We start from the raw sequence: 55,603 nt of genomic DNA on the forward strand, positions 1-55,603 counted from the left end.
CCCGGCGGGCGGCGCCTTGATTCCCAGGACGCATTCCATGATCGATCTCTATTACTGGACCACCCCCAACGGCCACAAGATCACGCTGTTCCTTGAAGAAACCGGCCTGCCCTACAAGATCCACCCGGTGAACATCAGCCGCGGCGATCAGTTCAAACCCGAATTCCTGGCCATCGCGCCCAACAACCGCATCCCCGCCATCGTCGACCAGCAACCGGCCGACGGCGGCGCGCCCCTGTCGCTGTTCGAGTCGGGCGCCATCCTGTTGTATCTGGCCGAAAAGACCGGCCAGTTCCTGCCCGCCGACTTGCGCGGCCGCTCGGAAGTGTCGCAGTGGCTGTTCTGGCAAATGGGCGGCCTGGGCCCCATGGCCGGCCAGAATCATCATTTCTCGGGCTACGCCCAAGAGCGCATCCCCTACGCCATCGACCGTTACGTCAAGGAAACCAACCGCTTGTACGGCGTGCTGAACAAGCGTCTGGCCGACCGCGAATTCGTAGCGGGTGACTATTCCATTGCCGATATGGCGGCCTACCCGTGGATCGTGCCGCATGCCAAGCAAGGGCAGGATCTGAACGACTTTCCGCACCTGCAACGCTGGTTCAATGCCATCGCGCAACGCCCGGCCACGCAGCGCGCGTACGCGTTGGCCGACAGCGTCAACACCGCGCCTTCCATCAGCGATGAGGAATCGCGCCGCATCCTGTTCGGCCAGACCGCGCAGAACGTTGCCCGCTAGCCAGGAGCCCTGCGATGTCCGATCCGCAATTGGTCTTTCGCCGCGCGCGCCAGGAAGACTTGCCGCACATCGTGGCCCTGTTGGCCGACGATGAACTGGGCGCCCGGCGCGAAGACGCCTCGGTGCCGCTGAACCCGCGTTACACGGCTGCCTTTGCTGCGATTGCGCAAGATTCCAACCAGTTCCTTGCCGTGGTTGAGCAAGGCCCACACCTGGTCGGCTGTTTGCAGTTATCGTTCATACCCGGCTTGTCGCGGCTGGGCCTGTGGCGCGGCCAGATCGAAAGCGTGCGCATCGCCTCGTCGGCGCGCGGCCAGGGTCTGGGGCGCGCCATGTTCGAATGGGCCATCGACCAGTGCCGCGCCCAAGGCTGCGGCCTGGTCCAGCTGACGACGGACCGCGCGCGCCCCGATGCGCGCCGGTTCTACGAAAGCCTGGGCTTCACGGCCAGCCACGACGGCATGAAGCTGAACCTGTAGTTTTTGTTCATTGATTTCGCAAGGAGCGCCCATGCATGGCGAATACAAAGTCCCCGGCGGCAAATTGGTTGTCGCGGATCTGGAAGTGCGCGACGGCCGCCTGGCCAACGTACGCATCAGCGGCGACTTCTTTCTAGAGCCGCCCGAAGCGCTGGAAGCCATCAACAGCGGCTTGAACGGCATGCCCGCCGATGCCGGCGAACTGGAATTGGCGGTGGCGGTGCAATCCGCCCTGCCCGCCGACGCCGAGCTGTTCGGCTTTTCGGCCGAAGCCGTGGCCGTGGTGCTGCGGAGGGCGCTTGCATGACGCGCACCGACTGGAACGATTACGACTGGCAACTGATACACGAAGGCCCGCAGGCGCCGTCGCTGCACATGGCGCTGGATGCCGTCATTACCGACGAAGTGGGCGCCGGCCAGCGCCCGCCCACGCTGCGCATCTGGGAATGGGCCGCGCCCGCCGTCGTCATCGGCCGTTTTCAATCCCTGAAAAACGAAGTGGACCCGGAGGGCGCCCAGCGCCACGGCATTGAAGTCGTGCGCCGCGTCAGCGGTGGCGGCGCGATGTTCATCGAACCGGGCAACTCCATCACCTATTCGCTCAGCGCGCCGCAAGCCTTGGTGCACGGGATGAGCTTCCAGGAATCCTATGCGTTCCTGGACGCCTGGGTATTGACGGCGTTGCAAGGTCTGGGCATCAAGGCCTGGTATCAACCGCTGAACGACATTGCATCCGACATCGGCAAGATCGGCGGCGCGGCGCAAGCCCGCCGCGCGGGCGCGGTGCTGCACCACGTGACCATGTCGTATGACATCGACGCCGATAAAATGGTCGAAGTCTTGCGCATTGGCCGCGAGAAACTGTCCGACAAAGGCACCACCAGCGCGAAAAAGCGCGTTGACCCGCTGCGTACGCAGACGGGTCTGGCGCGCGAGGTCATCATCGACCGCATGCTGGAAACTTTTGCCGGCCTGCATCGTCTGACTCCGGGGCAAATCGGCAGCGACACGCTGGCGCGCGCCCAGCAGCAAGCCGATGAAAAGTTCTCGACGCCGGAATGGACGGGCGTGGTGCCTTGACGGCAAGGTCTTGAATTTGTGGAGGTAGTTCAATGCGTCGCACATTCACGCCGCAAGGCGGGATAAGCGGTCTGGTCCTGGGCGCCGCCCTGTTGGTGCTGGCGGGTTGCGGCAGTACGCCGCCGGCCAACATCACCTTGGCCGAGCCGGCTTCGACCACGTCCGAAAAGGTGGGCGACCTGTCCACCGAGCGCATCAAATGGGCGTCGAACAAACCGGGCTGCGAAGGCGACTGCCCACGCATTGAAATCGACAGCGTGGCGTTTCCCGGCATTCCCAAATTAAGCGCGCTGGTGGACCATGTGCTGGCCTACATGACGGGCACCGACGCCAATCGGCGTGGCCCGTACAACACGCTGTCGGAATACACGCAGTACTTCTGGTCGACGGCGCGCGCACGCGACGCCACGTATTTCAAGGCGTCGGTGAAAGACACGGTGGGCGACATCGTGGCGATCGAATTGCACACCGAGCAATTCCTGACGGGCGCCGCGCACGGCATTCCGGCCACGCAGTATCTGAACTGGGAACGGTCGCGCGGCCGTGTCATGAGTCTGGATGAAGCGTTGATCCCAGGCAGGCGCGCGGAATACGTTGCGGCCTTGCAGCGGGCGCATGCCAAATGGCTGACAGGCAACCCCGATGCCAAGCGCGATCCCGCCGCCTACAACAAGATGTGGCCTTTCCAGGAAAGCGACAACTTTGCGTTGACGCGTGACGGCATCGTCGTCAAATACGACGCCTATTCGATTGCGCCCTACTCGCACGGCGAACCGGAACTAAGCATCCCGTATGCCGACCTGCGCGGCATCCTTAAGCCGGAACTGTTGCCCCGGTCGTAGGCCAACGCCAAGACCGGCAACGGGCGCACCGCCCAATGCCGGTCAAGACTGCGTGCTCAGCGCGGCGCAAGGCCTGATGCAGGCCGAGGTTCGGGTGAGCGGACTGAGAGTGGAGCTAGGGAGGTGGCCGCTTTTTTCGCGTCTGTGGCCGGGTAAGACGCCCAGTCCGCTCAATACAACCGCGGCAAGAACGGGCCGGCGGCGCGCGCCACGCGCGAGTCGCCGGCCTCCCGCGATGGCTTAGAAGCGGTGGCGCACGCCCACGATGCCGACGGTGCTCTTGACGCCGTCAACAAACGCGAAGTCGGTGGCGTACGAACCCAGCGCGTACAGGTTGGTGCGCTTGGACAGGTTGTACGTGTAGCCGATGCTGTAGACGTTCATCGTCGAATCGTTGCCGGCGGTCAGCGGGTTGCCGTTCGGGTCGGCACGCTGCCACGACGCCAGGATGCTGCTGGCGCCCAACGGCACGGTCAGGCCGACCAGGTACGAATTGGCCTTGAAGCCCGACACGGCAACGTTGGTGCCGAAGCTGCTGGCCGTGGGGCTGCCGCTGCCGAACGAATTGATGCTCTGCCCGGTGAACCAGCCGTCGCGCGTCTGGCCAAAGCCCAACGCCAGCTTGACGACTTCGAAGTCGTAGGCGGCGGCGACGGACCACGACTTGGGCGTGGCGTCCGTGCCCAACTGGTTGGCCGGGTTCAGTTGGTCGTACGTGGCGGCCACGTTCAGCGGGCCGTTGACGTAGCGCAGGCCGGTCGTGATGGCGCGGGTGTTGTCAGCCGTCTTGAAGCCGGTTTGCGCGGCAGTCGTGTCGGACGCGTTGAACGAGTAGCCCACGCCAAACTGGAAGCCGCTGAACGACGGGGTCGAATACTGGACCATGTTGTCGTAGCGGACGGTGTTGGCGGCGCTGAAGGCCACGCCCACGTTGGCTTGGCCGTAGCTGCCGCCAAACGGGTCGATCGAGGCCAGGTACTTGGACGCGATGTTGGTCTGACGGCCGAATTCCAGCAGGCCCCACGAATCGGCCTTCAGGCCGACGGTGGCTTGGCGACCGAACAAACGTCCGCTTTGGCCGGATTGGCCGTTACCCGAATTGAAGCCGCTTTCCAGGGTGAACACGGCAGACAGGCCATCGCCCAGGTCTTCCGCGCCACGCAGGCCCCAACGCGAGCCGCTCGACACGCCGTTTGCCATGCCGACCTTGGATTCGTGATAGCCGTCGCCCTTGATGCGCTGGTAGCCGATACCGGTGTCGATCAGGCCATACAGCGTTACCGAGGTTTCCGCTTGGGCCACGCCGGTGACGGCGGCCAGGAGCGCGGTTGCGAGCAGAGTCTTTTTCATTACATATTCCCTTTGATTGAACATACCCGGGCCGCGTGCCGGCTTGCTGGGCAAGCGGCGCATGGCGCATGGCAGGAACGAATTCTAGGGACGCTATGTGTCAGAAAATGATGCGGTACGGCTAGTGGCCCCGATTCGCGAAAAAAAAGCCCCACTGTGGTCAGCGCTCCACAACCGGGCAGGATGCCGGTGCGGCCACGAGCACGTCACGAAAGCATGTTATGAAGGCGCGACTTGCAATGCAATCACGGCATCGGCAAGTGTGGCTCGGGGCTTGTTCAAGTGTTGTTTCGGCGCAGCCCTGGTCTGAGTCCATGCGTCGGCCCCAAGCGTCGCGTGGCCGCTTAACGGGGGCCCTTCAACGGCAACAGGCGCCGGTAGCCCGCCGGCAGCGGCTCGGCAGCGTGATCGCTTACGGCACGGGCCAGGCGCTGTTCCAACTCGGGCGGAAAAGGCGTGGCGCGACGCGTGTTCAGGTCCACATGCAGGGACAGCTGCTCCATGGTGGCGGCCAGGTAGCCGTCGCGGGTCTGGGTCAGCTCCATCAGGCAAAGCACCCGCTTGTTATCCGATTCCAGCAAGCGCACGCGCAGCATCAGCGGGTCGCCGGCCAGCACTTCGCGCAGATAAGCCACGTGCACGTTCATGGTGTAGATGCCGCAGCGCGTGGCCTCGGTGTAGTCCAGCCCCACGCCCACCTGCCCCAGCAGTTCAAAGCCCACCCGGTCGAAAATGCCGACATAGTGTGCGGCGTTCAGATGGCCATACGCGTCGATCCAGGCAGGGTCCACGGTCAGCGTCGTGGACGGCAGGGCTTGAGTCATGAATGTCTCCGAGGGGGGTAAAAGGTGGACTGGCGTGGGCAGGTACGGACGGCCGTGGCCTGGTCGGGCTCGGGCTCGGGCTCGGGCTCGGGCTCGGGCTCGGGCTCGGGCTCGGGCTCGGCACCGGGCACATTCTATTCACATTGCGCCGGCCATGCGCCAATGGAAATCGCCCCTTGCGGGGCGATTTCTGTTTTTGTCTACCTCGGCCTCCTCGGCGCCGCGTCAGAGACGCCACGCCGATTCAGTCATCACGGATACAGGCCGCGCACTTGGCGCGCTTGCAGGATGCGCGTGCAAGCCACGATGAACGCGGCGGTGCGCAGCGTGACCTTGTGTTCCTTGGCCACCTGCGACACCGCGCTGTAGGCTTCACGCATGATGCGTTCCAGGCGCTGGTTGATCTCTTCTTCGCTCCAGAAGAAGCTGGAGAAGTCCTGCACCCATTCGAAGTACGACACCGTTACGCCGCCGGCGTTGGCCAGCACGTCCGGCACCACATACACGCCGTGTTCGAACAGGATGTCGTCCGCTTCCGGGGTGGTGGGGCCGTTGGCGCCTTCCACCACGACCTTGGCGCGCACCTTGGCGGCGTTGTCGGCGGTGATCTGGCTTTCCAGCGCGGCCGGGATCAGGAATTCAGTTTCCAGCGTCCAGAATTCGTCCTTGTCCAGCGCCTGACCGCCCGAGAAACCGCCCACGCCGCCGTGTTGCGACACGTGCGACAGCAGCTTGTGGACGTCCAGGCCGGCGGGGTTGTGCACCGTGCCGGTATGATCCTGCGCGGCAATGACCTTGGCGCCGGCTTCATGGAACAGGCGGGCAGCGGTGCCGCCCACGTTGCCGAAGCCCTGCACCACCACACGCGCCTTGGACACGTCGATGTTCAGGTCGCGGGCCGCTTCGCACGCCACGACGAACACGCCACGGCCCGTGGCTTCAACCCGGCCCAGGCTGCCGCCCAACGCGATCGGCTTGCCGGTGACCACGCCCGTGGCGGTGGCGCCTTCGTTCATGGAATAGGTGTCCATCATCCAGGCCATGGCCTGGGCGTTGGTGCCGACGTCGGGGGCGGGAATGTCTTTGGACGGCCCGATGATGACGCCGATTTCGCTGGTGTAGCGGCGCGTCATGCGTTCGAGTTCGGAATGCGACAGCGTGCGCGGGTCAACGCGGATGCCGCCCTTGGCGCCGCCATAAGGCAGGTTCACGGCGGCGTTCTTGACCGACATCCACGCGGCCAATGCCATCACTTCGGAGAGCGTCACGTCTTGGTGGAAACGCACACCGCCCTTGCCCGGGCCGCGCGACACGTTGTGCTGCACGCGATAGCCTTCAAAGTGCGCGATGGTGCCGTTATCGAGCTCGATCGGCACATCGACGATCAGGGCGCGCTTGGGACGCTTCAGCGTCTCGACCCACCGACCCAAGGTGCCGAGGTACGGGGTGACCCGGTCGACTTGTTGCAGGTAATTACCCCAGGGGCCGAGATCATCGGCATTCAGATAAGACGGCAAGGCATGGGTGGGAGTGTGAGACATGAGCATGATCTCCTGACAAAGTTGCGCCATTTTATCCACTAAAACTATAGCGTCCCTATTTAAAACCTAAATATTTTTAATAGGGACGCATAGATGTGGCGGATACCGTACGGGTCATGAGCCCGGCTCGAAAACTGACCTATCCTAAGCCGCCAATGCGCACGCGTCCAGCCTCGGTCAACCGCAAGCCGCAAGGCCCCGCGCCACGTTCACGGCGCCATCAACTGCCAGGCCAACCGCGCCGCCGCGCGCGCGCCATGGCCGTCCACGTCAAAGCGCGGGCTGTATTCGGCCATGTCGGCCACCCGCAGCTTGCCGCTGGCCTTCACGCGCAGCACGATTTCCTCAACCACGGCCATCGGCACCCCATAGGGGGCGGGCGCCGACACGCCCGGCATCACCGCCGCCGGCAACACATCCAGGTCGATGGTCAGGTACACGTGGCGGGCGCGGGCCAGCAACGCGTCCACATTGGCAAGACGTGCTTCCAGGTGGCGTTCCTGCATGTCGCGGTCTTCCACCCACACGGCGCCCACCTCGGCCGCGCGCGCGTACAGCGCGGGGGTGTTCGCCAGCCGCGAGACTCCCAGGCAGGCATATTGCAACGCCCGCCCCTCTGCTTCGCAGTAGCGCGCGATCTGGTCAAACGGCGTGCCCGAACTTCCCGGGCGGCCGGTACGCAGGTCGAAGTGCGCGTCCAGGTTCAGGACCAGCACCGGCTCGGTGTCGCCCCGGGCTTGCAGCCAGCGCGCCAAGCCCTGGAACGTGCCCCAGGCAATTTCATGGCCGCCGCCCAACACCAAGGGGCGGGCGCCCTGCCCCAGCAGTTCTGCGACACGCAGACCCAGGCGTTCTTGCGCGTCTTCCAGTTGATCGTCCTGGCACACCACGTCGCCGCCATCCAGCAGCCGGCCCAGCCCATGCGCCGGCAAGCCGGCCAGGAACTTGCGGATGCCCGTCGGCCCTTCGGCCGCGCCGACACGCCCCTGGTTGCGCGCCACGCCCGCGTCGCAGGCAAAGCCCAGCAAGACGGGCTCGCCCTTGCTTGCCTGGCCGGCCTCGGCCTGAACGATATGCGCCAGGCGGCGCGTGTCGCCCTGTTCGGCGCTGTCGTCGCGCGCCTTCCATACGTGCTGATCCCGCTGTGCCGCGCTCATGCCGCCGCCCCCTGACTCAACACCGCTTGCAGGAATTCGCGGGTGCGAGCCTCGCGCGGTTCAGTAAAGATCACTTCGGGCGGGCCGGATTCCAGGATCACCCCGCCATCCATCACCGCCACCACGTCGGCCACATCCCGCGCAAAACCCATTTCGTGCGTGACGACCATCATGGTCATGCCTTCACGCGCCAGCAGCTTCATCACCTGCAACACCTCGCCCACCAGTTCGGGGTCCAGCGCCGAGGTCGGCTCGTCGAACAACATGACCTTGGGCCGCATGGCCAGTGCGCGCGCAATCGCCACGCGCTGCTTCTGCCCGCCCGACAGGCTGGCGGGCATGGCCGCCATTTTCTGCACCAGCCCCACCTTTTTCAGCAGGTCCTCGGCCAGCGCATTGGCCTGGTCGCGCCCCATGCCCCGCAGCGTGCGCGGGCCCACGGTGACGTTATCCAGCACGGACAGATGCGGAAACAGGTTGAAGCCCTGGAACACCATGCCCACCTGCATGCGCAGCTGGTTCAGCGCGGCCTCGGGCAGCAGCGTGCCGTGGTCCAGCAAGGTCTGGCCGCAGATGTCCACGGTGCCCGCCTCGGCCACTTCCAGGCCGTTGCAGCAGCGCAGCAACGTGCTCTTGCCCGAACCGCTGGGGCCGATCACCACGACTACCTGCGATGGCAGCACGTCAAAGTCGATACCCTTGAGCACGGCATGATCGCCGTAGGATTTTTCCAGGCCGCGGATGCGGATCATTTCCTGCGGATTGCCTAGCGGGTTCATTGCACCATCCCTCCGGCGCGCAGGTGCTTTTCAACCCTGCGCAAAATCAACATGGCGGCGGTGGTCAGCACCAGGTAGATCAAGGCCACCACCAGATACGTCTCCAGCGACCGATACGACACGCTGATGATCTTCTGCCCTTCGTGCATCAGGTCGTGAATGGTCAGCAGCGACACCAGCGCCGAATTCTTGATCAGCGCGATGAACTCATTGCCCAGCGGCGGAATCATGCGCACTACCGCCTGCGGCAGGATGATGATGCGCATGGCGTGGCCGGACGACATGCCCAGCGAACGCGCCGCTTCGGTCTGGCCACGGTCCACCGACTGAATGGCGCCGCGCACGATTTCGGACACGTAGGCGCCCGAATACATGCCCAGGCCCAGCACGCCGCAGGCGAACGCGGGCAAGGTCACGCCAAACTGCGGCAGGCCGAAGAACCAGATGAACAACTGCACCAGCAACGGCGTACCGCGAAAGAACAGCAGATAAACGCTGCACAGGTTGTAGATGACGTAGCGCTTGGGGTTGAGCCGGCCGACGCCGACCAACAGGCCCATGACACAGCCCAGCAGCAAGGCGCCGGCGGTTACCTCCACGGTAACCACCGCGCCCCGCATCAGGCTGTCGAAGTCGGCGAAGACGGGGGCGAATTCCAGGTTCATTTCTTGGGCGCCTCGAACCACTTGTTCACGATGGCCTGGTAGCTGCCGTCCGCCTTCAGCTTTTTCAGCGCGGCGTTCAAATCACGGGTCAGCTCGGGCTTGCTCTTGGGCACGGCAATACCGTAGTCCTCGGTCGTCACCTGCTCGTCCAGCACGGTCAGGCCCGTGGTGCTTTGCGCGAACAGCTTGGCGGCGGGCTTGCCCGTCACGGCGGCGTCGGCGCGGCCGATCTGCACCAGGTTGAACATTTCCTGGTTTTTCTCGACTTCCACGCGCTGCACGGCCGGCAGGTGTTCTTTCAGGTAGTTGACCGACTTCGTACCCACCTGCACCGACACCTTGCGGCCGTCCAGGTCCTTGAGCGTTTTGATGGGGCTGTCGGTCTTGGTCAGCACGACCAGGCCACCGGCGTAGTAGGGGTCGGTGAAGTCCACCACCTTGCTGCGTTCGGGCGTGATGTAGATGGCGGACACGGCGATGTCGGCGCGGCCGGCTTGCAAGGCGGGGATCAGGCCTTTGAAGTCGATGTCGATCCATTCGACCTTCTTGCCCATGGCGCCGGCCAGCGCTTCGACCAGCTCGATGTCAAAGCCGGTGCGCTTGCCGTCCTTGACGAACTCCATCGGCGGGAAGGTGGCGTCGGTAACGGCGCGGATGGTGTCCTGGGCATGCGCCGCGCCGGCGCTCCAGGCAAGGCCCAGCGTCAGGGCGGCGGTCAACAATGTGCGGCGAGTGGTCATGGTGAGTCCTATGCGAGTGGGTACGGCGATGGGTACGGCTAGGGGGATGCGTCTGAACAATGCGGCTGAACAAGGCGGCCTGGAGATGCGGCGGAACAGGCGGCCAGGGGATACCTTCAATGGACCTTCAGGCGGTCGGAAATGCGGCGCGCCGCTGCCACGGTCATGGCGATCAGCGCGTCGGGCCGTTGGGCCGCGCGCGTGGACGGCGCCATCAAGGTGATCGAGGCCACGGCCTGATTGGGCCGCTGGAATATCGGGACGCTGACGCCCCACACGCCGGCATCCACTTCGCTATCGGTGACGGCGTAGCCCTGCCCACGTATGCGTTCCAGCTCGTCTTCCAGGCGCGACGGGGCGACCCCTGCTTCGTCGGCCAGATAGGCCAGGGCGGCTTGCAGGCGGCCCAGCGGCATGAAGGCCAACAATGACTTGGCGGATGCGCCCCGCGCCAACGGCAGGCCGCGCCCCTTGGTGAACGAACACCGCAGCGGGTGCTGACTTTCGATCATGTCCAGGCACACGGCCTGGTCCTTGACGGCGACCAGCAAGCCGATGGTCTCGCCGGATGCGGCGGCCAGCGACGCCATGTCGGGCTGCGCTTCGTGTATCAAAAAGGAAGACTGGTCAAAGCCCCAGGCCAGCTGAACGCAGAGCGGGCCCGGGCCGTATTCGCCTTCGTGTTCGGCGACGAAACCCCAGCGTTTTAGCAAGGCAACCTGGCGATACAGCGTGCTTTGGGCCAGCCCGGTTTTTTCGGCCAGGGCGGCGATCGTCAACGGGCCATCGTGCCGGGCCAGCGTGGCCAACACGTACAGGACACGATCCGCGCCCGCTCCCACCGAGGGTTCCGACATCAACTCTGCTCCCAGCAATAAGGAGGCGAGATTATCAATTCATGGTGGTTTTTCGCCGGATTTTTCCCGAAGGATGAGAATAAGCAGGGAAAACCCCAGATAAGTACGAAAAAAAAGACCGCAATGCGGTCTTTTTAATGTGTCCCTTTCTCGGGGCCGGCGGCGCAGCATTGCAGCGGCTGGACGCCGCTGCGTCCTGCCCGTTTACGGTGCGGCAGGCGTGTCGTAGTTGTTCAGCTTGACGCCGGATACACCGCCCACGTTGGGCGCGGCGGCAGGAGCCGAGGCACCGCCGGCGGGCGCCGGCGCAGCGGCCGCCGGCGTGGCGCCCGGCGCAACACCCATCGACGCGCCAGAAGTTTCCCCTGCCGGCTGTGCGGCGCCTTGCGCGCTGCCCTGCGCGGTGGGGTCAGCACCCGTCGCGGCATCGGCCTCAACCGGCGCCGGGCTGGCCGCGCGGCGCGCCCGCTTGGCCTCGTCCGCCTGGGCCACCTTGGTGGTCAGGTACGTCGCCACCGCCGCCGATTTGCCGTTGCGCGCCCAGTCAGCAGCGCTTTGATTCTTCAGGTCGCGCGTGGTGACGTCCGCCCCCGCCTTGATCAGCAGATCGACCATTTCGCGGTTGCCGCCCAGCGCCGCCATCATCAGGGGCGTTTCGCCGCCCGGGGCGGGCGCGTTCACCATGGCTTTCTTACCCAGCAGCATGCGCGCCATTTCCATCTGCCCCTTGGACGCGGCGTAGTGCAGCGGCGTCCAGCCCAGACGGTTGATCTGGGCGCCCCTCGCAATCAGCTTTTTGGCGCGCTCGGTCTGGCCGGCAATGGCCAGGTACATCAGCGGGGTTTCGCCGGCCGGGTTCTCGGCGTTCACGTCCGTGCGCTTGTCGGCCGCGATCACGTCAAACACCTTCCAGGCGCCATCGACCACCGCGCGCATCAGGGCGGGCTGCCCGTTCTGGTAGCGCACGTTGGGGTCGGCCCCTTGCGCCAGCAGGTCCTTGACGTCGTCCGGGTAATCGTTGGCCACGTACACCCACCAGTCGCCCGGATTAGCGGCCTGGGCCAGCGGCGCGGCGCAAGCGCCGAAGGCAATGGCCAGGGCCAACAGCGCGCCTCGGCATTGCGACAAGACAGGGCGGAAAGTCGGTGTGCGGGCGGTCATGGCTATCCTGGATGGGAAGGAACGAGGGTTATGTGGGCGTCGGCCTGAAGGCCGGCTTCTGGCCGGGCCGATGGTGTTTATTCAAACCCTACGTCTTTGAAGGGTATGTCTTTACGCGCTGCTTGCTCTTACTTCTTGATCTTGCTGAACAGCTTGAAGAAGTTTTCCGTGGACGCGCGCGCCACCTCGGCTACCGGGATGCCTCGCAGGTCTGCGATCTTTTCGGCCACGTGGATGACCTTCGACGGGTCATTCAGCTTGCCGCGATACGGCACCGGCGCCAGGTACGGGGAATCGGTTTCGATCAGCAGGCGGTCCAGCGGCACTTTGCTGGCCACTTCGTGCACGATCTGCGCGTTCTTGAACGTGACGATGCCCGACAACGAGATATAGAAATTCTGATCCAGCGCCGCCTGGGCCACTTCCCAGGTTTCGGTGAAACAGTGCATCACGCCGCCCACCTCGGCCGCCTTCTCTTCCTTGAGCATGCGCACCGTGTCTTCGGCGGACGAACGCGTGTGCACGATCAGCGGCAGGCCGGTGTCGCGCGCGGCGCGGATATGCCGGCGAAAGCGTTCGCGCTGCCAATCCAGCGGTTCGGACAAACGGTAGTAATCCAGCCCGGTTTCGCCGATGGCCACCACCTTGGGGTGCTGCGACAAGCGCGCCAGCTCTTCGGGCGACGGATCGGGCGTGTCTTCGTAATCGGGGTGCACGCCCACCGAGGCCCACAGGTTGGGCTGGGGTTCCACCAGCGACATCAGGCCGGGCCATTCGGGCATGTTGACGCTGACGACCAGTGCGTGGCTGACCTGGTTGGCGGCCATGCGCTCAAGAATGGCCGGCAGATCGGCGGCCAGCTCAGGAAAATTCAAATGACAGTGCGAATCGACGTACATGATGTGACTACATAAAGTGATCGCGGCGCGGCCTGTGCGAAAGAAACATCGCGACAGGCAAAGCGCCGCTGAATCAGGGACTTACGCCTGGCAGGATAGCACCACGCGTTGCAGGGTGGCGTGCGCGAAAAGCTTGGCGTTCAGGGGGTGGGTGGCCAGCGCGCGCTGCCGCGTCAGCCAGCGCGCCGCCTCGGCCACGCGGGCCGTGTTCATGCGCGCGGCCACCTGGGCCACGCCCACGCCCAACGCCGGAAAGTACCGCACGGGCGCGCCGGCGCTGGCCAGCATCAGGTCCGTATACAGGCGTTGCAGGGCGTCGATCCATTCAGTGGCCGGCACCTTTTCCAGCGTTTCGGCCATCGTGCCGACATCGGGCGCCTGCCCCTGCGCCAAGGGGTTGATCAGTTGCGACAGCCAGGGCGGACAAGGCGTATCGCCCGCCTGCGCCAGTCGCAACGCCGCCAGGGGCGCGCCGCCCGCGGCGGCCAGCCATTCCCGCGCGGGCTCGACGTTTTGCGCGCGTAGCCATTGCAGCGCGGTATCGGGGGCGGGCGCCGGCAAGGGCAGGCGCCGGCAGCGCGATACCAAGGTCGGCAGCAGGCGGTCGGGGGCGTCGGCAACCAGCAGGAAAACGGTGTGCGGCGGGGGTTCTTCCAGCACCTTGAGCAAGGCGTTGGACGACACCACGTTCAGGGCGTGCGCGGGGTACAACAGCGCCACGCGCCATCCGCCCCGGTGCGTGGCGGTATTGAACCAGGACTCCAGCGACCGGATCTGGTCGATGCGAATTTCCTTGGACGGAGCACGCTTGGCCGCGCCCGAGGTCGGTTCGGCGTCTTCGGCGGGTTCGGCGGCGTCCGCGCCCTCTTCGACTGCCACGGCTTCGGGCCGGATGCGGCGCAGGTCGGGGTGGTTGCCGCTGGCAAACCAGGCACAGGCCGCGCAATGGCCGCAGGCCAGACCGTTTTCGGGCGTTTCACACAGCAGGCTGGCGGCGGCGGCAATCGCGAAATCCAGCTTGCCGATGCCGGCCAGGCCGTGCACCAGCCACGCGTGCGCAAAGCGGTCGCGGTTGCCCAGCCAGGCGCGCGCCGTTTCCATCTGCCACGGCAGGAACTGGGGCGCGCTCATGTTGTCACGGCCAGCAGCGCCCGCAGCCCGGCTTCCAGTTCCGTACGGATCTGGGCGATGGACCGGGTGGAATCAATGATGTGAATGCGGTGGGGGTTGGCCTGGGCGCGGGCGTGATACGCCTGCCGGGTGCGCTCGAAGAAGGCGGCGCCTTCGCGTTCGAAGCGGTCGGGCTCGCGCGCATCGGCAAGGCGGGCGCGCGCCACTTCCAGGGGGACGTCAAACAGCCAGGTGCGGTCGGGTTGGCCCGCGTGCATCCATTGTTCCAGCACGGCGACCCGTTCCGCGCCCAGCTCGCGGCCACCGCCCTGGTAGGCGTAGGTGGCGTCGGTATAGCGGTCGCACACCACCCAGGCGCCACGCGCCAGCGCCGGCTCGATGACTTGGCGGACATGTTCGCAGCGGGCCGCGAACATCAGCAGGGTTTCGGTATCCAGGCCCATCTGATCGGTCAGCACCAGCGCGCGCAGCTTTTCGCCCAGGGGCGTGCCGCCCGGCTCGCGCGTGGAAACCACGTCCAGCCCCTGACCGCGCAGAAAGTCCGCGATCCAGTCGGTGTGCGTGCTTTTACCGGCGCCGTCCACGCCCTCCAGCGTAATGAAGCGTCCGCGAGAGGTCATTGGTCTTGTCCTTCAGGTGTGTCGGTTTCGGAGTCCGCCGCCGTGCCAGGGCCATCAGGCACGGTGACGGGCGCGGTGGCCGGCGCAGTCGCGGGCGTCAACGCGGGGGTGGGCGTCGGGGTCGGGGTTGGGGTTGGGCGTGCGCCCTGGCCCAGGATGTAGCGCGACACGTTGCGATTGTGGCCGGACAGGTTCTCGGCGAATTCGCTGGTGCCATTGCCGCGCGACACAAAGAACAGGTACTTGTGCTGCTCGGGCTGCACCGCCGCCAGCAGCGCCGCCCTGCCCGCCGCCGCGATGGGGGTGGGCGGCAGCCCGGGTCGCGTGTAGGTGTTCCACGGCGTGTCGGTCTGCAAATCTCGCTTGCGGATCCGGCCCTGGTAAGCGTCGCCCATGCCGTAGATCACGGTGGGGTCGGTTTGCAAGAGCATGCCGATCTTCAGGCGGTTGGTGAACACGCCGGACACGCGGCGCCGGTCAGGCCCGTGCCCCGTTTCCTTTTCGATAATGGACGCCAGCACCAGGGCCTCGTAAGGCGTGGCCACGGGCAGGTCCGCCTGCCGCTTGGCCCAGGTGTCCTGCAAGATGCGCTGGCCTTCCTGATAGGAACGGCGCAGCAGGTCGTAGTCGGTGCTGCCGGGGGTAAAGATGTAGGTGTCGGGAAAGAACAGCCCTTCGGGATGCTTGATGTCGGACCCCAGGCGCGCCATCAGCTCTTCGTCGCTGACTTCGCCCAGCGTCTGCTTGACGTCGGGGTGCTCGCGCAGCGCCTGGCGGATCTGGCGGAACGTCCAGCCCTCAAGAAAGGTGATCTGGCGCTGGGTCATGTCGCCACGCGCCATGCGCTCCAGCAGTTGCCAGGGCGAGTCGCCGTTGATGGCCTGATAGCCGCCCGCCTTCAGCAGCTTGTCCTGTTCGGACAGGCGCGCCATCCAGACAAAGCCGGGCTCCCAGATGGGTACGCCCACGGCGTTCAGCGCGCGCGCGACCGTGCGCGGGCTACTGCCCGGGTCCACCACAAAGTCGATTCTGTCGGCGGGTAGATGCATGGGTCGATGCATCCAGCTCCAGGCGGCGCCAACCGCGGCGGCGGCGGCGATCACGATCAGCAGGAATGACCACAAGACGTAAAAACGGAGTCGCTTCTTCATAAGTCCCAGAAGTTTAATGGATCGCGCGGGCCTGTCGTGGCAAAACCGGGGCCGGACGTTACGGCACGGCCCTTTGCGCGGCGTGGGCAAGGGCCAATGACGCGGTGAAGGCGGCTATCATCTGCACTTTGATGACGTGATCTCAACCGCCGCCATGCACGCTTTCTATTCTTCGATCCCTGCCAGCGCGGAAGGTTGCGCGCCGGGTGCGCCGTGCGCGCCGCTGGATGATTTTCTGGTCTTCAGCGCGTCCGGCGCCGACGCGCTGCCTTTCCTGCACGGCCAACTGACGCAAGACGTTACCGGCCTGCCGCTGGACACCGCCCGCCTGGCGGGCTACTGCACGGCCAAGGGCCGCCTGCTGGCCACCCTGGTCATGTGGCGCGCCGCCCCTGGCGCCGACGACGCACCGCAACTGTATGGGCTGGTGCGCCGCGACCTTTCTGAAGCTCTGCTCAAGCGCCTGTCCATGTTCGTGCTGCGCGCCAAGGTCAAGCTGGCCGCCACCGCCTTGAACGTGGCCGGCGTGCAGGCCACCACCGAACAGGCGGCCGCCCTGGAAGCCGTGACGGGCGCCCTGCCCCGCGCACCGTGGCAACGCGTGGACCTGCCGTCGGGCACCTGGATTGCCGCGCCCTCGGCCAATACCCGCCTGCGCTGGTGGTGGATCGCGTCCGATGAACAGCTGGCCCAGTCTTCGGCTTTGGCGGGCGCGCTTAGCCTGGTTCCCGCTACGCATTGGCAGGTGGCCGATCTTGCCGCGGGCATTCCGTGGATTGCCTCGGCAACACAGGACGTATTCATCCCGCAGACTGTGAACCTGGAACTGGTTCAGGGCGTGAGCTTCACCAAGGGCTGTTACCCCGGCCAGGAAGTGGTGGCGCGCAGCCATTACCGAGGCACGGTGAAGCGGCGCATGGCGTACGGCACCATCGATCAGGCGGGCGGGCAAAGCGCGGCGCTGCCCGGCGTGGACGTGTTCGACGCCACCCAGCCGGGCGAACCCATCGGCCGGGTCGTGGATGCCGCCAGCGAAGCCGGCGTGGCTTCAGTGCTGTTCGAAACGACGCTTGCCGCGCTGCCCCAGGGGGACCTGCGCCTGGGCGCAGAAGACGGCCCGCGCATCACGGTTGGGCCGCTGCCGTATTCCATTACGCCGTGAGTTGAGGCGGACGCGGACGCCGGCCCGGGCGCGGCCGGCGGCGCGTTGTTGCATTACGCCGCAGCAACCGGACGCGGGCGTGCCGTGCGCCGCCGCGCGTCCCACATAACGTCAGACCGCCACCCCAAACAGCGCGCCGACGCCGGCCGTTGCCGCCATCGCAAAAGCGCCCAACAGCGTCACGCGCAGCGCGGCCGGCCCTTTCGGGGCCCCGCCCGCCTGCGCGGCCAGCGTGCCCAGCGCGGCCAGGCACAGCACCGATGCGCCGATCACCCAGCCGATCAATTGCGGCACCGGCGCCGTCACGGCCACGACCAAGGGCAGCGCCGCACCGGCCGCGAACGACGCGGCTGACGCCACGGCGGCCTGCACGGGCCGCGCGCGGTTATGCACGGAGATGCCCAGTTCGTCGCGCGCATGCGCGTCCAGCGCGTCATGGCGGGTCAGTTGCCGCGCCACCTGCGTCGCCAGTTGCCGGGTCAGGCCCCGCTCTACATAGATATCAATCAGTTCGGCAAGCTCTTCTTCCGAATTGCCCTTCAGTGAGCGCTGTTCCATCCGCAGGTCCGCCGCCTCGGTGTCGGCCTGCGAGCGGACGGACACGTATTCACCGACCGCCATGGACAAGGCGCCGGCCACCAGCCCCGCCAGCCCCGACGTCAGAATTGCGCCATGCGAGGCCTGCGCGGCAGCCACCCCGGTGATCAGGCTGGCGGTGGACACGATGCCGTCGTTGGCGCCCAGCACGGCGGCGCGCAGCCAGTTGCTGCGGAAAATTCGGTGGTGTTCTTTGGCAGGCATTACCCGGTACCCATGCAACGCGTGACAAGCGCGTCACGCATCTGCCCCGGGAACGGGCCAGACGCGTGGCGCGCCGGAGTCATCGCGGCGTCACGCGCACCGCGGTCAGCAAGCCTATCACGCAAAGCGTGGCTTGCTCACCTTCGTAGGCGTGCACTTCGACCTGGCAGATCGACAGACGCTTGCCCGGCTTGACCACGCGGCCGCTGGCCACGTAGCGGTCACCCTTGGCCGGCGCCAGGAAGTTCATCTTGAACTCCGATGTCAGTACATCTTCGCCCGGGCCAAACAGCGTGTAGGCGGCGTAACCGCCCGCGCTGTCGGCGATTGTGGTGGAGATGCCGGCGTGCAGAAAACCGTTTTGCTGGCAAAGGTCGGCCCGGTAAGGCAGGCCGATATCCACCCTGCCCGGCTCCACCACATCCAGCTGCGCGCCCAGCAGCCGCATGACGGTCTGCTGGTCGAAGCTGGCCTTGACCCGCGCGGCGGGATCAGCCGACGCTTGTGGCGCGGCCATGTCAGTCTTGCTCGCGCTTGACCAGGTTGACGATGCTGGAGAAATCCAGCCTGCCCGAGCCGCCCGCGCTATGCAGCGAATACAGGTTGCGCGCCAGCTCGCCCAGCGGGATGGAGGCGCGCGTGGACAGCGCGGCCTCGGCGGCCAGGCCCAGGTCCTTAAGCATCAGGTCCACGCCGAAACCGCCGGCGTAACCCTTGGACGCGGGCGCATGGTCCATCACGCCCGGCCAGGGGTTGTAGAGCTCGGTCGCCCAGTTGCGGCCCGAGCTCTTGGCGATGATGTCCGACAGGACCTTCGGATCCAGCCCGTTGGCCACGCCCAGCGCCAGGGCCTCGGACGTACCGGCCATCAGGATGCCCAGCAGCATGTTGTTGCAGATCTTGGCCACCTGACCGGCACCGCCGGGGCCGGCATGGAAGATGTTCTTGCCCATTTTCTCCAGCACGGGCCGGGCGCGTTCCAGCGCGGCCGCGGGGCCGCCCACAATGAACGTCAGCGTGCCCGCCGCCGCGCCCGCCGTGCCGCCGGACACCGGCGCATCGATCATGGCGATGCCGCGCACGTCGGCGGCCTGCGCCAGCTTGCGGGCCGTGTCCGGGGCGATGGTGCTGCAATCGATCACCAACGCGCTGGACGAAATCTTGCCCAGCAGGTCCTGATCCAGGTACAGCCCTTCGACGTGCTTGCTGGCGGGCAGCATGGTCACGACGACGTCCGCGCCCTTGACCGCTTCGGCTGCCGACTCCGCGGCGCTGGCGCCGGCATCGGTCAGCAGCTTCACCGCTGCCGGCACCAGGTCAAAGACCTTGAGGCTATGTCCGGCCTTGATCAGATTCAATGCCATGGGCGCGCCCATGTTGCCCAAACCGATAAACGCGATATTGCTCATGATGTTTTGTCTCCTGGTGCTATGGCTATGGCTATGGCTGTTGCTATTGCTTTAGGTATGGATTCAATGTGACCCGGATGACGGGCTTGGCTTGCCTATCGGAGCAAGCGGAGCACGCGGAGCAAGCGGAGCAAGCGGAGCACGCGGGGCACGCAGCGATACGCGCCGGGGATCGCCGACCCGCGCGTGCTGGCCGGCCCCGGCTATCAGCGCCCTTCCTGCCCCAGGTCGGCCAAGGGATGCGGCTCGCCCTCGCGCCAGGGTTCCTCGAAAAACTTCTGGACCCAGGCGTCGGTTGCCACGTCGATCACCGCCGGGCTCCAGCGCGGCTTCTTGTCCTTGTCGATCAGCAAGGCGCGAATGCCCTCGGCAAAATCTCCATGGGCCGTGCACGCCAGGGCCGCGATGTACTCGGCGCGGAACACGTCGTCCAGCGACCGCAGGCGCATGCGTTGCTGCAAGGCGAAGGCCAATCGCACCGACCCAGGCGAACCGGCTAGCATGGTCGTCGCCGCGCGCGCCAGCCAGGGGTCGTCATGGTCTTTCAGCTGCGCCAGTTCTTCGTAGATCTCGTCCAGGCGGTTGCCCGTGCACAGGTTGTTGATCAGGAACGAATGCTGGCGCAGGTGCCCGGGTTCCAGCGGAGTCTGGGGCTCCAGCGCGGTGAGCGCGCGGCGCAGCAAGCCATCGTTGATGGAGCGCGGCGCCATGGCCTCGTCCGAGGCGCCGGCCGGCTTGCCCGCCCACGGCTGTTCTTCCAGCGACGCCAGCAGGCGCGGCCAGTCGGCATGGTTCAGGCGGAAGTCCGCCAGGCCCGCGAAGAACGCGTCGGCCGTATTCATCTGCGCGCCGGTCAGCGCCAGGAACAGGCCGATGCGGCCCGGCATGCGGTTCAGCAGCCAGCTGCCGCCCACGTCCGGAAACAGGCCGATCGAGACTTCCGGCATCGCCAGGCGCGAGCTTTCGCTGACAACGCGGTGGCTGGCGCCCATCATCAAGCCGATGCCGCCGCCCATGACGATGCCGTGGCCCCAGCACAGCACGGGCTTCGGATACGTGTGAATGCGGTAATCCAGCCGGTATTCGTGCTCGAAAAAGCGGCGCGCGTAGGCGTTGCTCCAGCCGCTTTTACCCGCGTTTTCGCTCATGCTGCGGTAAAGGCCATGCAGGTCACCGCCTGCGCAGAAGGCCTTTTCGCCCGCGCCTTGCAAGACCACCAGGGCCACGCCCGGATCGCGCGCCCATTGGTCCAGGCGCTCGGCCAGCAAGTCCACCATTTCCAGCGACAGGCCGTTCAGGGTTTGCGGCGCGTTCAGCGTCGCTATCCCGAACCGCATGCCGTTCGCCGCGCTTCTTTCTTCGAACAACACCGGTGCATTCATCTTATGTCGGCTCCTTTTTCCAACAATTGGCGGGCAATGATCACGCGCATGATCTCGTTGGTGCCCTCCAGAATCTGATGAACGCGAGTATCGCGCACCAGACGCTCCAAGGGATAGTCCTTCAAGTATCCATAACCGCCGTGAATCTGTTGCGCGTCCAGGCAGATCTGGAAGCCCATGTCGGTGGCAAAGCGCTTGGCCATGGCGCAATAGGTGGCCGCGTCCGGCGCGCCGCCGTCCAGCTTGCAGGCGGCCAGGCGCACCATCTGGCGCGCCGCCACCAGGTGGGTGGCCATGTCCGCCAGCTTGAATTGCAGCGCCTGGAATTCCGCCAGACGGCGGTTGAACTGCCGGCGTTCGTCCATGTAGCGGCGGGCGGCGTCCAGCGCGCCTTGGGCGGCGCCCACCGAGCAGGTGCCGATATTGATGCGGCCGCCGTCCAGGCCCTTCATGGCGATCTTGAAGCCTTCGCCCTCCTGGCCCAGCAGGTTTGCGGCCGGCACGCGGACGTTTTCAAAGGTGATGGGACGAGTGGACTGGCTGTTCCAGCCCATTTTTTCTTCCTTGCGGCCGTAGCTGATGCCCGGGCTATCGGCCGGCACGGCAAACGCGCTGATACCGCCCGCGCCCTCGCCGCCCGTGCGCGCCATGACGACCAGCAGGTCCGTATCGCCCCCGCCTGAAATGAACGCCTTGGCGCCGTTCAACACGTAGTCGTCACCCTGGCGCTGCGCGCGCGTGGACAGGGACGCGGCATCCGATCCGGCGCCTGGTTCGGTCAGGCAGTAAGAAGCCAGTTTCTGGCCGCTGGCCAAGAGCGGGCCCCAGGCCTCGCGCAAGCCGGGCTGGCCCCATTGGCCGACCATCCAGGTGGCCATGTTGTGTATCGTCAGGAAAGCGGTGGTGGACGGGTCCACGGCGGCCATTTCCTCGAATACCAGCGTGGCGTCCAAGCGCGGCAGGCCCAGGCCGCCGATCTCTTCGCTGGCGTAGATGGCGCAAAAGCCCATTTCGCCGGCCCGGGCGAATGCCTCGCGCGGAAAGATGCCTTCAGCGTCCCAGCGCGCGGCGTGAGGGGCCAATTCGCCCTCGGCGTAGTCGCGGGCGGCCTGCGCAAACGCGCGCTGCTCGTCGGTCAGTTCCAAGTCCACAGCCTGTCTCCTGTTGGTGTCGGTATTGTCTGTTGGCGTTGCGGGTCGTCTCGTGAACGCCCGCCCATCGCCGTGGCAAGATGGATTCTGGCATGACGTTAACGTAAACGTAAATATGAAACCGCGTTTATGTTACGCCGGATGCTTGGGAGGTATTTGTCTTGTTGGTGACAATGTCCGGCGGCGCCGACCTGCCGTGGCGGCGCTTACGGAAGGCGGGTGGCAGAAGGCGGGTGGCAGACGGCGGGCAGCAGAAGGCGGGTTGCAGACCGCGGGTGGCAGATGGCGGGTGGCAGATGGCGGGTGGCAGACGGCGGCTTAACAAGGCGGCCCACACGAACCTGCCTACAGCAAGCCCGCGGGGCGCACCCGGCCGTTCTTGGCCGTCTTGGCGCGTCGGTGTTCGGCGCGGCGGCGGCGTGATTCCTTCGGGTCGAAGCTCAGGCCCCGGTAGATTTCGACGCGATCGCCGTCAAACAGCCGCGACTGCGGCTCGGCGGCGCGGCCAAACACGCCCACCCCGCGTTCCCAGGGTTGCACCACCGGAAACGCCTGGCCAAAGCCGCAGGCCGCCAGCGCGTCCGCCACCGTGGCCCCATCAGGCAGGCGCAGTTCGCGCAGCCACACGTGGCCGGGCAAGGCATAGCAGACGCTGACGTTCAGCAACACCGCGTCAGATGGCTCATTCGCCATATTTGGCCTGTGCCCGCTTGGTGAAGGAATCGATGAAGCTGGTGGCGATGCGGTTGAACACCGGCCCCACCACCATTTCCAGCGCGCGGTTCGAAAACGCGTATTCCATGGTGAACAGGACTTTGCAGGCATCTTCCGCCAGCGCCTGGAATTCCCAGTGGCCGACCAGGCTGGAGAATGGGCCATCCACCAGTTCCAGGTCGATCCGGTCGGGATAGACATGGGTATTGCGCGTGGTGAAGCGCTGCTTCATGCCCGCGAAACTGATCAGGATGGAGGCCTGCATGCCATGTTCATCGCGGCTTTGCACCTCGGCCCCGCCGCACCACGGCATGAACTCGGGGTACTTCTCCACGTCGGCAACCAGGTCGAACATCTGGGCGGCGCTGTAAGGCACCAGGACGGATCGTTGTACTTTGTGCATCGACTATCGCAAATGGCTAGAATGGCAAGATTTTACCGGCACCGCGCAACATGAGCCTAATGTGGCGCTTTGCAGCCCGCAAATTGCCGTTATGAGCAAAAAAGGCGTTATGACCAAAAAAGGCGTTATGACCAAAAAAGGCGTTATGCGCAAAAAGGCGTTATGAGCATTATCGACAACCGCAAGGCCACGCACGACTATTTCATCGAAGACCGCTACGAAGCCGGCCTTGTCCTGCAAGGCTGGGAAGTCAAAGCGATTCGCGACGGCCGCGTGCAGCTCAAGGAAAGCTACGTCATCGTACGCGATGGCGAACTGTACCTGCTGGGCATGCACGTCAGCCCACTGCCCACGGCGTCCACCCACATCCACCCCGATGCCATGCGCACGCGCAAGCTGCTGCTCAAGGCCGAGGAAATAAGCAAGCTGATCGGCAAGGTCGAGCAGCGCGGCTACACGCTGGTGCCGCTGAACCTGCACTACAAGAATGGCCGCATCAAGCTGGACTTCGCGCTGGGCCGGGGCAAGAAGCTGTTCGACAAGCGCGACACCGCGCGCGAAAAAGATTGGCAGCGCGAGAAAGAACGCATCATGAAGCACGACACGCGCGCGCCCCGCAAAGACAAAGACGATTGATTCAGGCCGCGGCCGGCATGGCCAGGCGCTCTGCCTGCTCGGCCGGCCCCACGATGCGGTTGCGCCCCGCCGCCTTGGCGGCATAGAGCTTGCGGTCGGCGCGCTCGAAGAACACTTGCAGGTTTTCGCCGGGCACCCATTCGGCCACGCCCGCGCTGAACGTGTACGAAATGGTGCTGCCGCCATGCGCGCAAGGCGTGCGCCGCACGGAATCCAGCAAGCGCGCCGCCACATCCAGCACGGCGTCGCCGCGCATATCCGGAAATAGCACGCCGAATTCCTCGCCGCCGACGCGCCCGACATGGTCGCCGGTGCGCAAGGTGGCCGTGGCCAGCAGGCCGAAATGGCGCAGCACGGCATCGCCCGCCACATGGCCGTGCGTGTCGTTGATGCGCTTGAAATGGTCGATATCCAATAGCAGCAGGGTCAGCGGACGCCGCGTGCGCAGTGCCTGGGCGCAATAGCGTTCGGCCTGCAACCACCACGCCTTGCGCGACATCAGGCCGGTCAGGAAATCGGTGTTGGCCTCTTGCTCGCGGTCGGCCAGCATGCGGTCGTGGATGATCATGATGGTGCCCAGCGTCAGGCACGGCATGATCAGCACGCCCAGCGTCAGGAAGGCGATGTTCCAGACGTTGGGCTCCATCAAGGATTCGGGCAGCGCCAGGTCCAGCGCGTAGATCGCGGCCCGCAACGCACAGACCGCGGCCGAGATCAGCGCCACGGTCCACACGAAGCGATAGCTGTAGCGCGAACGATGCACCGGCATATTGCGCTGGACGGTGACGGCCACCGCAACCAGGAAGCCCATTTGCAGCAGCGACATCGCCACGATGCGCGGGCCGATGCGCCAGTCCACATACGTATAGGCCAGCAACACCACCAGCGCCACCAGGCATGCCAGCGTCATCAGGTGCTTGGGCACGCTAAGCCCCAGCAAGCGCCGCACGCCCGAGTAGTACGAAAACAGCGCCAGGCCCACGGCCGCGTTGGGCACCACGACCGACACCAGCCAGGGCGCCGACGTGTTCTGAAGCGCAAACGTAAAAAACGCCAACAGCGTAAGCAAGTTGGCGCGTATGGTTTCGCGGATGCCGGCCATGCCGCTGCGAGCCAGCGACCCCAGCACGCAGAGCGATAGCACCCCCGCCAGTGCTGCTATCAGAAGCAAATTAACGGGAGCGATCATGGGCGGCGCGCCGCTAAGCGCGGTATCAGGTGTTGCGCGTGGACTTCACGATGGTCATGGCCGAGGCGATCATGCCGCCCACGTCGGACATGTTGGCCGGCAGGATCAGCGTATTGCCTTCCTTGGCCACGTTGGCGAACGCCTCGACGTAGCGCTCGGCCACCTTCAGGTTCACCGCTTCCATGCCGCCCGGCTGGCGCACGGCATCGGCCACTTGGGTGATGGCCTTGGCGGTGGCTTCGGCAATGGCCAGCACCGCGGCGGCCTCGCCCTGCGCCTGGTTGATCTGTGCCTGCTTCTCGCCTTCGGAGCGGGCAATGGCGGCTTCACGTTCGCCGGTGGCGATGTTGATCTGTTCCTGGCGGCGGCCTTCCGAGGCTGCGATCAGCGCACGCTTTTCACGTTCGGCGGTGATCTGCGCCTGCATCGAACGCAGGATTTCGTTGGGCGGCGTCAAATCCTTGATTTCGTAGCGCAGCACCTTCACGCCCCAGTTCAGCGCGGCCTCGTCCAGCGACGACACGATGTTGCTGTTGATGGAATCGCGTTCTTCGAACGTGCGGTCCAGTTCCATCTTGCCGATGACCGAGCGCAGGGTGGTCTGTGCCAGCTGCGTGATGGCCGAAATGTAGTTCGACGAACCATACGACGCGCGCATCGGATCGGTCACCTGGAAATACAGCACGCCGTCCACTTGCAGCTGCGTGTTGTCACGCGTGATGCAGACCTGGCTCGGCACGTCCAGCGGGATTTCCTTCAGCGAGTGCTTATAGGAAACGCGTTCGATAAAGGGGATGACAAAACCGGCACCCGGCGACAAGACACGGTCGAACTTGCCCAGGCGCTCGACCACCCAGGCGTGCTGTTGGGGCACGATGGCGATCGACTTGATGACGATCAGGATCGCCAGCGCGACGACGACGAGCAGGACGATAGTGGATGTATCGATCATGATTGAAACCTCTTCTGAGTTAATGCGATGGCGTCGGACACCAAGCCCCGGACGCCTGCTGCGGGCCGCGCGAGGCGCGAGCCGGTCTTACCGGGTTGAACCCGGCGCGCCCATGGGCTTGAGCACCAGGGTCGAGCCGCGCAGTTCGGTAATGGTGTGTTCTCCGGCGTGGGGCGCATGCCCCGGGGCCAGTTCGGCCTGCCAGTGCGCGCCGCGATACCAGACACGCGCCGTGCGCTGTTCGGACCACGATTCCACGGAAACCGTCTGGCCGATGTCCAGGTTCACGTCCGCGTTGCGCGCGGAGTTGACCTCGCGCTTTTTCAGCACGCGCGTCTTGCGCAGCGCCAACAGGCCCAGCATCAAGACCACGCCACACGCCACCAATTGCCATTCAAGCCCCGTGCCGAGCCACGCGGCAGCGCCGGCCGCCGCCAGCCCCAAGGCCACCAGCAGCAAATAGAAAGTACCCGTCGCCAATTCCCCGATTAGGGCCAGCGCGGCCAATCCCAGCCAGATCCACATAGTCTTAACGTCGCCTGAAAGGATGATTCGTGAGCGGATTGTACGTATTTCCGGGACGTAACGGGAAAGCCCGTTGGCCTCGGTCCGGGCGGCGCTGGATTATGATGTGCGCCTGACGCGCCGATCCCACCCGGATGGCCCGCGTCCGCCTTTTCAAGCACATCGATCCATGACCGCTGCAACACCTTCCGCCCTACCCGTCCTGATCCTGCATACCGGCGATCCGGACGACACGCTTAAAAGCCAGTTCGGCGGCTATGCCGAACAACTGACCCAGGCCGCCGGCCTGGCGGCCGACGCGGTTGAAATCGTTGCCGTGCACGAAGGTCAACGCCCGCAATCGCCCGCGCACTATCGCGCGGCACTCATCACCGGATCGCCCGCCATGGTCACCGATAAGGAGCCCTGGAGCGAAGACACCGCCGCCTGGCTGCGCGAGGCCGCCGCCGCCGAGCTGCCCATGTTCGGCGTGTGCTACGGCCACCAGCTACTGGCCTATGCGCTGGGCGGCAAGGTGGGCTACAACCCGGCCGGCCGCGAAGTCGGCACGCAAACCGTCGAACTGCTGCCGCCGGCCTCGGGCGACAAGTTGCTGGCCGGCCTGCCCGGCACCTTTCCCGCGCAGATGCTGCACGCCCAGACCGTGTTGCAGCCTCCGCCCGGCGCCGCCGTGCTGGCGCGCTCTGACCTGGACGAACACCAGATGATCCGCATCGGCCGCAATGTGTTCTCGACCCAATTTCACCCCGAGTTCGGACCCGATTTCATTCGCGCCCACCTGGATCGCTATGGCCGTCGTTATGCGGCGGAAAACCTGGACCTGCCGGACCTGACCGCGAACGTGCGCGCCACGCCCGTGGCGGGCGGGCTGCTGCGCCGCTTCCTGGACGCTTACGCGCCGGCCTGAACGGCGGCGCGCAACATCCGGAGTGCGGGGCTAGTCGGCAACTGAGACCATGAACCTAAAGCGCAATCCATTACGCGCATGTCAGGAGTCTTCGATGAGCCCTACCGCCGCCGCCGCAAGCAAACCGCCATCCGCCGCAGCCGTTTTAAGCAAACAGCTTTTAAGCAAACAGCATGCCGCCGCCGTCGAGCGCGCCTGCCGCGCCCTTGAGGCCGAGCAGCCGCCCGACCTGTCCACGCTGGCCGAACAGGCCGGCATGAGCCGCTTTCACTTTCACCGCGTGTTCAAGGCGGCGACCGGCATCACGCCCAAGGCCTACGCCAACGCGCTGCGAGCGGCCCGCGCGCGCCAGCAGCTGGAAAGCAGTGCCAGCGTCACCGACGCCATGTACGACGCCGGCTTCAATTCCAGCGGCCGGTTCTACGAAGCCGCTCCCGCCATCCTGGGCATGACGCCCACGGCCTTTCGCAGGAACGGCGAAGGCATCGATATCCGCTTCGCGGTGGCGCAGTGTTCGCTGGGCGCCTTGCTGGTGGCGGCCACCGGCACGGGCATCTGCGACATTTCGCTGGACGCCGACCCGGAACACCTGGTGCGCAACCTGCAAGACCGCTTCAAGGCCGCGCGCCTGATCGGCGCGGATGCCGAGTTTGAAACCTGGGTGGCCGCCGTGGTCAGCTTCGTCGAAGACCCGTCGCGCGGGCTGGACCTGCCGCTGGACGTGCGCGGCACCGCCTTTCAGCGCCGGGTATGGGAGGCGTTGCGCGACATTCCGGTGGGCACCACGGTCACCTACACGCAGGTGGCCGAACGCATCGGGGCACCTCGCGCCGTGCGGGCCGTGGCACGCGCCTGCGCCACCAACTCCATCGCGCTGGCCATCCCGTGCCACCGCGTGGTGCGCACGGACGGGTCGATGGCGGGTTACCGCTGGGGTATCGACCGCAAGCGGGAGCTGATCGCGCGGGAATTGAAAGCGGCGTAGTGGCTGGCCCGCGCATCGTTCGCTAAAGAAAAAAACCCCGCGTCCTGATCGGACGCGGGGTTTTTTATTGGAACGGCCAGGCGCTTATTGCTTGGCCAGACGCTGCCAGGTGTCGACAACCGTATCCGGGTTGAGCGACATCGACAGGATGCCTTCGTCCTTGAGCCATTGCGCGAAGTCGGGGTGGTCGCTGGGGCCTTGGCCGCAGATACCCACGTACTTGTTGGCCGCCAGGCAAGCCTTGATCGCGCGGCGCAGCATGAACTTCACGGCTTCGTCGCGTTCGTCGAAGTCGGCGGCCAGGAGCTCCATGCCGGAATCGCGGTCCAGGCCCAGCGTGAGCTGGGTCATGTCGTTGGAACCGATCGAGAAACCGTCGAAGAATTGCAGGAATTCGTCGGCCAGGATGGCGTTGGACGGCACTTCGCACATCATGATCAGCTTCAGGCCGTTTTCACCACGAGCCAGGCCGTGCTTGGCCAGCAGGTTCACGACCTTTTCGGCCTGACCCAGCGTGCGCACGAAGGGCACCATGATTTCAACGTTGGTCAGGCCCATGTCGTCGCGAACCTTCTTGAGCGCTTCGCATTCCATGCGGAAGCACTCGGCGAAGTCCTCGGCGATGTAGCGCGATGCGCCACGGAAGCCCAGCATGGGGTTCTCTTCCTCGGGCTCGTAGCGCGAACCGCCCACCAGCTTGCGGTATTCGTTGGACTTGAAGTCCGACATGCGCACGATGACCGGCTTGGGATAGAACGCGGCGGCAATCGTCGCCACGCCTTCCGCCATCTTCTCAACGAAGAACGCGCGCGGGCTGGCGTGCCCACGGGCAGCCGATTCCACGGCCTTCTTCAGTTCGCCGTCCACGTTCGGGTAGTCCAGGACTGCCTTCGGGTGGATGCCGATGTTGTTGTTGATGATGAATTCCAGACGTGCAAGACCGACGCCGCCGTTCGGAATCTGCGCAAAGTCGAACGCCAGCTGGGGGTTACCCACGTTCATCATGATCTTCAGATCGATGGCCGGCATTTCGCCACGGCGCACTTCTTCGACTTCGGTCTCGATCAGGCCGTCATAGATGCGGCCTTCGTCGCCTTCGGCGCAAGACACGGTCACGGACTGGCCTTCCTTGAGCAGGTCGCTGGCGTTGCCGCAACCCACCACTGCCGGAATGCCGAGTTCGCGCGCGATGATCGCGGCGTGGCAGGTACGGCCGCCACGGTTCGTGACGATGGCCGAGGCGCGCTTCATCACGGGTTCCCAGTTGGGATCAGTCATGTCGGTGACCAGCACGTCGCCCGGCTGGACCTTGTCCATGTCGGAGATGTCGCCCACCACGCGCACGGGACCGGCGCCGATCTTCTGGCCGATTGCGCGACCGGTGATCAGGACCTGGCCGGTGGCCTTCAGGCGATAACGCTGCTGGACGTCGTTGGCGCCCTGCTGCGACTTCACCGTTTCCGGGCGCGCTTGCAGGATGTAGATCTTGCCGTCGACACCGTCACGGCCCCATTCGATGTCCATCGGGCGCTTGTAGTGCTGCTCGATGATGACGGCGTAGCGGGCCAGTTCGTTAACTTCGTCGTCGGTCAGCGAGTAGCGGTTGCGCTCGGACACCGGCACGTCAACGGTACGGACCGCGCGGCCTTCCGGACGCTCGGGATCGAATTCCATCTTGATCAGCTTGGAGCCGATGCGGCGGCCGACGATGGGGAACTTGCCTTGCGCCAGCGTGGGCTTGAAGACGTAGAACTCGTCGGGGTTGACCGCGCCTTGCACGACGGTTTCGCCCAGGCCGTAGGACGACGTGATGAACACGACGTCTTCAAAGCCCGATTCGGTGTCGATGGTGAACATGACGCCGGCGCTGCCCTTGTCGGAACGCACCATGCGCTGGATGCCGGCCGACAAGGCCACATCGGCGTGGGCGTAGCCCTTGTGCACGCGATAGGAAATGGCGCGGTCGTTGTACAGCGAGGCGAACACGTGGCGGATCTTGTCCAGCACGTCGTCGATGCCCACAACGTTCAGGAAGGTTTCCTGCTGGCCGGCGAACGAGGCGTCGGGCAGGTCTTCCGCCGTGGCTGACGAGCGCACGGCAAACGAGCCCTTGCCGTCAGCGTCGAGCTTGGCAAAGGCCGTGCGGATTTGTGCTTCGAATTCGGCCGAGAACGGCGCTTCGACGATCCATTGGCGGATCTGCGCGCCGGCGGTGGCCAGCTCGCGCACGTCTTCGGGGTTCAGCGTGGTCAGGCGTTCTGCGATGCGCTTGTCCAGGCCCGAGGCCTTCAGAAAATCACGGAACGCGTCGGCGGTCGTGGCAAAGCCGCCCGGCACGCGGACACCCGCGCCAGACAGCTGGCTGATCATTTCGCCTAGTGATGCGTTCTTGCCTCCTACCGAGTCCACGTCCGTCATGCGGAGCTGCTCGAACAAAACAACATACGACATTGAAGTCACCTTTTACAATGGAATGAAAGCGAGTTAGGTCAAAGCACGAAGCAAGCACAAAAACTGCTTTTTTCAGACGCTGACCAAACTGGCCTTGGACCGCCCTTGGGGTGACTTATAGGGGCCTGATTGTACTCGGTGGAGTACCCTGGGCTATCTGACTGGTTGGAATTTTTTACACATGACATCTACCCCGATCGCACGCACGGTATACATCGTTTCCGACAGCACCGGCATCACTGCCGAGACCTTCAGCCAGTCGGTGCTGTCCCAGTTCGAAGAGGTGGAATTCAAGCCGATTCGGCTGCCGTTCGTCGACACCCTGGAGAAGGCGGCCGAGGTCGCCATGCGGATTGACCGCAGCGCCCTGGAAGCCGGGGTGCCGCCGATCGTGTTCAGCACCTTGGTTAACCCCGAGATCCTGGCGCGTGTTCGCCAGGCGAACGGCATCTTCATGGACCTGTTCGGCACCTTCGTCAGCCATATCGAACAGGCGCTGGGCCTGAAGTCCAGCCATTCGATCGGCCGGTCGCACATGCAGGCCAATTCCGAAAAGTACCGCAACCGTATCGACGCCATCAACTTCAGCCTGGCCCACGACGACGGCCAGTTCGTCAACCAGCTGGACCAGGCCGACGTCATTCTGGTGGGCGTGTCGCGCTGCGGCAAGACCCCCACCAGCCTGTACCTGGCAATGCAATATGCCATCAAGGCCGCCAACTTCCCGCTGACGCCGGACGACTTCGAGCGCGGCACCCTGCCCTCGACCATTGCGCCGCACCGCGCCAAGCTGTTCGGCCTGTCGATCCAGCCCGAGCGCCTGGCGGAAGTTCGCAACGAACGCCGTCCCAACAGCCGCTATTCCCAGCTGGAACAATGCCGCTACGAAGTGGCGGAAGCTGAACGCATGATGCGCCGTGAAGGCATTTCATGGCTGTCCAGCACCACCAAGTCCATTGAAGAAATCGCAACGACGGTGTTGCAGGAAGTGGGCCTGGATCGGGGCTGAAAAAAACTTGGGCGCACCGATGGTGCGCCCAGGTTTGACCTATTCAAAACTGTAGGTTTTGGTCAGAAGCCCGGCATCCGCTCGGGACTTGCCGCGCCCCAATAGCGCAGGCCGCGCATCTCGTTTTCGGCAAGTTCTGGCGGGTCGACCAGCTGCATCGACAACTTGCCCACCGCGCCGGTGGCGCCGTACACCTCGGCCATGACGCGTACATAACGCGTCTGCCCAGCGTCCAGCATGAAGCTCACGCCGTCGCCGGTCCAATGCAGGTTGGTGACCACATAGCTGCCGGCGGGGCGATCAACGAAGAAAAAGCTGCCCGGCTTGTTGCGGCCTACCACGACATCGTTGACGCGCAGTTTCTGCTGCGCCGCCGCCAGGTTGGTGGGCTGCGGCTGATAAAAATAAATCCGCCCATTGCCTTCGGCAATCGGCGGCAAGCGGCCATGCAGTGCATCAAACTTCGGGCCCGCGCATCCCGCCAGCAACACGGCGACGGCAATCGCCGCTACACCCTTGATCCACGCTTTCATTGACGCATCTCCACAGGCAAAGTGACGGGACGAGACAGCGCCATGTACGCGCTTTCGCCCGGCAGGTAAAAACCCAGCAGCTTGCCGGATGACGCCACCAGATAAGCTTCACCCTGCCGTCGGGTCTGAATGGTGAATAAGCCGCCCATCGAACGGTAGACGTCGCCCTGCGGCAACGCTCCGACGCGGCGCCACTGCGACGCCGCGGGCAAGGTCACGTTGCTGTCGTTCGGCAAGGCTGCGATAACGACGCGCGACAGCTGAATGGTGTGGACCGGATCGGCAGAGGCCACGGGCGTCATGCCGACTTTCTGCGTGCTGACCGACATGCACGCGGTCAGTGCAAGCGCGCAGGTGGAAGCCAACAGCAGCGCCCGGCCGGTGTGTGCCACACCGGACACATGCGCCTGCGCCATCCACGCCTTCATTTTCGGAACCGGCGACGCCGTCATAGCCATCTCGCAGAAATTTAAAGCGTGAAGTATATGAGTGCGACTGGATTTTACAAAACGTGCCTTAATAACGGACGGCCTGCCGGTCGTGCCGGCCCGCGCCCCAGTAGCGCAAGCTAACCCTGTCTGGTCGTTCGCGTGATCGCCCGCGCGTCGTATTCGCGTCGTATTCGCGTCGTATTCGCGTCGTATTCGCGTCGTATTCGCGCCGTATTCGCGCCGTATTCGCGCCGTATTCGCGCCGTATTCGCGTCGCAATTGAGCCTTAAGCAGGCGCGAGTATAAGCGGGGCCAGATCATTGGACCGGCTAAAAAAAGGGGGAAAAACGACGGATTATTCAGTATTCAGCGCGAGAGAGCGCCTGTCGCCGCTGCTCGAACAAACAGATCGCAGCGGCCGCACCGACGTTCAAGGACTCGACGGCGGCCATGTCGTGCGGGATGCAGACCTTGAGCCGGGCGGCGGCAAGCAAAGCGGGATCCACGCCCTGGCCCTCGTGCCCGAAGACCCAGGCGCACCGGGCCGGCAACGCGCCTTCGTAAAGGTTCTGTGCGCCGTCCAGCGCGGTTGCCACCAGCGGCACGCGCAGGCTGGGCAACAAGCCAGCCAGGTCAACGTGTTCGTGGATGGCCAGGGCGAAGTGTGCGCCTTGGCCGCTGCGCAAGACCTTGGGCGACCACGCGGCGGCGGTACCGGTTGCCAGGAACACGCGTTTCACGCCCGCCGCCGCGCAGGTGCGCAGCAGCGTGCCGACGTTGCCGGGGTCTTGGATACGATCGAACAGAACGCAGTTTTCGTCGATATCGGCCGGCATTTCCAACGGCTCGGGGGTGACCAGAAAGGCCACGCCCTGCCCGCTTTCCACGCTGGCCAACGATTGCATCAGGCGCGCGTCCAGCGCCAGGCAGCGGGCGTCGGGAACGGCGGCTGCCAACGCGGCAATATCGGGTTGCGCCAGGCGGTCCACATCGAAGATGGCCCGGTCCGGCGCGCCGTGGTGCTGCAACCAGGCTTGGCACAGGTGCACGCCGTCCAGCAACACGGGCGCGCCGCGCTTGCCGGCCGTGCCGGCCAGTTTGGCCAGGGCCTTGACTGCGGGGTTCTCGCGGGAACTGATGTGCTTCATGACGCCAGGCCAAACGCCTTGATCGGGGCGAAGCTGCGGCGGTGTTCGGCGCAGGGGCCGTGTTCTCGCAGCATTTGCAGGTGCAGCGCGGTGCCGTAGCCCTTGTGCTGGTCAAAAGCGTATTGCGGATACAGGCTGTGCAGGCGCACCAGATCGGCATCGCGCGCGGTCTTGGCCAGGATGGAGGCGGCGGAAATTGCCGGCACCAGCGCATCGCCCTTGATGACCGTCTGCACGGTGCAACCGAGCTTGGGCGCCTGGTTGCCGTCCACCAAGGCAAGCTGCGCGGGCAAGGACAAGCCCTGCACCGCCCGCTGCATGGCCAGCATCGTGGCCCGCAGGATATTCAGGGTATCGATTTCCTGCACGCTGGCACTGGCCACGCACCAGGCCAGGGCGTGTTCCTGGATCTCAAGCGCCAGCGCCTCGCGGGTGGCGGCTTTAAGCACCTTGGAATCGGCCAGCCCATCGATGGGCCGGGCCGGGTTCAGGATCACGGCCGCTGCGTAGACCGCGCCGGCAAGCGGCCCACGGCCCGCCTCGTCCACGCCCGCCGTCACCATGGCGGGCTGCACGGGGGCCGCGAACAATTCAGGCTGCTCCACCCGCCACCTCCAGAATCGCCTGGGCCGCCAGGGCCGGCGTGTCGCGCAGCAATTCCTGGTGCATGGCGGTAAAGCGGGCTTCGACCCGGGCGATCAGCGCGTCGTCGGTCAACGATGCCCACGTGGCCTCGGCCAGCTTTTCGGGCGTGGCGTCGTCTTGCAGCAATTCAGGCACCGCGAAATCGCGCAGCAGCACGTTGGGCAGGCCCACCCACGGTAGATACGGCCGCTGCTGCCCCGACTTCCACGTCATGATGCGGCGCATCCAGGGCGACAACACGTACGAGATCACCATGGGGCGCTTGTACAGCGCCGTTTCCAACGTGGCCGTGCCGCTGGCCACCAACACCGCGTTGGCCGCTTCCATCACGGACCAGGCAACGGGCGCCTTGCGATCGCCGCCGGCGCCATGCAGGTCGTCCGCGGTAATGCAGCGCAGGCCGGGCACCGGATGCTGGGCCAGAATCGCCTGGAATTCGGCGCGGCGCTGGTCGTTGACCATGGGCACGACGCATTGCAGGGCGGGATCTTTCTTCATCAACAGCTGGGCGGCTTGCAGGAAGCGCGGGGCCAGCAGGCGGATTTCGGAGGAGCGGCTACCGGGCAAAATCGCCAGCACGCGCGCGTTCGGGTCGATACCCAGGCTTGCGCGCGCCGCGGCGCGATCCGGCTGCATCGGGATGGCACCCGCCAAGGGGTGACCCACGTAGGTGACCGGAATGTTCTCTTTGCGGTAGATCTCTTCCTCGAACGGGAAAAGCACCAGCATGTGAGACACGGATTCACGGATCTTGTGGATGCGTTCGTAGCGCCACGCCCAGATGGACGGGCCAACGAAATGCACCGTGGGGGTACCGGCCAGGCGCAATTGGTGTTCCAGCCGCAGGTTGAAGTCGGGGGCATCAATGCCCACGAAGACCTTGGGCGGCTCGGCCAGCCAGCGGCGCTTGACGTCGCGATAGGTGCTAAGCAGGCTGGGCAGGCGCTTGAGCGCGTCGACGTAGCCAAACACGGTCAGCGCATGCATGGGATGCCAGGCGTCAAATTCGCGGGCCTGCATTTGCGGGCCGCCGATGCCTTCGCACCGCACGCCGGCATCGCGCGCTTGCAGACCGGCAATGATCCGACCGGCCAGCAAGTCGCCCGAAGGCTCGCCGGCCACCATGCCGATCCGCGTATTCATGGACGGATGATGCCGCGCGAGGCGACGTCCAGAAAATCGAGCATCGTTTGCAGATGCTCGGCCGCTTCGGGACTTTCTTGTTGGCGTTTGTACAGTTCAGCGCGCGCGGCGTCCAGCGGCAAACCACGGCGATAGATGATCTTGTAGGCTTCGCGCAGTGCCGAAATCATCACGGGGGTAAAACCGCGACGCTTCAGGCCTTCGACGTTGATGCCCACCGGCCGGCACGGGTTGCCCGCCGCCAGCACGAACGGAGGCGAATCCTGCATCAGCGAACTGTTGCCGCCCGTCATCGTGTGGGCGCCCACGCGTGCAAACTGGTGCACGCCGGTCAGGCCGCCGATGATGGCCCAGTCGCCCACATGTACGTGCCCACCCAGTTGCACCGAGTTGGCCAGAATGGTGTGGCTGCCTACGTGGCAATCATGCGCCACGTGCACGTACGCCATGATCCAGTTGTCACTGCCCAGCGTCGTCTCACCGCCATCCTGCACGGTGCCCGTGTTCAGCGTGACAAATTCGCGCACGGTATTGCGGTCGCCGATCGTCAGACGCGTCTTTTCACCGGCGTACTTCTTGTCTTGCGGCATGCCGCCGATCGAGCAGTAGCGGTAAAAACGGTTGTCGCGGCCGATGGTCGTGACGCCGTCAACCATGCAGTACGGGCCGATTTCGGTCCCCGCGCCGATGGTGACGTCTGGTCCCACCATTGCGAACGGGCCGATGATGGCGCTCGGGTCGATTTTTGCCGCTGGATCAACGACTGCGGTGGGATGGATGTTTCCTGCCATTTACTCTTCCAGGCTGCGAATCGCGCACATCAGCTTGGCGGACGCCACTTCTTGCCCGTCAACCGTGGCGCGCGCGGCGTACTTACAGATGCTGCGGCTCAGGCGTTCGGCTTCGACTTCGATGCGCAGTTGATCACCCGGCACAACGGGGCGGCGAAAGCGCGCGCCGTCGACGCCGACCAGGTAGTAAGCCGTCTTCGAGCTATCGCACTTGAGGCCGCCGTTTTCGTCCGTGAACGAGAACAGCGCCGAGGCTTGCGCCATGGCTTCCACGATGAGCACGCCCGGCATCACCGGATGGTGGGGGAAGTGGCCGTTGAAAAACGGTTCATTGATCGAGACATTCTTGATGGCGACAATGGATTTGCCGGGCACCATTTCGACGACGCGATCAATCAGCAGCATCGGATAACGATGCGGCAGCCTCTCCATGATCCCCTTGATGTCGAGTTCCATTTTTCTATGCTTTCCTGCGAGATGAAATGATTTTGGCGCGTGCACGCCCAGGCGGCAATTGCGCGCTCTAGTCTTTTTCGAGCGTGCGCACGCGACGGCGCAGTTGCGCCAACTGTTGTATCACGGCGGCGTTGCGCTGCCAGTCGCCATGCTCGGCATACGGGAACACCCCGGTATAGCGGCCTGGTTTGGTGATGCTGGAGGTGACCGCCGTGCCACCCGAGATGTGCACGTCGTCGCCCAAGGTCAAATGGCCCGACAGCATCGCGGCGCCGCCGATGGTGCAGCGTTCGCCGATGGTGGTGGAGCCGGCGATGCCCACGCACGCCGCCACGGCGGTATGCGCGCCGATGCGCACGTTGTGCGCCACCATGATCTGGTTGTCCAGCTTGACGCCGTCCGACACCACGGTGTCGTCCAACGCGCCCCGGTCGACGGTGGTGTTGGCACCGATTTCGACATCGTTGCCCACGGACACGCCGCCCAGCTGGGGAATCTTGCCCCAGGCGCCCTGCCCCAGCGTCGGGTCCGGCGCAAAGCCGAAACCGTCGGCGCCCAACACGGCGCCGCTGTGGATGATGGCCCGCTCGCCCACTTTCACGCCTTCGTAAAGGGTGACGTGTGCGTGCAGGCGGCTGCCCGCGCCGATGGACGAGCCTTCTCCGACCACGCAGCCCGGTCCCAGGACCGTGTCGCGACCGATGCGAGCGCCCGCCTCGATCACGCAATTGGGGCCGATACGCACGCCCTCTTCAAGGACGGCATCGGGCGCAACCACGGCGGACGGATGCGTGGAACCCGGCAACGCCGGCCGACGCGCGGCGTCAAACCATTGCGCCACACGGGCATACAGCAGATAGGGGTGTTTGCAGACGACCAGCGCAAAGGGCGGCCGATCGGCGCCCTTTGCTTCCAGCGCCTCGGCCACGTCGGCCGAGACAATGACCGCCCCGGCTTGCGTGGTGGTCAGTTGGCTCTGGTAGCGGGGGTTGGCCAGGAAAGTGATTTCCCGGCTACCCGCCGAAGACAGCGTCCCGATACCGCAGACCTTGAAAGGTTCTGCGCCCTGGGGCGCGCTGATGCGCCAGTCCATACCCTGGGTATTGGCGGCGCTCAACAGTGCTTCAAGAGTCGGCGCGCGAGCAAGATCCAGTAAAACCGGCATGGTGTGACGGGTGCTGCTTACTTGCCCAGGCTCTGAATCACCTTGTCGGTGATGTCGATGCGCGGGTTGACCGTCACGGCGTCCTGGATGATCAGGTCGTAGCTTTCTTGCTCGGCGATGCGCTTGATGGCCTCGTTGGCCTTCGTGACGATGCCCGAGAACTCTTCATTGCGGCGGCGATTGAAGTCTTCCTGGAATTCACGACGCTTGCGTTGCAGGTCGGTATCCAGGTTGGACAGTTCGCGCTGGCGCTTGACGCGGTCGGATTCCGACAGAACCGGAGCGTCCTTGTCGAACTTCTCGGCTTGCGAACGCAGGCTGTTGTTCAGGCGCTGGAGCTCGTCGTCGCGCTTCTTGAATTCGGCTTCGATCTTGCTTTGCGCCGTCTTGGCCGGGCCCGATTCACGCAGGATTCGCTCGGTATTGACGAAGCCGATCTTGGTGTTTTGAGCCTGTGCGGGAATCGCAGCAGCCGAACCGAGAATGAGAGCACCCACCAGGGCAATGGAGCCGCCCAGCTTGCCACGGCGCTTGGCGCGCGGCGTATTCGATGATTTAAGTGCGAAATCAGACATCATGAAAATCTCACCTTCCAGTAAGGCAAAGCCAAAGTGTGTATTGTGCCACTAAACAGCAAGGGAGCCGGGCCCGGGGGCCCCTCCCTTGTTTTCAAGCGTAACGGCGCGCTTAGAAACCGGTACCGATCTGGAACTGGAAGCTTTGCTTGTCGTCACCCTGCTTGGAGTTAAGCGGACGGGCGTAAGACAGCTGCAACGGTCCCATCGGCGACTGCCACGACAGGCCGACACCCGCCGAGAAACGCCAGCCGCAAGGATCCTCGACTTCGGTGTTGTCGCGGCCGCGGGTGCAACTAAGACCACTGCCGGCTGCGACCTGGCCCGCATCGCTGAAGATGAACCAACGCAGCGTGCGGTCCTTGGTGGCGCCCGGGAACGGCAGATACAACTGCGCGTTGGCCACGATACGGCGCGTACCGCCCAGGTAGTCGCCGGTAAGCGTATCGCGCGGACCCAGCGACGAGCCCTCATACCCGCGAACGGTGCCAATACCGCCGGCATACACGTTCTTGATGACCGGGTAATCCTTGCTGCCGTAACTGCGGCCCCAGTCCACCATGCCGTTCAAGGCCAGGGTGTACGCCCCCCCCAGCGGCACGAAGTACTGCTGTTGGCCCGTCAACATCGTGTATTGCAGGTCGACGGTGGACACGTCGGCCTTCAGGCGGGTGTACGACCCCTTGGTCGGCGCCAGCGCGCTGTCACGCGTGTCCTTGGACCAGCCGGTGCTGAAGATGACCGAGTTGGTCGAATCGCCATACTGACCCACAAAGTCCCTGTACGCCTGCGGCGAGTTCGTGAACAGGTCGATCTGGTTGTGTTCGTAGTTGGCGCCCAGGAAGATCCGGTCGTATTCCGAAATCGGAATACCGAAGTTCATGCCCAGGCCGATGGCCTTGACGCGGTAGTCGCCGTCGTTGTTGTTCCAGGGCTCGGTCACGCGGTAGTACGCGGACGTGGTGCGGCTGATGCCTTCCTTGGTCCAGTACGGGTCGGTGTGCGACAGCACGACCGCGCGGTTCGTCTTGCTGGTGTTCAATTGCAGCGTCAGGTTGGTGCCGCTGCCGAAAACGTTGTCTTCGCTGATACCGGCCGACAGAATCGCCTTTTCGGACGAGCCGTAGCCCACGCCCAGGTTGATCATGCCGGTGGGCTTTTCTTTCACGTCGACGTTCACATCGACCTGGTCGGGCGAACCCGGAACCGGATCGGTCTTGACGTTGACGTCGCTGAAGTAACCCAGGCGGTCAACGCGGTCGCGGGACGTCTTGATGTCTTTGGCGTCGTACCAGGCGGCTTCCTGCTGGCGCATTTCGCGGCGCACGACTTCGTCGCGCGTGCGGGTGTTGCCACCGATCTGGATGCGGCGCACATACACACGGCGGCTCGGGTCGACGTAGAACGTCAGGTCGGCTTCGTGCTTGGCGCGGTCCAGTTGCGGGTTCGGGTTGACGTTGGCGAACGCGTAGCCCAATTCGCCCAGGTAGTCGGTAATGGCCTTGGCCGAGTCGTTGGCCTTGGCGGCCGAAAACGTCTCGTTGGGCTTGGTCTGCACCAGCGCGTTGATTTCCTTGTCCAGGCCCAGCAGGTTGCCGGCCAGTTTCACGCTGCGCACCTTGTAGGGTTCGCCTTCGTGAACGGTAATCGTGATGCGGATGTCCTTGCGGTCGGGTGAGATGGTGACCTGCGGGGGTTCGACCGTGAATTCCAGGTACCCCTGGTCCAGGTAGAACGAACGCAGGCGTTCCAGGTCGCCTTCCAGCTTTTCGCGGGAATACTTGTCGGTATCGGTGTACCAGGTCAGCCAGCCCGGCGTCGTCAGCTTGAACTCGTCAAGCAGGTCGCTTTCCGAGAACGCCTTGTTGCCGACGAAGCGGATTTCCTGGATGCGGGCAACGTCGCCTTCGAACACGTCGAAGCTCACGCCCACGCGATTACGCGGCAGCGGGGTCACGGTGGAGGTGACTTCGACGCCGTACTTGCCCTTGGACAGGTATTGCTGCTTCAGTTCGTATTCCGCGCGCTCGAGCATCGAGCGGTCGAATATGCGGCCTTCGGCAAAACCGACCTGCCCCAGCGACGTGGTGATCGCCTTGGAGTCGAATTCGCGCATGCCGTTGAAGTTGACGGAGGCGATCGTCGGGCGTTCTTGCACGACGACCACAACAACGTTGTTATCCGTCTGGATCTGCACGTCGGTGAAAAAGCCCGTGCCGTACAGGCGGCGAATGGCCTCGGTAGCCTCTTCTTCGGTGAATTTCTCGCCCACCTTGACGGGGAGATAACCGAAGACGGTGCCGGCGTCAGTCCGTTGAATACCCTCTACGCGGATATCCCGCACGACAAAAGGGTCGAAGGCTTGGGCCATGGCCGGCAGCATTAATGCGGCGATGAGACCCGGCAGTACACCCTTTTTGTGATGAAACATCCGGCGAAAAGACATCCTTGAGTATCCTCGGTCGTGCAAATGGCGGGGGATTTTATGCTAAATCGCGTTTACGTGAATAAACGCGTGAAATCGTTGAACAGCGCAAGGCCCATCAGGCCTGCCAATAAACCTATGCCGGCGCGCTGTCCGATATCGATCCACCTCGCTGGCGGCGGGCTACCCCGCACAATTTCGACGAGATAGTACAGCAGATGGCCGCCATCCAGCATAGGAATGGGCAGCAAATTTAGTACGCCCAGGCTGATACTGATCAAGGCAATATAGGCGATATACGCAACAATGCCGATTCGGGCGGTCTGGCCGGCATAGTCGGCAATGGTGACCGGGCCGCTGACGTTGCGCCACGAGACATCGCCCGTGACCATGCGGCCCATCATGCGCAGCGAGAACCAGGCGGTATCCCAGGTGCGAACCGCGCCGCGCCATACGCTTTCGAACAGGCCATAGCGGACCGTGACCATCGGCACGTCGCCGCCCAACTGCACGCCCAGCCGGCCGATTTCCTGGCCATTGACTGTTTCGGCGCGCGGCGTCACGTTCAGCGAAATATTGGCGCCATCGCGCAGCAGGGTCAGCGTTAGCGTCTGGCCGGCACTTTGCTGGATTTGCTTGATGACCGACCCCGTTTCCGGCGTGGGTTGGCCATTGATGGCCACAATCAGGTCACCGGTACGCATACCCGCCGCCTGCCCTTCCCCGCCGTCGTTCACGGCGCGCACGCCGGGCCTGGGTTGAGCCAGGCGGATGCCGGCCGCAGCCAGGGGATCCCCCGAGGACGGGTCCATGGCGTTGGGCGGTAGATTGAGTTCGCGTTGCTGGACGGCGCCGGATGGCGTGCTGACTTCGATCAGCGCGCGGCCGCCGGTGGACATGACGTCCATCAGGCGCCAGCGGGCGTCAGACCACGAAGCAATGTCCTGGCCGTCCACGGCCAGGATGCGGTCACCCGCAAGCAGGCCGGCATTCGCGGCGGGCGTCTCGGCAGCGGGTTGGGCGATGATGGCCTGCGGTTCGTCCGTACCGGCCATGTTCAGGCCGGCGTACAGGAAAACCGCCAGGATCAGGTTGAAGACGGGGCCGGCGGCAACGACGGCGATGCGCTTGCCCACGGATTTGTTGTTGAACGCGCTGGCGGCCTCGGCCGGGCTGGCCCCGGCGGGCGCGTCGTCCTGCATTTTGACGTAGCCGCCGAGCGGCAAGGCGGAAACGGCCCATTCGGTACCGTTTTTATCCGTGCGACGCAAGATGACCTTGCCAAAGCCCAGCGAAAACCGCAGCACCTTGACGCCGCAAAGCCGAGCCACCCAATAGTGCCCCAGCTCATGGAAGGTGATCAGGGAGCCAAGCGCTACCGCAAAGGCCAGCAGGGTGAAAAGCATCGGGATCGGGATCTAGGGAATCAGAAGCAAGCGGGGCCAGCCATCAGGCCAGCCCAAGGTTACCGGCGAAGATGCGCGCGTCGGCATCCAGCGCCAGCACTTCGTCAAGACTGTTGAGCGTAACAGATGCCCGGGCGGCTTGCCACTCCAGGGTGGCTTCGATGACGCGCGCGATCCAGGTGTAGGGCAGGCGGCCATCCAGGAAGGCCGCCACGGCGACTTCATTGGCGGCGTTCAGCGCCACGCAGGCGCCCTGCCCGGCCCGCAGCGCGGCAAAAGACAGCGCCAGGCAGGGAAACCGGGCCAGATCAGGCTTTTCGAAATCCAGCCGGCCCAGACGCGTGAGGTCCAGCGGGCCAACGCCGCTTGCCAGGCGATCCGGAAAGCCCAGCCCGTAGGCGATGGGCGTGCGCATGTCGGGCTGCCCCAGCTGCGCCAGCACCGAACCGTCGTCGTATTCGACCATCGAATGCACGACGCTTTGCGGGTGCACCACGACTTCGATGCGATCGGGCGGCATGGCGAACAGCCAATGCGCCTCGATCACTTCCAGACCTTTGTTCAGCATGGTGGCCGAGTCCACCGAGATCTTGCGGCCCATGCTCCAGTTCGGATGGGCGCACGCCTGGGCGGGCGTCACATCGTGCAGGTCTTCAAGGTCGCGCCCCCGGAAGGGGCCGCCAGATGCCGTCAGGAGCAGACGGCGCACGCCCGGCGCGGGCGCATCGGGCGCCTGCGCGCGCCCGCCGTGGGGCAGGCATTGAAAAATGGCATTGTGTTCGCTGTCGATGGGCAGCAGCTCGGCGCCGTGGTCGCGAATGGCCTGCATGAACAACGACCCGGCAGCGACCAGGGCTTCCTTGTTGGCCAACAACACGCGCTTGCCGCTGCGGGCCGCCGCCAGCGCCGCAGGCAAACCGGCAGCGCCGACGATGGCGGCCATGACGGAATCGCATTCAGGGTCAGCCGCGGTGTCCGCCAGCGCCCGGGCGCCGACGCGGATTTCGGGCATCGCCTGCTTGCTTTTCCAGGCGGCGGTGAATTGCTTGCGGGCCGCGTCATCCGGCACCACCACAACGGCGGCGTGGCTGGCCTGCGCCTGTTCCGCCAGGCGTTCCATCCGGCTGTACGCGGACAGCGCGTAAACCGCCAACCGATCGGGGTGGCGGGCAATCACATCCAGCGTGCTTTCACCGATCGACCCGGTCGACCCCAGCACGACGACGCGTTGAAAAGCCGTCAAAACAACACTCCAGACAAAAGTAGCGCAAACGGCGCAACCGGAAGAATCGCATCGATGCGGTCATAAACCCCACCGTGGCCCGGCAGCAGCGTGCTGGAATCCTTGCGGCCGGCGCGGCGCTTGAGCAGCGATTCGAACAGGTCGCCAACGATGGACACCACGCCCAGCAACGCAGCGATGGGCAGCGCCAGCCAGAAGCTCCAGCGTTCAACCAGCGCATGGCCGAACGAGCCGTCCCACAAGCTGGACAAGCCGATCCAGATCACGGCGCCCAACACGCCCGCAATGGCGCCCTCAATGGTCTTGCCCGGGCTGACCCGAGGGGCCAGTTTACGCTTGCCGAACGCCCGGCCGGCGAAATAAGCGGCAATGTCGGCCACCCAAACCAGCGCCAACAGCGACACCACGAACCCCGCGCCGCGCGCGATGAACATCTGCGCCAGCACGGCCCAGGCCGCAAACGCGGCGGGGACCGAAAAGACGGACCAGCCCAGGCTGGCAGGCGAAGCGTCGGAACGGCCCTGGATTACGGCCGTGAAGCCGCCCAACAACCAGACGGCCGCCACGGCCGGCACCACATAGCGCAACACCCACGCAGGATCGCGCCAGCCCACGCCGTTGCCCGCCAGCCAGGCCGACGCCAACGCCAGCATGCCGCAAAACAGCAGCACGGCGACGCCGATGGCAATCAGGGGGGACGGGGGCTGGGGCAGCGTCAAGCGCAGCCATTCCCAGTTGGCGCACGCGGCGGCCAGGGCCAGCAAGGCAACAAACCACCAGGGATTCGCGCTGATCATCGCGGCGGCCAGAATGGCCAACAAGATGACGGCGGTAACGATACGCTGGCCCAACATATGACGGTCTCCTCGTGTGCTGCTCTGGAAAGACGCGCTTGTCGCGGTCTGCTTACTGCGCGCCGGTTTCACTGACTTGCGCGCTGGTGCGGCCGAAGCGGCGTTCGCGGGTGCGATACCAGTCAAACGCCGCCTGCAACTCGGCGGCGCCGAAGTCCGGCCAATAGCGATCCGTGAAGTAGAACTCCGCGTAGGCCATCTGCCAGATCAGGAAATTGGAAATGCGCTGCTCACCGCCGGTGCGGATGAACAGGTCGGGCTCGGGCGCCCAGGACATCGACAAGTGGCGGGCCAGCCGCTCTTCGTCGACCCGCTCGGGGTGGGCGGCCAGATCAGGTTCGGCCGCGAGCATCGCGCGCGTGGCTTGAAGAATGTCCCAGCGGCCCCCGTAGTTGGCCGCCACGGTCAGGTGCAGGCGGTCGTTGTGGGCGGTGCGCGCCTGCGCGGCCAGGATCAGCTCTTGCAAGCGGGGCTCGAACGCGCTCAGGTCACCGATGACGTGCAAGCGCACGCCCTGCTCTTCCAGCTTGCCGATTTCGCGTTCAAGCGCCTGCACGAACAGGCGCATCAGCAGCGAAACTTCTTCGGCGGGCCGGCGCCAGTTTTCGGAACTGAACGCAAACAGCGTCAGATAGCGCACGCCCGCGCGGCCGCAGGCTTCAACCACCCGGCGCACCGCCTGCACGCCCTTGGCGTGGCCGGCCGTGCGAGGCAGCAGCCGTCGCGTAGCCCATCGCCCGTTGCCGTCCATGATGATGGCCACGTGTTCTGGGATGTCGCGAGTATCGGGAACCGCCTGGGTCGAACTGGTTGCCATGGATGTGGGACTTAAGCGCGGAAAGCCGGCCAATATCGAAACTACGGGAGAAAAACCTGCGCCGTCGTTCCATTGCTGCGTAAGGGTGCTGCGAAGCAATGGTAAGGACGGCGCATGGGCAAGAAAATCCTGACGCCGGAGCGATACGGCCAAGCCGCCCGCCCCGAAGCAATCACGGATTATACGGTCATGATTTCCGCTTCTTTCTGGACGACCATCTTGTCGATGTCGGCCACGGCGCGATCGGTCAGCTTCTGGACATCGTCCTGCGCACGACGTTCGTCGTCCTCGGAGATTTCCTTGTCCTTGACCAGCTTCTTCAGGGCTTCGTTCGCTTCACGGCGCAGGTTGCGCACGGCGATCTTGGCGTCTTCGCCTTCGCTGCGCACAACCTTGGTCAGGTCGCGGCGGCGCTCTTCGGTCAGGGCGGGCATCGGCACGCGGATGGTGTCGCCCATCGAGATCGGGTTCAGGCCCAGATCCGATTCACGGATGGCCTTTTCGATCGGGCCGGCCATGTGCTTTTCGTAGGGCTGCACGCTGATGGTGCGGGCGTCCACGAGGTTCACGTTGGCGACCTGGCCGACTGGCACCGGCGAGCCGTAGTACTCGACCTGCACGTGGTCCAGGATGCCGGTGTGGGCGCGGCCCGTCCGAATCTTGCCCAGGTTGATCTTGAGCGTATCAAGCGACTTGGCCATCCTGGCTTCGGCGGATTTGCGAATTTCTGCTGCGCTCATGGAATTTCCTTTTCTTTAAACGTGTACCAACGTGCCTTCGTCTTCGCCGCTGACCACTCGCTTGAGCGCGCCGGACTTATTGATCGAAAACACTTTGATCGGCAGTTTCTGGTCACGGCACAGTGCGAAGGCCGTGGCGTCCATGACTTCCAGACGGCGCACGATCGCTTCATCGAAGCTGATCCGCGCATAGCGCGTCGCGGTGGGGTCCTTGTTGGGATCCGCACTGTAGATGCCGTCCACTTTAGTGGCTTTCAACACGATCTCCGCGCCGATTTCGGCGCCACGCAAGGCGGCGGCGGTGTCGGTCGTGAAGAAGGGGTTGCCCGTGCCCGCGGCGAAGATGACGACCTTGCCCTCTTCGAGGTAGCGCAAAGCCTTCGGGCGGATGTAGGGTTCGACGACCTGATCGATGTTCAGGGCGGATTGTACGCGGGTGTCGATGCCCTTGTGCTTCAGCGCGTCTTGCAGGGCAAGCGCGTTCATGATGGTGGCCATCATGCCCATGTAGTCGGCGGTGGCGCGGTCCATGCCCTGCGCACCCGGGGCGACGCCACGGAAAATGTTACCTCCGCCAATGACGATGGCCAGTTCGACGCCCGTGGCGGCGACTTCGGCGATCTCATCGGTCATGCGGACGATGGTGGAACGGTTGATGCCAAAAGCATCCTCGCCCATCAGCGCCTCGCCGGAAAGTTTGAGAAGAACCCGTTTGTATGCTCTGCTGCTCATAGGTGATATCCCGAAGAACAATCCGACGAAAGTGTAAGACAAGAATGAGGGTGACCCTCAATGCCCCAGGGCTGACTATCTGCCGGGCGCTGCTGCACCCGGACCGGCCCCTCGGCGTAAAAAGGCCGGACTAGAATTTAATCTAGTGCCGGCCTTTAAGCACTACCCCTGACGGTTAGGCTGCGCCGGCGGCGGCAGCGGCAACCTCAGCGGCAAAGTCGCTGGTCTTCTTCTCGATACCTTCGCCGACAACAAACAGCACGAACTTGCTGATCGAAGCGCCATTGGCCTTCAGGTGCTGCTCAACCGTGTGCTTGTCGTTCTTGACGAAAGGTTGCGACAGCAGGGTCACTTCCTTCAAGAACTTGGCGACCGAACCTTCAACCATCTTGGCGACGATGTCAGCCGGCTTGCCGGATTCGGCGGCCTTCTGCTCGGCAACCGAACGCTCGGCGGCGATGTCGGCCGGGTTCACGCCGTCGGCGTTCAGGGCCTTGGGCTTCGTGGCGGCGATGTGCATCGCCAGGTCCTTGCCCACTTCTTCGGCGCCGGAGTATTCCACCAGCACGCCGATCTTGCCGCCGTGCACGTAGCTTGCCAGCGCATTCGGCGTTTCGATGCGCTCGAAGCGGCGGATCGAGATGTTTTCGCCGATCTTGCCGATCAAGGCGGTACGGGTCGTTTCAACGGTGCCTTCACCGAACGGCAGGGCCGACAGAGCGGCGACGTCGGCCGGGTTCTGCGTGGCAACCAGTTCAGCCAGCTTGTTCACGAAGCCGACGAAGTCGTCGTTCTTGGCAACGAAGTCGGTTTCGCAGTTGATTTCGACCACGGCGCCTTTCTTGGCGTCGGCGGAGATGAACAGACCGATCAGGCCCTCGGCGGTGACGCGGGCAGCGGCCTTGCTGGCCTTGTTGCCCAGCTTGACGCGCAGGATTTCTTCGGCACGAGCCAGGTCGCCTTCGGCTTCCGTCAAGGCCTTCTTGCACTCCATCATGGGCGCGTCGGTCTTCTCGCGCAGTTCCTTGACCAGGGCAGCGGTAATTTCAGCCATGTTTGCTCCAATTTTTGCTAAGACACGCCCCGGCTCGCCGGGGCAGTGATTTGATTCGATGGGACGCCCGCCAGTGGCGGGCCAGGAAGATGGGAGCCCACCTTCGCAGTGCCGGCGAGGCGGGAGCGGTTCTGTTTCAAAAGCCGCTCCCGAACACTAACCGCCGGACATGACAGCAGGCTTAGGCCTGGTTGTCCTGCACTTCAACGAACTCTTCCTGACCTTCGCCTTGCTCTTCGACCAGACCATTGATGTTCTGTTCGCGGCCTTCCAGCACGGCGTCGGCGATGCCCTTGGCGTACAGCGCGATGGCCTTGGCCGAGTCATCGTTACCGGGGATGACATAGTCGATGCCGTCCGGCGAGTGGTTGGTGTCAACCACGGCGACGACGGGGATACCCAGCGTCTTGGCTTCGGCGATGGCGATCTTGTGGTAGCCGACGTCGATGACGAACATGGCGTCAGGCAGACCGTTCATGTCCTTGATGCCGCCGATCGACTTGTTCAGCTTGTCCAGTTCGCGTTGGAACAGCAGGCCTTCCTTCTTGATCATGCGCTCGGCGCCGCCTTCAGCGACGACGACTTCCATGTCCTTCAGGCGCTTGACCGAGGTCTTGACCGTCTTGAAGTTGGTCAGCATGCCGCCGAGCCAGCGAGCGTCGACGAAGGGCATGCCGCAACGAGCGGCTTCAGAGGCGACCAGCTCGCGAGCAGCGCGCTTGGTGCCGACAAACAGGATGTTGCCGCCGCGAGCAGCCAGCTGCTTCACGAACTTGGTGGCTTCCTGGTACTTATCAACCGTCTTTTCCAGGTTGATGATGTGAATCTTGTTGCGGTGACCGAAGATGTACGGAGCCATCTTGGGGTTCCAGTAACGGGTCTGGTGACCAAAGTGGACACCCGCTTCCAGCATTTCGCGCATCAAAGACATGTAATTCTCCAAGGGTTGGTTTCTTGCGCCGCACCTGCATCAGCATCTGGCTGACACCCTGGGTGGTGAGACGCGCGATTTCCCGCAACACGCGGGATGGACAAAATTTTAACCGGGCCGACCGATCACTGCCGCAATAAAACTACTGCTTCCGCGATAAACCCAGACGACCGACACAACAGGAACCCTGCACCGCACACTTGCCCATGCTTGTTCTACACAAGCAGGCGCTGAGCCAGACACTCCAGGAGATTCCTGGAAGTTTCCGGGGTTCAGCGCACCCGGACTTGTTTTGTTGGCAGCGAAATCCAGCTCTTCACATTCAGGCTTGACGCCCTCTTGCGCATCAGGCCGCCAGGGCATTTCTTCAAAAAACCCGAAGGTTTTCAAGAACTTAATCTGGCGCCCATACCGAACCTGCATCGCCGCTCAAAAACATGACCGGGCTTACAAGCACGCCGTGCCCCAACTTGAGTAAGATTCCAGCCGCCCCACTTGGCTTAAGGCCACAACCGCCCCACCCGCCCCGCCTCAGAACCTGACTGCCTGCCCGATTTCGCTCCACAACCTTCGCTTGCGGTGAAACTTCAGGACATGCCGCCGATCTCATGAAACAGATCGTTTGGGCCATTGAATGGCCTTGAGAAGTGAACCCAGCTTTGAGCCCTACCTTCGTCGGGATCGGCTCTTGCCGTAACCCGATTGCTCCCCAAAATTTTAGGGAAGCCTATAATTCTACTATTCTTTCAAGCAGACATTCAAGCGAGAGATCGTCAAGTTACTCCATGGGCACAATTACCAATCCGGCCGACCTGGCCAAGATGCGCGCCGCCTGCCAGGACGCCGCCAAAGTCCTCGATTTCATCACCCCCTACGTCAAGCCGGGGGTCACAACCGGCGAGCTGGACCGCCTTTGCCTGGAATACCTGACTGATGAATTGAAGGTCAAGTCCGCCACGGTGGGCTACGCCCCGCCCGGCTACCCGCCCTTCACCGGCGCCATCTGTACGTCCGTGAACCACCAGGTGTGCCACGGCATCCCGGGCGACAAGGTCCTGAAAAATGGGGACTCTCTCAATATTGACGTCACCATCATCAAAGACGGCTGGTTCGGCGACACCAGCCGCATGTACGCCGTGGGCGAACAGTCCATCTTGTCGCGCCGCCTGACTGAAATCACCTTCGAATGCATGTGGAAGGGAATCCAGCAGGTCAAGAACGGCGCCACCCTGGGCGACGTGGGCAACGCCATTCAGAAGCACGCGGAAGCCAACGGCTTTTCGGTGGTGCGTGAATTCTGCGGCCACGGCATCGGCCAGCGCTTCCATGAAGATCCCCAAGTGCTGCATTATGGCAAGCCGGGCACCGGCGTGAAACTGGAAACGGGCATGTTGTTCACCATTGAACCCATGATCAACGCCGGCCGCCGCGAAATCCGCCAGCTTGCCGATGGCTGGACGGTGGTCACGCGCGACCACAGCCTGTCCGCCCAATGGGAACACGCCGTCTGCGTCACGGAAACCGGCTATGAAGTGCTGACGCTGTCGCCCGGCATGCCGCCCCCGCCGGCCTTCATCACCGAGCCCATCGTCATCCCCGCCGTGTAAGGCTCCGCCGCCCGCCCATGACCGCCGAATTCCTAAGCTCCCTGCGCGAGCGCATCCAGCAGTCCCGGCGCGCCGCGGTGGCGCAGTTTCGCGAGCACGAACGCCCGGACACCTTGCTGTCCGAATTGCGGCGCATCGTGGACGCCGCCCTGCGCGACCTGGTCAAGCACTACCCGCTGCCGATGGGCGCCACGCTGGCGGCGGTGGGCGGTTATGGCCGCGGCGAACTGTATCCGCATTCCGATGTTGACCTGCTGATCCTGTTGCCGCACGCCCCCACGCGCGAAGAAGAAACCGCGATTGAACGACTGGTGGCCTCGCTGTGGGACCTGGGCCTGGAGCCCGGCCACAGCGTGCGCACCATTGAAGATTGCGAACGCGAGGCCGACGCCGACATCACCGTGGAAACGGCGTTGCTGGAATCGCGCTGGCTGGCGGGCAGCCGCATCCTGATGCGCAAGTTCGACGCGGCCACCAAGTCGCGGCTGGATCCGCGCGCCTTCTTCCGCGCCAAGCGGGTCGAGATGCAGCAGCGCCACGCGCGCTACCACGACACCCCCTACGCGCTGGAACCGAACTGCAAGGAATCGCCCGGCGGCCTGCGCGATCTGCAAGTGATTCTGTGGATGGCGCGCGCGGCGGGCTTTGGCGACAGCTGGCGGTCGGTCGCGCAAGCGGGCCTTTTGACCCCTTCCGAGGCGCGCGATCTGCGCAAGGCCGAGCAGGCATTCAAGCGCCTGCGCATTGAATTGCATCTGCTGTCGAACCGCCGCGAGGACCGCGTGCTGTTCGATTTGCAGCCGGCACTGGCCGAGGTCTACGGCATTCATGCCACCGCCACGCGACGCGGCAGCGAACTGCTGATGCAGCGCTATTACTGGGCGGCGCGGCTGGTAACGCAGCTGAACGGCATCCTGGTGCAGAACATCGAAGAACGGCTGTTTCCGCGCCCCGATAGCGACGCGCGCGATATCGACGACGATTTCCGCAACCTGCGCGACCGCCTGGACATCATTCGCGACGACGGTTTCGAACGCAATCCCACTCTGCTGCTGCGCGCCTTCCTGGTGATGCAGCAGCATCCCGAACTGACCGGCATGTCGGCGCGCACGCTGCGCGCCATCTGGCATTCGCGCCACCGCATCGACGCGCAGTTCCGCCGCAATCCGGTCAACCGCAAGCTGTTCCTGCAAATACTTCAGCAGCCGCGCGGCATCGTGCACGAACTGCGGCGCATGACCATGCTGAACATCCTGCCCCGCTACCTGCCGGTGTTTCGCCGCATTGTGGGCCAGATGCAGCACGACCTTTTCCACGCCTACACGGTGGACCAGCACACGCTGGCGGTGGTGCGCAACCTGCGCCGCTTCACCATGCCCGAGCACGCCCAGGAATATCCGCTGGCCAGCCAGCTGATTGCCGGGCTGGACCGGCACTGGCTGCTGTACGTGGCGGCGCTGTTTCATGACATCGCCAAAGGCCGGGGTGGCGACCATTCCGAACTGGGCGCCCGCGAAGTGCGCAAGTTTGCGCAAGACCACGGCATGGACCCGGAAGACGCCAAGCTGGTGGAATTCCTGGTGCGCCAGCATCTGCTGATGTCTGCCGTTGCACAAAAGCGTGACCTTTCCGACCCGGCGGTGGTGCAGGAATTTGCCACCACGGTCAAAGACGAACGCCACTTGACGGCGCTGTACCTGCTGACGGTGGCCGATATCCGGGGCACCAGCCCCAAGGTATGGAACGCCTGGAAGGGCAAGCTGCTGGAAGATTTGTACAAGCTGACGCTGGCGGCCCTGGGCGGCGCCCACGCGGACGCGCACACCGTGCTGACCGAGCGCAAGGAAGAAGCGGCGCGCCTGACGCGCCGGGCCGGCCTGCGCGACGACGCCCGCGAGGCCTTCTGGAACCAGCTGGACGTGGCCTACTTCCTGCGCCACGACGCCTCGGACATTGCCTGGCACACGCGCCACCTGTATCACCAGGTGGCGCCCGCGCAAGCCGTGGTCAAGGCCCGCCCCACCGAGCAAGGCGAAGGCCTGCAGATCATGGTCTACACGCGCGACGCGCCGGACCTGTTCGTGGCGATCTGCGGCTACTTCGACGCCAAGAGCCTGTCCATTCAAGACGCGCGCATCCACACCACCCGCCATGGTTGGGCGCTGGACAGCTTTATCGTGCTGCTGCCCGAAGGCGCCAGCGACCTGCGCGCGCAAGCCACGCTGGTGGAACACGAACTGGCTGAACGCCTGAAGGACCCGCACGCGGCGGCGCAGGCACAGCCCAACCGGGGTGGCCATTACGGCCGCAACCGGCAATCGCGCGTGTCGCGGGTGTTTCCCGTCATGCCGCAGGCCGAGCTGCAACCGGATGAGCGCAGCACGTCGTGGCGCTTGTCCGTCACGGCCACCGACCGCCCCGGCCTGCTGCACGCCCTGGCGCGCGTGTTCGCCCGACACGAAATCAACCTGCTGATGGCCAAGATCATGACGCTAGGCGACCGCGTGGAAGACGTGTTCATCGTGGACGGGTCCACCCTGGCCCGCCCCCGCAGCCAGATGCAGTTTGAACGCGACATCCTTGATGCGCTGGCCGGCGACGAGGCGCAACAACGGGTCGCTTGATCTGACCGCACCCGCCGCATCGCCAGACCCCGCCCGGACCGCATACAATCCGGGTTTTCGGCTAGGCGATGCCCGCTCTCATGCAGCTCAACGACTATCTGCGCGTCTTTGGTGGCAGCTTCTTTTTTGCGCTGGCCACGCTCTTGCCCTTCCTGAACCCGCCCGCGATCGCGCCGATTTTCCTGTCGCTGACCGAAGGCGCCTCGTCGGCCACGCGCGTGGTGCTGGCCAAGCGCGTGGCCATCAACGTGTGCCTGATGCTGATCGTGGCCATGGTGGCCGGCAACGTGCTGCTCAGTTTCTTCGGCATTTCGTTGTCGATCGTGCGCGTGGGCGGCGGCATGCTGGTGATCGCCAGCGCCTGGCGGCTGGTGAATTCGCCCGACGCCGATACCGAGCGCGTGGCCCGCATGGCCGAATCGTTCACGCCCGAAATGGCCAAGGCGCGCGCGTTCTACCCGCTGACCTTTCCCATCAGCTGCGGCCCGGGTTCGATTGCCGCCGCCATCACCGTGGGCGTGTCACTGCGTGATCAGAACCATGTGCTGAGCCTGGTACGCCTGGGCGGCTCGATTCCGGGCATCATCGCGGTGTCGCTCACCCTGTATATCTGCCTGCGCTTTGCCGCCCAGATGCTGCACCGGCTGGGCGACAACGGCACGGCCGTGTTCATGCGGCTGTCCGCCTTCATCATGCTGTGCCTGGGCGTACAGATCTTCTGGGAAGGCGCCCGCGACCTGATGCTGGGTTTGTTGACGCAGGTAATGCAACCAATTCCGGTTCCCAAAGCCTAAGCGTTGGCCGGGCCGTAAGCCCGCATCGACAATCTCAAGACAAGCTAAAAAAAAATGACTACCCGCTCTGAACGCCTGCTACGCCTGATTGCCCTGTTTTGCTTCGGCGCCGTTGGCGTCGCCCTGATTTCCCAACACGTCTTCGACATGCCGCCCTGCGCCTGGTGCGTGCTGCAACGCCTGATCTATCTGGTGATCGGCGTGGTGGCGCTGGTGGGCGGCTTTGGTGGCGGCCGTGCGCTGACCCGCATCGCCGGCGCGCTGGCGGCGCTGCTGTCGTTGTCCGGCGTGGTAGCGGCCTGGTATCAGTACACCGTGGCGGCCAACATGCTGTCATGCGACCAGACGTTTGCCGACCGCTTCATGACCGGCATCGGCCTGGAAGGCAACGTGCCCTGGGTGTTCGGCATCTTTGCCACCTGCATGGACGCCAAGGTGCCGGTGCTGGGCATTGAATACGCTCTGTGGAGCCTGGCGCTTTTCGTGATCCTGTTCTTCATGGCGTTGCCGGTGGTCTTCGGGCGCGCGCCTGCTCGCCCGGCGCTGTGACTGCCCTGAAATTTCTGACCGGCTATCCGGAACCCCTGCTCGTCCAGGCCCAGACGCTGCTTGAGCGCGGCAAGCTGGGCGACGCCCTGCTTGCGCGCTACCCGGATGGACCACACGATATCCGCACCGACCGCGCGCTGTACCAGTACGTGACCGACCTGAAGAACACGTATCTGCGCAATGGCGACCAGATCAACAAGGTGGCGTACGACAGCAAGATTCATGTGATCCAGCACGCGCTGGGCCAGCACACGTACATCTCGCGCGTGCAGGGCGGGAAATTGCGCGCCAAGCACGAGATCCGGGTAGCGACGCTGTTCAAGACCGTCCCCGCGCAGTTCCTGAAGATGATCACCGTGCATGAATTGGCGCACCTGAAAGAGAAGGACCATAACAAGGCCTTCTACAACCTGTGCCTGCGGATGGAACCGCACTACCACCAGTACGAATTCGATCTGCGGCTGTACCTGACGCATCTGGAAGCAACGCGCGAAACGCTGTGGGCGCCGCAGAGCTGAAGGCGGTGCAGCGAACCTCCCCACGCACTGGTCGTACCAATTCTGCTTGAAAATGTAGCGCCCTAGGCGAACCCGGTGCGAGCTGGACGGCAATTCTTGGGTATCATTGCCTCCGGCGCCTGATTGGCATGCGCCGCCGCCCGCACAGGGCGGCAAATTGGTCGTACCAATATCTCATGCGCCTGTCAGACCAAGTCGCTGAAAAGCTGTTATCCCTGATCCAGGCCCGGGACATCCCGCCGGGCGGAAGGCTGCCCGCCGAACGCGGCCTGGCGCAAAGCCTGGGCGTATCGCGCACGGCGTTGCGTGAAGCGATCCAGAAGCTGTCCAGCCACGGCATCCTGATCAGCCGCGTCGGCGCCGGCACTTTCCTGGCGGCCGACGCGCATCAATGGCCGCAGGAATCGATGTCGCCGCTGGCCGCGCTGATGCAGCATGACCCGCAGTACCGCTATGACGTGCTGGAAACGCGCTGCGCGCTGGAAACCAGCACCGCCGGCTATGCCGCCCAGCGCGCCACCGATGCGGACAAAGCCAAGATCCAACGCTGCTTCGACCAGATGGTCGACTACCAGCAACGCGGCAATGCCGAACTCTCGGCCCACGCCGACGCGCAGTTTCACCTGGCCATCGCCGAAGCCTCGCACAACCTGGTGCTGCTGCAAGTCATGCGGGGGCTGTTCGACCTGATGCTGTCCACGGTGGCGCAAAACCGCCGCATCATGGTCATC

General features: G+C 64.5%; 59 protein-coding genes (1 of these 59 only partly in view). 17 read left to right on the forward strand and 42 right to left on the reverse strand.

Annotation, left to right across the window (positions count from 1 at the left end; all coding sequences use genetic code 11):
- Positions 1-37 precede the first annotated feature (37 nt).
- Genes ACNPP0_RS16270 through ACNPP0_RS16290 form a run of 5 tightly spaced genes read left to right on the forward strand, consistent with a single transcriptional unit; the run spans position 38 to position 3,140 of the window.
- Positions 38-739, forward strand: coding sequence for a glutathione S-transferase N-terminal domain-containing protein (locus tag ACNPP0_RS16270; RefSeq protein WP_332607692.1), 702 nt, complete (start codon positions 38-40; stop codon positions 737-739).
- A 14-nt stretch (positions 740-753) separates the two neighbouring features.
- Complete coding sequence (locus ACNPP0_RS16275; protein WP_332607691.1) at positions 754-1,218, forward strand: GNAT family N-acetyltransferase; 465 nt, start codon at positions 754-756, stop codon at positions 1,216-1,218.
- A gap of 31 nt (positions 1,219-1,249) precedes the next feature.
- The gene (lplB, locus tag ACNPP0_RS16280; RefSeq protein ID WP_046806825.1) at positions 1,250-1,525 is read left to right on the forward strand and encodes a lipoate-protein ligase small subunit; all 276 of its coding nucleotides are present in this window, start codon (positions 1,250-1,252) and stop codon (positions 1,523-1,525) included.
- Complete coding sequence (locus tag ACNPP0_RS16285) at positions 1,522-2,298, forward strand: lipoate--protein ligase family protein (protein ID WP_332607690.1); 777 nt, start codon at positions 1,522-1,524, stop codon at positions 2,296-2,298. Before lplB ends, ACNPP0_RS16285 begins: the two co-directional genes overlap by 4 nt.
- 32 nt (positions 2,299-2,330) lie before the next feature.
- Positions 2,331-3,140 carry an RsiV family protein gene (locus tag ACNPP0_RS16290; protein WP_332607689.1) on the forward strand — a complete coding sequence of 270 codons (810 nt, stop codon included), beginning with the start codon at positions 2,331-2,333 and terminating at the stop codon, positions 3,138-3,140.
- Positions 3,141-3,380: 240 nt separating this feature from the next.
- Here the strand turns inward: ACNPP0_RS16290 and ACNPP0_RS16295 are convergent, their stop codons facing one another.
- The 13 genes from ACNPP0_RS16295 to mltG all read right to left on the reverse strand — a co-directional run bounded on the left by ACNPP0_RS16295 (position 3,381) and on the right by mltG (position 16,015).
- A complete protein-coding gene (locus tag ACNPP0_RS16295) occupies positions 3,381-4,490 on the reverse strand; it encodes a porin (RefSeq protein WP_332607688.1) in 1,110 nt (369 codons plus the stop codon).
- A gap of 344 nt (positions 4,491-4,834) precedes the next feature.
- Positions 4,835-5,314, reverse strand: a complete 480-nt coding sequence (locus ACNPP0_RS16300) for a thioesterase family protein (protein ID WP_332607687.1) — start codon at positions 5,312-5,314, stop codon at positions 4,835-4,837.
- 251 nt (positions 5,315-5,565) lie between these two features.
- Positions 5,566-6,855, reverse strand: a complete 1,290-nt coding sequence (locus ACNPP0_RS16305) for a Glu/Leu/Phe/Val family dehydrogenase (RefSeq protein ID WP_332607686.1) — start codon at positions 6,853-6,855, stop codon at positions 5,566-5,568.
- Between the two features lie 209 nt (positions 6,856-7,064).
- Positions 7,065-8,012 (reverse strand): formimidoylglutamase, encoded by a 948-nt coding sequence (gene hutG, locus ACNPP0_RS16310; protein ID WP_448706467.1) that lies wholly within the window; start codon positions 8,010-8,012, stop codon positions 7,065-7,067.
- Positions 8,009-8,791: an amino acid ABC transporter ATP-binding protein gene (locus ACNPP0_RS16315; RefSeq protein WP_448706468.1), complete on the reverse strand. Its 783-nt coding sequence runs from the start codon at positions 8,789-8,791 to the stop codon at positions 8,009-8,011. The genes hutG and ACNPP0_RS16315 overlap by 4 nt, the downstream gene beginning before the upstream one ends.
- Positions 8,788-9,456, reverse strand: a complete 669-nt coding sequence (locus ACNPP0_RS16320) for an amino acid ABC transporter permease (protein ID WP_448706469.1) — start codon at positions 9,454-9,456, stop codon at positions 8,788-8,790. Before ACNPP0_RS16320 ends, ACNPP0_RS16315 begins: the two co-directional genes overlap by 4 nt.
- Positions 9,453-10,196: a transporter substrate-binding domain-containing protein gene (locus ACNPP0_RS16325; protein ID WP_332607683.1), complete on the reverse strand. Its 744-nt coding sequence runs from the start codon at positions 10,194-10,196 to the stop codon at positions 9,453-9,455. Before ACNPP0_RS16325 ends, ACNPP0_RS16320 begins: the two co-directional genes overlap by 4 nt.
- A gap of 116 nt (positions 10,197-10,312) precedes the next feature.
- Positions 10,313-11,053, reverse strand: coding sequence for an IclR family transcriptional regulator (locus tag ACNPP0_RS16330; RefSeq protein WP_332607682.1), 741 nt, complete (start codon positions 11,051-11,053; stop codon positions 10,313-10,315).
- A 204-nt stretch (positions 11,054-11,257) separates the two neighbouring features.
- The gene (locus tag ACNPP0_RS16335; protein ID WP_448706470.1) at positions 11,258-12,214 is read right to left on the reverse strand and encodes an ankyrin repeat domain-containing protein; all 957 of its coding nucleotides are present in this window, start codon (positions 12,212-12,214) and stop codon (positions 11,258-11,260) included.
- A 128-nt stretch (positions 12,215-12,342) separates the two neighbouring features.
- Entirely contained in the window at positions 12,343-13,113 is a 771-nt protein-coding gene (locus tag ACNPP0_RS16340; RefSeq protein ID WP_448706471.1) for a TatD family hydrolase, read from the reverse strand.
- A gap of 81 nt (positions 13,114-13,194) precedes the next feature.
- Positions 13,195-14,244: a DNA polymerase III subunit delta' gene (gene holB / locus ACNPP0_RS16345; protein ID WP_448706472.1), complete on the reverse strand. Its 1,050-nt coding sequence runs from the start codon at positions 14,242-14,244 to the stop codon at positions 13,195-13,197.
- A complete protein-coding gene (gene tmk, locus ACNPP0_RS16350) occupies positions 14,241-14,864 on the reverse strand; it encodes a dTMP kinase (RefSeq protein WP_332607678.1) in 624 nt (207 codons plus the stop codon). Before tmk ends, holB begins: the two co-directional genes overlap by 4 nt.
- Positions 14,861-16,015: an endolytic transglycosylase MltG gene (gene mltG / locus ACNPP0_RS16355; RefSeq protein ID WP_448706473.1), complete on the reverse strand. Its 1,155-nt coding sequence runs from the start codon at positions 16,013-16,015 to the stop codon at positions 14,861-14,863. Before mltG ends, tmk begins: the two co-directional genes overlap by 4 nt.
- Positions 16,016-16,169: 154 nt before the next feature.
- Between mltG and ygfZ the strand changes: the two genes are divergently transcribed.
- Complete coding sequence (ygfZ, locus tag ACNPP0_RS16360) at positions 16,170-17,177, forward strand: CAF17-like 4Fe-4S cluster assembly/insertion protein YgfZ (protein ID WP_448706493.1); 1,008 nt, start codon at positions 16,170-16,172, stop codon at positions 17,175-17,177.
- 111 nt (positions 17,178-17,288) lie between these two features.
- On the opposite strand, the gene ACNPP0_RS16365 is transcribed toward ygfZ, so the two are convergent.
- From ACNPP0_RS16365 to ACNPP0_RS16395, 7 genes are all read right to left on the reverse strand, one after another.
- Positions 17,289-17,978 (reverse strand): VIT1/CCC1 transporter family protein, encoded by a 690-nt coding sequence (locus ACNPP0_RS16365; protein WP_332607676.1) that lies wholly within the window; start codon positions 17,976-17,978, stop codon positions 17,289-17,291.
- A 79-nt stretch (positions 17,979-18,057) separates the two neighbouring features.
- Positions 18,058-18,495 carry a PaaI family thioesterase gene (locus tag ACNPP0_RS16370; protein ID WP_332607675.1) on the reverse strand — a complete coding sequence of 146 codons (438 nt, stop codon included), beginning with the start codon at positions 18,493-18,495 and terminating at the stop codon, positions 18,058-18,060.
- A gap of 1 nt (position 18,496) precedes the next feature.
- Positions 18,497-19,387, reverse strand: coding sequence for a 3-hydroxyisobutyrate dehydrogenase (mmsB, locus tag ACNPP0_RS16375; protein WP_448706474.1), 891 nt, complete (start codon positions 19,385-19,387; stop codon positions 18,497-18,499).
- Between the two features lie 206 nt (positions 19,388-19,593).
- Positions 19,594-20,769 (reverse strand): enoyl-CoA hydratase/isomerase family protein, encoded by a 1,176-nt coding sequence (locus ACNPP0_RS16380; RefSeq protein WP_448706475.1) that lies wholly within the window; start codon positions 20,767-20,769, stop codon positions 19,594-19,596.
- Positions 20,766-21,920: an acyl-CoA dehydrogenase family protein gene (locus tag ACNPP0_RS16385; RefSeq protein WP_332607672.1), complete on the reverse strand. Its 1,155-nt coding sequence runs from the start codon at positions 21,918-21,920 to the stop codon at positions 20,766-20,768. The genes ACNPP0_RS16380 and ACNPP0_RS16385 overlap by 4 nt, the downstream gene beginning before the upstream one ends.
- A gap of 345 nt (positions 21,921-22,265) precedes the next feature.
- Positions 22,266-22,613: an RnfH family protein gene (locus ACNPP0_RS16390; RefSeq protein WP_448706476.1), complete on the reverse strand. Its 348-nt coding sequence runs from the start codon at positions 22,611-22,613 to the stop codon at positions 22,266-22,268.
- A complete protein-coding gene (locus ACNPP0_RS16395; protein WP_046807167.1) occupies positions 22,603-23,037 on the reverse strand; it encodes a type II toxin-antitoxin system RatA family toxin in 435 nt (144 codons plus the stop codon). The genes ACNPP0_RS16390 and ACNPP0_RS16395 overlap by 11 nt, the downstream gene beginning before the upstream one ends.
- Between ACNPP0_RS16395 and ACNPP0_RS16400 the strand changes: the two genes are divergently transcribed.
- Positions 23,030-23,203, forward strand: coding sequence for a hypothetical protein (locus tag ACNPP0_RS16400; protein WP_448706477.1), 174 nt, complete (start codon positions 23,030-23,032; stop codon positions 23,201-23,203). The genes ACNPP0_RS16395 and ACNPP0_RS16400 overlap by 8 nt on opposite strands.
- Positions 23,200-23,673, forward strand: coding sequence for an SsrA-binding protein SmpB (gene smpB, locus ACNPP0_RS16405; protein ID WP_006223414.1), 474 nt, complete (start codon positions 23,200-23,202; stop codon positions 23,671-23,673). Before ACNPP0_RS16400 ends, smpB begins: the two co-directional genes overlap by 4 nt.
- A 1-nt stretch (position 23,674) precedes the next feature.
- On the opposite strand, the gene ACNPP0_RS16410 is transcribed toward smpB, so the two are convergent.
- The 3 genes from ACNPP0_RS16410 to ACNPP0_RS16420 all read right to left on the reverse strand — a co-directional run bounded on the left by ACNPP0_RS16410 (position 23,675) and on the right by ACNPP0_RS16420 (position 26,339).
- Positions 23,675-24,862 (reverse strand): GGDEF domain-containing protein, encoded by a 1,188-nt coding sequence (locus tag ACNPP0_RS16410; RefSeq protein WP_448706478.1) that lies wholly within the window; start codon positions 24,860-24,862, stop codon positions 23,675-23,677.
- A gap of 25 nt (positions 24,863-24,887) precedes the next feature.
- Positions 24,888-25,814, reverse strand: a complete 927-nt coding sequence (locus tag ACNPP0_RS16415; protein ID WP_046807169.1) for an SPFH domain-containing protein — start codon at positions 25,812-25,814, stop codon at positions 24,888-24,890.
- A gap of 87 nt (positions 25,815-25,901) precedes the next feature.
- Complete coding sequence (locus ACNPP0_RS16420) at positions 25,902-26,339, reverse strand: NfeD family protein (protein ID WP_332607669.1); 438 nt, start codon at positions 26,337-26,339, stop codon at positions 25,902-25,904.
- A 169-nt stretch (positions 26,340-26,508) separates the two neighbouring features.
- On the opposite strand from ACNPP0_RS16420, the gene ACNPP0_RS16425 reads away from it, so the two are divergent.
- Positions 26,509-27,246: a glutamine amidotransferase gene (locus ACNPP0_RS16425; protein WP_332607668.1), complete on the forward strand. Its 738-nt coding sequence runs from the start codon at positions 26,509-26,511 to the stop codon at positions 27,244-27,246.
- 94 nt (positions 27,247-27,340) lie between these two features.
- Positions 27,341-28,231 carry a bifunctional transcriptional activator/DNA repair enzyme AdaA gene (locus ACNPP0_RS16430; protein WP_332607667.1) on the forward strand — a complete coding sequence of 297 codons (891 nt, stop codon included), beginning with the start codon at positions 27,341-27,343 and terminating at the stop codon, positions 28,229-28,231.
- 84 nt (positions 28,232-28,315) lie between these two features.
- On the opposite strand, the gene ppsA is transcribed toward ACNPP0_RS16430, so the two are convergent.
- Positions 28,316-30,682, reverse strand: coding sequence for a phosphoenolpyruvate synthase (gene ppsA / locus ACNPP0_RS16435; RefSeq protein ID WP_448706479.1), 2,367 nt, complete (start codon positions 30,680-30,682; stop codon positions 28,316-28,318).
- 181 nt (positions 30,683-30,863) lie between these two features.
- On the opposite strand from ppsA, the gene ppsR reads away from it, so the two are divergent.
- The gene (gene ppsR / locus ACNPP0_RS16440; RefSeq protein WP_046807173.1) at positions 30,864-31,691 is read left to right on the forward strand and encodes a phosphoenolpyruvate synthetase regulatory kinase/phosphorylase PpsR; all 828 of its coding nucleotides are present in this window, start codon (positions 30,864-30,866) and stop codon (positions 31,689-31,691) included.
- 62 nt (positions 31,692-31,753) lie between these two features.
- On the opposite strand, the gene ACNPP0_RS16445 is transcribed toward ppsR, so the two are convergent.
- From ACNPP0_RS16445 to rpsB, 18 genes are all read right to left on the reverse strand, one after another.
- Entirely contained in the window at positions 31,754-32,224 is a 471-nt protein-coding gene (locus ACNPP0_RS16445; protein ID WP_332607665.1) for a DUF2846 domain-containing protein, read from the reverse strand.
- On the reverse strand, positions 32,221-32,676 hold the full coding sequence (locus tag ACNPP0_RS16450) for a hypothetical protein (RefSeq protein WP_332607664.1): 456 nt from the start codon (positions 32,674-32,676) through the stop codon (positions 32,221-32,223). Before ACNPP0_RS16450 ends, ACNPP0_RS16445 begins: the two co-directional genes overlap by 4 nt.
- Positions 32,677-33,014: 338 nt before the next feature.
- Entirely contained in the window at positions 33,015-33,803 is a 789-nt protein-coding gene (locus ACNPP0_RS16455) for a TrmH family RNA methyltransferase (protein ID WP_448706480.1), read from the reverse strand.
- On the reverse strand, positions 33,800-34,408 hold the full coding sequence (rnhB, locus tag ACNPP0_RS16460; protein ID WP_448706481.1) for a ribonuclease HII: 609 nt from the start codon (positions 34,406-34,408) through the stop codon (positions 33,800-33,802). The genes ACNPP0_RS16455 and rnhB overlap by 4 nt, the downstream gene beginning before the upstream one ends.
- The gene (gene lpxB, locus ACNPP0_RS16465) at positions 34,395-35,591 is read right to left on the reverse strand and encodes a lipid-A-disaccharide synthase (RefSeq protein ID WP_448706482.1); all 1,197 of its coding nucleotides are present in this window, start codon (positions 35,589-35,591) and stop codon (positions 34,395-34,397) included. The genes rnhB and lpxB overlap by 14 nt, the downstream gene beginning before the upstream one ends.
- Positions 35,588-36,382: an acyl-ACP--UDP-N-acetylglucosamine O-acyltransferase gene (lpxA, locus tag ACNPP0_RS16470; protein WP_332607661.1), complete on the reverse strand. Its 795-nt coding sequence runs from the start codon at positions 36,380-36,382 to the stop codon at positions 35,588-35,590. Before lpxA ends, lpxB begins: the two co-directional genes overlap by 4 nt.
- Positions 36,383-36,838, reverse strand: coding sequence for a 3-hydroxyacyl-ACP dehydratase FabZ (fabZ, locus tag ACNPP0_RS16475; protein ID WP_006219108.1), 456 nt, complete (start codon positions 36,836-36,838; stop codon positions 36,383-36,385). It abuts the gene before it with no gap.
- 67 nt (positions 36,839-36,905) lie between these two features.
- Positions 36,906-38,003 carry a UDP-3-O-(3-hydroxymyristoyl)glucosamine N-acyltransferase gene (gene lpxD / locus ACNPP0_RS16480; protein ID WP_448706483.1) on the reverse strand — a complete coding sequence of 366 codons (1,098 nt, stop codon included), beginning with the start codon at positions 38,001-38,003 and terminating at the stop codon, positions 36,906-36,908.
- Positions 38,004-38,020: 17 nt separating this feature from the next.
- Complete coding sequence (locus ACNPP0_RS16485) at positions 38,021-38,581, reverse strand: OmpH/Skp family outer membrane protein (RefSeq protein WP_046807180.1); 561 nt, start codon at positions 38,579-38,581, stop codon at positions 38,021-38,023.
- A gap of 109 nt (positions 38,582-38,690) precedes the next feature.
- A complete protein-coding gene (gene bamA / locus ACNPP0_RS16490; RefSeq protein ID WP_448706484.1) occupies positions 38,691-41,024 on the reverse strand; it encodes an outer membrane protein assembly factor BamA in 2,334 nt (777 codons plus the stop codon).
- 53 nt (positions 41,025-41,077) lie between these two features.
- The gene (gene rseP / locus ACNPP0_RS16495; protein ID WP_448706485.1) at positions 41,078-42,409 is read right to left on the reverse strand and encodes an RIP metalloprotease RseP; all 1,332 of its coding nucleotides are present in this window, start codon (positions 42,407-42,409) and stop codon (positions 41,078-41,080) included.
- 43 nt (positions 42,410-42,452) lie between these two features.
- A complete protein-coding gene (locus ACNPP0_RS16500) occupies positions 42,453-43,652 on the reverse strand; it encodes a 1-deoxy-D-xylulose-5-phosphate reductoisomerase (protein WP_448706486.1) in 1,200 nt (399 codons plus the stop codon).
- Positions 43,649-44,506, reverse strand: coding sequence for a phosphatidate cytidylyltransferase (locus tag ACNPP0_RS16505; protein WP_448706487.1), 858 nt, complete (start codon positions 44,504-44,506; stop codon positions 43,649-43,651). The genes ACNPP0_RS16500 and ACNPP0_RS16505 overlap by 4 nt, the downstream gene beginning before the upstream one ends.
- Positions 44,507-44,558: 52 nt before the next feature.
- A complete protein-coding gene (gene uppS, locus ACNPP0_RS16510; protein ID WP_332607655.1) occupies positions 44,559-45,323 on the reverse strand; it encodes a polyprenyl diphosphate synthase in 765 nt (254 codons plus the stop codon).
- Positions 45,324-45,502: 179 nt separating this feature from the next.
- The gene (gene frr / locus ACNPP0_RS16515; protein WP_046807186.1) at positions 45,503-46,063 is read right to left on the reverse strand and encodes a ribosome recycling factor; all 561 of its coding nucleotides are present in this window, start codon (positions 46,061-46,063) and stop codon (positions 45,503-45,505) included.
- A gap of 15 nt (positions 46,064-46,078) precedes the next feature.
- A complete protein-coding gene (gene pyrH, locus ACNPP0_RS16520) occupies positions 46,079-46,795 on the reverse strand; it encodes a UMP kinase (protein WP_006219097.1) in 717 nt (238 codons plus the stop codon).
- A 175-nt stretch (positions 46,796-46,970) separates the two neighbouring features.
- The gene (tsf, locus tag ACNPP0_RS16525) at positions 46,971-47,849 is read right to left on the reverse strand and encodes a translation elongation factor Ts (RefSeq protein ID WP_332607653.1); all 879 of its coding nucleotides are present in this window, start codon (positions 47,847-47,849) and stop codon (positions 46,971-46,973) included.
- Positions 47,850-48,030: 181 nt separating this feature from the next.
- Positions 48,031-48,780, reverse strand: coding sequence for a 30S ribosomal protein S2 (gene rpsB, locus ACNPP0_RS16530; protein ID WP_332607652.1), 750 nt, complete (start codon positions 48,778-48,780; stop codon positions 48,031-48,033).
- Between the two features lie 785 nt (positions 48,781-49,565).
- On the opposite strand from rpsB, the gene map reads away from it, so the two are divergent.
- The 6 genes from map to lldR all read left to right on the forward strand — a co-directional run.
- Positions 49,566-50,387: a type I methionyl aminopeptidase gene (map, locus tag ACNPP0_RS16535; RefSeq protein ID WP_332607651.1), complete on the forward strand. Its 822-nt coding sequence runs from the start codon at positions 49,566-49,568 to the stop codon at positions 50,385-50,387.
- Positions 50,388-50,404: 17 nt separating this feature from the next.
- Positions 50,405-53,011, forward strand: a complete 2,607-nt coding sequence (locus tag ACNPP0_RS16540; protein ID WP_332607650.1) for a [protein-PII] uridylyltransferase — start codon at positions 50,405-50,407, stop codon at positions 53,009-53,011.
- Positions 53,012-53,091: 80 nt separating this feature from the next.
- On the forward strand, positions 53,092-53,805 hold the full coding sequence (locus ACNPP0_RS16545) for a MarC family protein (RefSeq protein WP_332607649.1): 714 nt from the start codon (positions 53,092-53,094) through the stop codon (positions 53,803-53,805).
- A 54-nt stretch (positions 53,806-53,859) separates the two neighbouring features.
- Positions 53,860-54,354, forward strand: a complete 495-nt coding sequence (locus ACNPP0_RS16550; RefSeq protein WP_448706488.1) for a disulfide bond formation protein B — start codon at positions 53,860-53,862, stop codon at positions 54,352-54,354.
- Complete coding sequence (locus tag ACNPP0_RS16555; RefSeq protein ID WP_332607647.1) at positions 54,351-54,872, forward strand: M48 metallopeptidase family protein; 522 nt, start codon at positions 54,351-54,353, stop codon at positions 54,870-54,872. Before ACNPP0_RS16550 ends, ACNPP0_RS16555 begins: the two co-directional genes overlap by 4 nt.
- A gap of 176 nt (positions 54,873-55,048) precedes the next feature.
- Positions 55,049-55,603, forward strand: partial view of a transcriptional regulator LldR gene (gene lldR, locus ACNPP0_RS16560; protein ID WP_332607646.1) — the 5' portion only. The gene runs 213 nt beyond the window's last position; 555 of the gene's 768 nt are visible here — the first part of the coding sequence; the start codon lies at positions 55,049-55,051; its stop codon lies beyond the right edge, outside the window.

The organism is Achromobacter semiaridum, from assembly GCF_053543755.1.

Bases quoted from the DNA above. Each gene is read 5' to 3' on its own strand.
- ACNPP0_RS16270 (WP_332607692.1), top strand. From the start codon at position 38: ATGATCGATCTCTATTACTGGACCACCCCCAACGGCCACAAGATCACG.
- ACNPP0_RS16275 (WP_332607691.1), top strand. From the start codon at position 754: ATGTCCGATCCGCAATTGGTCTTTCGCCGCGCGCGCCAGGAAGACTTG.
- lplB (WP_046806825.1), top strand. From the start codon at position 1,250: ATGCATGGCGAATACAAAGTCCCCGGCGGCAAATTGGTTGTCGCGGAT.
- ACNPP0_RS16285 (WP_332607690.1), top strand. From the start codon at position 1,522: ATGACGCGCACCGACTGGAACGATTACGACTGGCAACTGATACACGAA.
- ACNPP0_RS16290 (WP_332607689.1), top strand. From the start codon at position 2,331: ATGCGTCGCACATTCACGCCGCAAGGCGGGATAAGCGGTCTGGTCCTG.
- ACNPP0_RS16295 (WP_332607688.1), bottom strand. From the start codon at position 4,490: ATGAAAAAGACTCTGCTCGCAACCGCGCTCCTGGCCGCCGTCACCGGC.
- ACNPP0_RS16300 (WP_332607687.1), bottom strand. From the start codon at position 5,314: ATGACTCAAGCCCTGCCGTCCACGACGCTGACCGTGGACCCTGCCTGG.
- ACNPP0_RS16305 (WP_332607686.1), bottom strand. From the start codon at position 6,855: ATGTCTCACACTCCCACCCATGCCTTGCCGTCTTATCTGAATGCCGAT.
- hutG (WP_448706467.1), bottom strand. From the start codon at position 8,012: ATGAGCGCGGCACAGCGGGATCAGCACGTATGGAAGGCGCGCGACGAC.
- ACNPP0_RS16315 (WP_448706468.1), bottom strand. From the start codon at position 8,791: ATGAACCCGCTAGGCAATCCGCAGGAAATGATCCGCATCCGCGGCCTG.
- ACNPP0_RS16320 (WP_448706469.1), bottom strand. From the start codon at position 9,456: ATGAACCTGGAATTCGCCCCCGTCTTCGCCGACTTCGACAGCCTGATG.
- ACNPP0_RS16325 (WP_332607683.1), bottom strand. From the start codon at position 10,196: ATGACCACTCGCCGCACATTGTTGACCGCCGCCCTGACGCTGGGCCTT.
- ACNPP0_RS16330 (WP_332607682.1), bottom strand. From the start codon at position 11,053: ATGTCGGAACCCTCGGTGGGAGCGGGCGCGGATCGTGTCCTGTACGTG.
- ACNPP0_RS16335 (WP_448706470.1), bottom strand. From the start codon at position 12,214: ATGACCGCCCGCACACCGACTTTCCGCCCTGTCTTGTCGCAATGCCGA.
- ACNPP0_RS16340 (WP_448706471.1), bottom strand. From the start codon at position 13,113: ATGTACGTCGATTCGCACTGTCATTTGAATTTTCCTGAGCTGGCCGCC.
- holB (WP_448706472.1), bottom strand. From the start codon at position 14,244: ATGAGCGCGCCCCAGTTCCTGCCGTGGCAGATGGAAACGGCGCGCGCC.
- tmk (WP_332607678.1), bottom strand. From the start codon at position 14,864: ATGACCTCTCGCGGACGCTTCATTACGCTGGAGGGCGTGGACGGCGCC.
- mltG (WP_448706473.1), bottom strand. From the start codon at position 16,015: ATGAAGAAGCGACTCCGTTTTTACGTCTTGTGGTCATTCCTGCTGATC.
- ygfZ (WP_448706493.1), top strand. From the start codon at position 16,170: ATGCACGCTTTCTATTCTTCGATCCCTGCCAGCGCGGAAGGTTGCGCG.
- ACNPP0_RS16365 (WP_332607676.1), bottom strand. From the start codon at position 17,978: ATGCCTGCCAAAGAACACCACCGAATTTTCCGCAGCAACTGGCTGCGC.
- ACNPP0_RS16370 (WP_332607675.1), bottom strand. From the start codon at position 18,495: ATGGCCGCGCCACAAGCGTCGGCTGATCCCGCCGCGCGGGTCAAGGCC.
- mmsB (WP_448706474.1), bottom strand. From the start codon at position 19,387: ATGAGCAATATCGCGTTTATCGGTTTGGGCAACATGGGCGCGCCCATG.
- ACNPP0_RS16380 (WP_448706475.1), bottom strand. From the start codon at position 20,769: ATGAATGCACCGGTGTTGTTCGAAGAAAGAAGCGCGGCGAACGGCATG.
- ACNPP0_RS16390 (WP_448706476.1), bottom strand. From the start codon at position 22,613: ATGGCGAATGAGCCATCTGACGCGGTGTTGCTGAACGTCAGCGTCTGC.
- ACNPP0_RS16395 (WP_046807167.1), bottom strand. From the start codon at position 23,037: ATGCACAAAGTACAACGATCCGTCCTGGTGCCTTACAGCGCCGCCCAG.
- smpB (WP_006223414.1), top strand. From the start codon at position 23,200: ATGAGCATTATCGACAACCGCAAGGCCACGCACGACTATTTCATCGAA.
- ACNPP0_RS16410 (WP_448706478.1), bottom strand. From the start codon at position 24,862: ATGATCGCTCCCGTTAATTTGCTTCTGATAGCAGCACTGGCGGGGGTG.
- ACNPP0_RS16415 (WP_046807169.1), bottom strand. From the start codon at position 25,814: ATGATCGATACATCCACTATCGTCCTGCTCGTCGTCGTCGCGCTGGCG.
- ACNPP0_RS16420 (WP_332607669.1), bottom strand. From the start codon at position 26,339: ATGTGGATCTGGCTGGGATTGGCCGCGCTGGCCCTAATCGGGGAATTG.
- ACNPP0_RS16425 (WP_332607668.1), top strand. From the start codon at position 26,509: ATGACCGCTGCAACACCTTCCGCCCTACCCGTCCTGATCCTGCATACC.
- ACNPP0_RS16430 (WP_332607667.1), top strand. From the start codon at position 27,341: ATGAGCCCTACCGCCGCCGCCGCAAGCAAACCGCCATCCGCCGCAGCC.
- ppsA (WP_448706479.1), bottom strand. From the start codon at position 30,682: ATGTCGTATGTTGTTTTGTTCGAGCAGCTCCGCATGACGGACGTGGAC.
- ppsR (WP_046807173.1), top strand. From the start codon at position 30,864: ATGACATCTACCCCGATCGCACGCACGGTATACATCGTTTCCGACAGC.
- ACNPP0_RS16445 (WP_332607665.1), bottom strand. From the start codon at position 32,224: ATGAAAGCGTGGATCAAGGGTGTAGCGGCGATTGCCGTCGCCGTGTTG.
- ACNPP0_RS16450 (WP_332607664.1), bottom strand. From the start codon at position 32,676: ATGACGGCGTCGCCGGTTCCGAAAATGAAGGCGTGGATGGCGCAGGCG.
- ACNPP0_RS16455 (WP_448706480.1), bottom strand. From the start codon at position 33,803: ATGAAGCACATCAGTTCCCGCGAGAACCCCGCAGTCAAGGCCCTGGCC.
- lpxB (WP_448706482.1), bottom strand. From the start codon at position 35,591: ATGAATACGCGGATCGGCATGGTGGCCGGCGAGCCTTCGGGCGACTTG.
- lpxA (WP_332607661.1), bottom strand. From the start codon at position 36,382: ATGGCAGGAAACATCCATCCCACCGCAGTCGTTGATCCAGCGGCAAAA.
- fabZ (WP_006219108.1), bottom strand. From the start codon at position 36,838: ATGGAACTCGACATCAAGGGGATCATGGAGAGGCTGCCGCATCGTTAT.
- lpxD (WP_448706483.1), bottom strand. From the start codon at position 38,003: ATGCCGGTTTTACTGGATCTTGCTCGCGCGCCGACTCTTGAAGCACTG.
- ACNPP0_RS16485 (WP_046807180.1), bottom strand. From the start codon at position 38,581: ATGATGTCTGATTTCGCACTTAAATCATCGAATACGCCGCGCGCCAAG.
- bamA (WP_448706484.1), bottom strand. From the start codon at position 41,024: ATGTCTTTTCGCCGGATGTTTCATCACAAAAAGGGTGTACTGCCGGGT.
- rseP (WP_448706485.1), bottom strand. From the start codon at position 42,409: ATGCTTTTCACCCTGCTGGCCTTTGCGGTAGCGCTTGGCTCCCTGATC.
- ACNPP0_RS16505 (WP_448706487.1), bottom strand. From the start codon at position 44,506: ATGTTGGGCCAGCGTATCGTTACCGCCGTCATCTTGTTGGCCATTCTG.
- uppS (WP_332607655.1), bottom strand. From the start codon at position 45,323: ATGGCAACCAGTTCGACCCAGGCGGTTCCCGATACTCGCGACATCCCA.
- frr (WP_046807186.1), bottom strand. From the start codon at position 46,063: ATGAGCGCAGCAGAAATTCGCAAATCCGCCGAAGCCAGGATGGCCAAG.
- pyrH (WP_006219097.1), bottom strand. From the start codon at position 46,795: ATGAGCAGCAGAGCATACAAACGGGTTCTTCTCAAACTTTCCGGCGAG.
- tsf (WP_332607653.1), bottom strand. From the start codon at position 47,849: ATGGCTGAAATTACCGCTGCCCTGGTCAAGGAACTGCGCGAGAAGACC.
- rpsB (WP_332607652.1), bottom strand. From the start codon at position 48,780: ATGTCTTTGATGCGCGAAATGCTGGAAGCGGGTGTCCACTTTGGTCAC.
- map (WP_332607651.1), top strand. From the start codon at position 49,566: ATGGGCACAATTACCAATCCGGCCGACCTGGCCAAGATGCGCGCCGCC.
- ACNPP0_RS16540 (WP_332607650.1), top strand. From the start codon at position 50,405: ATGACCGCCGAATTCCTAAGCTCCCTGCGCGAGCGCATCCAGCAGTCC.
- ACNPP0_RS16545 (WP_332607649.1), top strand. From the start codon at position 53,092: ATGCAGCTCAACGACTATCTGCGCGTCTTTGGTGGCAGCTTCTTTTTT.
- ACNPP0_RS16550 (WP_448706488.1), top strand. From the start codon at position 53,860: ATGACTACCCGCTCTGAACGCCTGCTACGCCTGATTGCCCTGTTTTGC.